General features: G+C 70.7%; 47 protein-coding genes and 1 pseudogene (1 of these 48 running past the window's edge). 20 read left to right on the top strand and 28 right to left on the bottom strand.

Features of this window, described 5'->3' with window-relative positions; translation table 11 throughout:
* The 5 genes and pseudogenes from ATM97_RS33750 to ATM97_RS33770 all read right to left on the bottom strand — a co-directional run.
* Positions 1-440 (bottom strand): annotated as a pseudogene (locus ATM97_RS33750) (4-hydroxy-2-oxovalerate aldolase); the annotation flags it as partial.
* A gap of 14 nt (positions 441-454) precedes the next feature.
* Positions 455-1363 (bottom strand): acetaldehyde dehydrogenase (acetylating), encoded by a 909-nt coding sequence (locus tag ATM97_RS33755; protein ID WP_218722287.1) that lies wholly within the window; start codon positions 1361-1363, stop codon positions 455-457.
* Positions 1364-1378: 15 nt separating this feature from the next.
* Positions 1379-2164 (bottom strand): 2-keto-4-pentenoate hydratase, encoded by a 786-nt coding sequence (locus ATM97_RS33760; RefSeq protein ID WP_218722288.1) that lies wholly within the window; start codon positions 2162-2164, stop codon positions 1379-1381.
* Positions 2158-3660 carry an MDR family MFS transporter gene (locus ATM97_RS33765; RefSeq protein ID WP_218722289.1) on the bottom strand — a complete coding sequence of 501 codons (1503 nt, stop codon included), beginning with the start codon at positions 3658-3660 and terminating at the stop codon, positions 2158-2160. Before ATM97_RS33765 ends, ATM97_RS33760 begins: the two co-directional genes overlap by 7 nt.
* A gap of 15 nt (positions 3661-3675) precedes the next feature.
* Positions 3676-4731, bottom strand: coding sequence for a ferredoxin--NADP reductase (locus ATM97_RS33770; protein ID WP_218722290.1), 1056 nt, complete (start codon positions 4729-4731; stop codon positions 3676-3678).
* Positions 4732-4923: 192 nt separating this feature from the next.
* Here ATM97_RS33770 and ATM97_RS33775 point away from each other — a divergent pair, with 192 nt between their 5' ends.
* A complete protein-coding gene (locus ATM97_RS33775; protein WP_218722291.1) occupies positions 4924-5721 on the top strand; it encodes a mycofactocin-coupled SDR family oxidoreductase in 798 nt (265 codons plus the stop codon).
* A 1-nt stretch (position 5722) separates the two neighbouring features.
* Positions 5723-6550 carry a mycofactocin-coupled SDR family oxidoreductase gene (locus ATM97_RS33780; protein WP_218722292.1) on the top strand — a complete coding sequence of 276 codons (828 nt, stop codon included), beginning with the start codon at positions 5723-5725 and terminating at the stop codon, positions 6548-6550.
* A gap of 119 nt (positions 6551-6669) precedes the next feature.
* On the opposite strand, the gene helR is transcribed toward ATM97_RS33780, so the two are convergent.
* The 7 genes from helR to ATM97_RS33815 all read right to left on the bottom strand — a co-directional run bounded on the left by helR (position 6670) and on the right by ATM97_RS33815 (position 14702).
* Positions 6670-8847 carry an RNA polymerase recycling motor ATPase HelR gene (gene helR, locus ATM97_RS33785; protein ID WP_218722293.1) on the bottom strand — a complete coding sequence of 726 codons (2178 nt, stop codon included), beginning with the start codon at positions 8845-8847 and terminating at the stop codon, positions 6670-6672.
* A 211-nt stretch (positions 8848-9058) separates the two neighbouring features.
* Positions 9059-9934, bottom strand: a complete 876-nt coding sequence (locus ATM97_RS33790; protein ID WP_218722294.1) for an alpha/beta fold hydrolase — start codon at positions 9932-9934, stop codon at positions 9059-9061.
* On the bottom strand, positions 9931-10722 hold the full coding sequence (locus ATM97_RS33795) for an SDR family NAD(P)-dependent oxidoreductase (RefSeq protein WP_218722295.1): 792 nt from the start codon (positions 10720-10722) through the stop codon (positions 9931-9933). The genes ATM97_RS33790 and ATM97_RS33795 overlap by 4 nt, the downstream gene beginning before the upstream one ends.
* A gap of 25 nt (positions 10723-10747) precedes the next feature.
* Positions 10748-11005 carry a hypothetical protein gene (locus ATM97_RS33800; protein ID WP_218722296.1) on the bottom strand — a complete coding sequence of 86 codons (258 nt, stop codon included), beginning with the start codon at positions 11003-11005 and terminating at the stop codon, positions 10748-10750.
* A gap of 10 nt (positions 11006-11015) precedes the next feature.
* Entirely contained in the window at positions 11016-12677 is a 1662-nt protein-coding gene (locus ATM97_RS33805; protein ID WP_218722297.1) for an FAD-binding protein, read from the bottom strand.
* 11 nt (positions 12678-12688) lie between these two features.
* Positions 12689-13060, bottom strand: coding sequence for a nuclear transport factor 2 family protein (locus tag ATM97_RS33810; RefSeq protein WP_218722298.1), 372 nt, complete (start codon positions 13058-13060; stop codon positions 12689-12691).
* 106 nt (positions 13061-13166) lie between these two features.
* The gene (locus ATM97_RS33815; RefSeq protein ID WP_308248716.1) at positions 13167-14702 is read right to left on the bottom strand and encodes an FAD-binding protein; all 1536 of its coding nucleotides are present in this window, start codon (positions 14700-14702) and stop codon (positions 13167-13169) included.
* Between the two features lie 196 nt (positions 14703-14898).
* On the opposite strand from ATM97_RS33815, the gene ATM97_RS33820 reads away from it, so the two are divergent.
* The gene (locus ATM97_RS33820; protein ID WP_218722300.1) at positions 14899-16530 is read left to right on the top strand and encodes an NAD(P)/FAD-dependent oxidoreductase; all 1632 of its coding nucleotides are present in this window, start codon (positions 14899-14901) and stop codon (positions 16528-16530) included.
* Between the two features lie 47 nt (positions 16531-16577).
* Here the strand turns inward: ATM97_RS33820 and ATM97_RS33825 are convergent, their stop codons facing one another.
* On the bottom strand, positions 16578-17084 hold the full coding sequence (locus ATM97_RS33825; RefSeq protein ID WP_218722301.1) for a flavin reductase family protein: 507 nt from the start codon (positions 17082-17084) through the stop codon (positions 16578-16580).
* A 128-nt stretch (positions 17085-17212) separates the two neighbouring features.
* On the opposite strand from ATM97_RS33825, the gene ATM97_RS33830 reads away from it, so the two are divergent.
* The gene (locus tag ATM97_RS33830) at positions 17213-17908 is read left to right on the top strand and encodes a PadR family transcriptional regulator (RefSeq protein WP_218722302.1); all 696 of its coding nucleotides are present in this window, start codon (positions 17213-17215) and stop codon (positions 17906-17908) included.
* Between the two features lie 124 nt (positions 17909-18032).
* Here ATM97_RS33830 and ATM97_RS33835 read toward each other — a convergent pair whose 3' ends face one another.
* A complete protein-coding gene (locus ATM97_RS33835; protein WP_374104935.1) occupies positions 18033-18995 on the bottom strand; it encodes an alpha/beta hydrolase in 963 nt (320 codons plus the stop codon).
* Positions 18996-19145: 150 nt separating this feature from the next.
* Here ATM97_RS33835 and ATM97_RS33840 point away from each other — a divergent pair, with 150 nt between their 5' ends.
* Entirely contained in the window at positions 19146-19493 is a 348-nt protein-coding gene (locus tag ATM97_RS33840; RefSeq protein WP_218722303.1) for a hypothetical protein, read from the top strand.
* Positions 19486-20115: a Dabb family protein gene (locus ATM97_RS33845; protein ID WP_218722304.1), complete on the top strand. Its 630-nt coding sequence runs from the start codon at positions 19486-19488 to the stop codon at positions 20113-20115. The genes ATM97_RS33840 and ATM97_RS33845 overlap by 8 nt, the downstream gene beginning before the upstream one ends.
* Before the next feature lie 42 nt (positions 20116-20157).
* Here the strand turns inward: ATM97_RS33845 and ATM97_RS33850 are convergent, their stop codons facing one another.
* The 4 genes from ATM97_RS33850 to ATM97_RS33865 all read right to left on the bottom strand — a co-directional run bounded on the left by ATM97_RS33850 (position 20158) and on the right by ATM97_RS33865 (position 24529).
* Positions 20158-21015, bottom strand: a complete 858-nt coding sequence (locus tag ATM97_RS33850; protein ID WP_218722305.1) for an IclR family transcriptional regulator — start codon at positions 21013-21015, stop codon at positions 20158-20160.
* A gap of 180 nt (positions 21016-21195) precedes the next feature.
* Positions 21196-22101 carry a biphenyl-2,3-diol 1,2-dioxygenase gene (gene bphC, locus ATM97_RS33855; RefSeq protein WP_218722306.1) on the bottom strand — a complete coding sequence of 302 codons (906 nt, stop codon included), beginning with the start codon at positions 22099-22101 and terminating at the stop codon, positions 21196-21198.
* A 27-nt stretch (positions 22102-22128) separates the two neighbouring features.
* Positions 22129-23307, bottom strand: coding sequence for an acyl-CoA dehydrogenase family protein (locus ATM97_RS33860; RefSeq protein WP_218722307.1), 1179 nt, complete (start codon positions 23305-23307; stop codon positions 22129-22131).
* Between the two features lie 34 nt (positions 23308-23341).
* Positions 23342-24529 (bottom strand): Rieske 2Fe-2S domain-containing protein, encoded by a 1188-nt coding sequence (locus ATM97_RS33865; RefSeq protein WP_305082672.1) that lies wholly within the window; start codon positions 24527-24529, stop codon positions 23342-23344.
* 189 nt (positions 24530-24718) lie between these two features.
* Here ATM97_RS33865 and ATM97_RS33870 point away from each other — a divergent pair, with 189 nt between their 5' ends.
* The 4 genes from ATM97_RS33870 to map all read left to right on the top strand — a co-directional run bounded on the left by ATM97_RS33870 (position 24719) and on the right by map (position 27530).
* The gene (locus ATM97_RS33870; RefSeq protein WP_218722309.1) at positions 24719-25303 is read left to right on the top strand and encodes a hypothetical protein; all 585 of its coding nucleotides are present in this window, start codon (positions 24719-24721) and stop codon (positions 25301-25303) included.
* 20 nt (positions 25304-25323) lie between these two features.
* Entirely contained in the window at positions 25324-25815 is a 492-nt protein-coding gene (locus ATM97_RS33875) for a nuclear transport factor 2 family protein (RefSeq protein WP_218722310.1), read from the top strand.
* A gap of 68 nt (positions 25816-25883) precedes the next feature.
* Complete coding sequence (locus tag ATM97_RS33880) at positions 25884-26693, top strand: mycofactocin-coupled SDR family oxidoreductase (RefSeq protein ID WP_218722311.1); 810 nt, start codon at positions 25884-25886, stop codon at positions 26691-26693.
* 69 nt (positions 26694-26762) lie between these two features.
* Positions 26763-27530: a type I methionyl aminopeptidase gene (gene map, locus ATM97_RS33885; protein WP_218722312.1), complete on the top strand. Its 768-nt coding sequence runs from the start codon at positions 26763-26765 to the stop codon at positions 27528-27530.
* Positions 27531-27548: 18 nt separating this feature from the next.
* On the opposite strand, the gene ATM97_RS33890 is transcribed toward map, so the two are convergent.
* From ATM97_RS33890 to ATM97_RS33920, 7 genes are all read right to left on the bottom strand, one after another.
* Positions 27549-27812 carry a helix-turn-helix transcriptional regulator gene (locus ATM97_RS33890; RefSeq protein ID WP_218722313.1) on the bottom strand — a complete coding sequence of 88 codons (264 nt, stop codon included), beginning with the start codon at positions 27810-27812 and terminating at the stop codon, positions 27549-27551.
* Between the two features lie 89 nt (positions 27813-27901).
* A complete protein-coding gene (locus tag ATM97_RS33895) occupies positions 27902-29530 on the bottom strand; it encodes an MFS transporter (RefSeq protein WP_218722314.1) in 1629 nt (542 codons plus the stop codon).
* A gap of 134 nt (positions 29531-29664) precedes the next feature.
* Positions 29665-30267, bottom strand: coding sequence for a TetR/AcrR family transcriptional regulator (locus ATM97_RS33900; protein WP_218722315.1), 603 nt, complete (start codon positions 30265-30267; stop codon positions 29665-29667).
* 70 nt (positions 30268-30337) lie between these two features.
* Positions 30338-31111: a 2-phosphosulfolactate phosphatase gene (locus ATM97_RS33905; RefSeq protein ID WP_218722316.1), complete on the bottom strand. Its 774-nt coding sequence runs from the start codon at positions 31109-31111 to the stop codon at positions 30338-30340.
* 126 nt (positions 31112-31237) lie between these two features.
* Entirely contained in the window at positions 31238-32215 is a 978-nt protein-coding gene (locus ATM97_RS33910; RefSeq protein WP_218722317.1) for a hypothetical protein, read from the bottom strand.
* A 9-nt stretch (positions 32216-32224) separates the two neighbouring features.
* Positions 32225-32980, bottom strand: coding sequence for a glyoxalase (locus ATM97_RS33915; protein WP_218722318.1), 756 nt, complete (start codon positions 32978-32980; stop codon positions 32225-32227).
* Between the two features lie 82 nt (positions 32981-33062).
* A complete protein-coding gene (locus ATM97_RS33920) occupies positions 33063-33212 on the bottom strand; it encodes a glycosyltransferase (RefSeq protein WP_218722319.1) in 150 nt (49 codons plus the stop codon).
* Between the two features lie 163 nt (positions 33213-33375).
* On the opposite strand from ATM97_RS33920, the gene ATM97_RS33925 reads away from it, so the two are divergent.
* Together ATM97_RS33925 and ATM97_RS33930 are read left to right on the top strand one after the other, a co-directional pair.
* On the top strand, positions 33376-33756 hold the full coding sequence (locus ATM97_RS33925) for a PPOX class F420-dependent oxidoreductase (protein ID WP_218722320.1): 381 nt from the start codon (positions 33376-33378) through the stop codon (positions 33754-33756).
* A gap of 76 nt (positions 33757-33832) precedes the next feature.
* Positions 33833-35122: an acetyl-CoA C-acyltransferase gene (locus ATM97_RS33930; RefSeq protein WP_218722321.1), complete on the top strand. Its 1290-nt coding sequence runs from the start codon at positions 33833-33835 to the stop codon at positions 35120-35122.
* A 9-nt stretch (positions 35123-35131) separates the two neighbouring features.
* On the opposite strand, the gene ATM97_RS33935 is transcribed toward ATM97_RS33930, so the two are convergent.
* Together ATM97_RS33935 and ATM97_RS33940 are read right to left on the bottom strand one after the other, a co-directional pair.
* Positions 35132-36511, bottom strand: coding sequence for a metallopeptidase TldD-related protein (locus ATM97_RS33935; RefSeq protein WP_218722354.1), 1380 nt, complete (start codon positions 36509-36511; stop codon positions 35132-35134).
* Positions 36512-36522: 11 nt separating this feature from the next.
* Positions 36523-38052 carry a TldD/PmbA family protein gene (locus ATM97_RS33940; RefSeq protein ID WP_218722322.1) on the bottom strand — a complete coding sequence of 510 codons (1530 nt, stop codon included), beginning with the start codon at positions 38050-38052 and terminating at the stop codon, positions 36523-36525.
* A gap of 233 nt (positions 38053-38285) precedes the next feature.
* Here ATM97_RS33940 and ATM97_RS33945 point away from each other — a divergent pair, with 233 nt between their 5' ends.
* Positions 38286-38879 carry a TetR/AcrR family transcriptional regulator gene (locus ATM97_RS33945; protein ID WP_218722323.1) on the top strand — a complete coding sequence of 198 codons (594 nt, stop codon included), beginning with the start codon at positions 38286-38288 and terminating at the stop codon, positions 38877-38879.
* On the opposite strand, the gene ATM97_RS33950 is transcribed toward ATM97_RS33945, so the two are convergent.
* Complete coding sequence (locus ATM97_RS33950; RefSeq protein WP_218722324.1) at positions 38876-39643, bottom strand: TSUP family transporter; 768 nt, start codon at positions 39641-39643, stop codon at positions 38876-38878. The genes ATM97_RS33945 and ATM97_RS33950 overlap by 4 nt on opposite strands.
* A gap of 72 nt (positions 39644-39715) precedes the next feature.
* Between ATM97_RS33950 and ATM97_RS33955 the strand changes: the two genes are divergently transcribed.
* From ATM97_RS33955 to ATM97_RS33985, 7 genes are all read left to right on the top strand, one after another.
* Positions 39716-40888, top strand: a complete 1173-nt coding sequence (locus ATM97_RS33955) for a histidine kinase (RefSeq protein ID WP_218722325.1) — start codon at positions 39716-39718, stop codon at positions 40886-40888.
* 21 nt (positions 40889-40909) lie between these two features.
* Positions 40910-41569 (top strand): response regulator transcription factor, encoded by a 660-nt coding sequence (locus tag ATM97_RS33960; RefSeq protein WP_218722326.1) that lies wholly within the window; start codon positions 40910-40912, stop codon positions 41567-41569.
* Between the two features lie 63 nt (positions 41570-41632).
* On the top strand, positions 41633-42127 hold the full coding sequence (locus ATM97_RS33965) for an FxsA family protein (protein WP_218722327.1): 495 nt from the start codon (positions 41633-41635) through the stop codon (positions 42125-42127).
* Positions 42128-42171: 44 nt separating this feature from the next.
* Positions 42172-42375, top strand: a complete 204-nt coding sequence (locus tag ATM97_RS33970; protein ID WP_218722328.1) for a hypothetical protein — start codon at positions 42172-42174, stop codon at positions 42373-42375.
* Between the two features lie 30 nt (positions 42376-42405).
* Positions 42406-43998: an amidohydrolase gene (locus ATM97_RS33975; RefSeq protein WP_218722329.1), complete on the top strand. Its 1593-nt coding sequence runs from the start codon at positions 42406-42408 to the stop codon at positions 43996-43998.
* A gap of 166 nt (positions 43999-44164) precedes the next feature.
* Positions 44165-45721, top strand: coding sequence for an apolipoprotein N-acyltransferase (gene lnt, locus ATM97_RS33980; protein WP_218722355.1), 1557 nt, complete (start codon positions 44165-44167; stop codon positions 45719-45721).
* Between the two features lie 203 nt (positions 45722-45924).
* Positions 45925-57671, top strand: the 5' portion of a protein-coding gene (locus ATM97_RS33985; protein WP_255588818.1) for an amino acid adenylation domain-containing protein. 1921 nt of this gene lie beyond the right edge of the window; the window shows 11747 of its 13668 coding nt (coding positions 1-11747); it begins with the start codon at positions 45925-45927; its stop codon lies off the right edge, out of view.

Below are 57671 nucleotides of genomic sequence, written 5' to 3' on the forward strand. Positions count from 1 at the left end.
GTGGTGGAGTGGGCCATCATCAGGAAGCCGACGGTCTCGAGGCCGAGTTCGCGCGCCAGGCCGAAGTGCTGGATCGAGACGTCGGCCTCGGTGCAGTGCGTCGCGATGCGGCAGATGGACGCGCCGTTGTCCTGGGCGATCTTGATGTCTTCCTTGACGCCGACACCCGGCAGCATCAGGAAGGCGATGCGCGCCCGCTTGGCCGATTCGGCGGCGGCCTTGATGAGTTCCTGTTCCGGTGTTCTGGCGAACCCGTAGTTGAACGAGGAACCACCCAGGCCGTCACCGTGGGTGACTTCGATGACCGGCACTCCGGCGCCGTCGAGGGCGGTGACGATGTCGCGCACCTCGGTCGTGGTGAACTGATGGCGCTTGTGGTGGGATCCGTCGCGTAGCGAGGTATCGGTGACGCGGATGTCGAGATCAGCTGAGTAGACCATGGTTTCGAATCTCCTTACACCCGAGCCGAGATGATCTGGTCGGCCAGCACGTCACCCACGCGGGTGGCGGCGGCGGTCATGATGTCGAGGTTGCCCGCGTACGGTGGCAGGAAATCGCCGGCGCCTTCGACCTCGACGAAGATCGACACCTTGGCCATGCCACCGGAGATCACCGACGGCTCGTCGAACTGTGGATCGTTGAGCAGCCGGTAGCCGGGCACGTATTCCTGGATCGACTTCTCCATGCGGAAGATGCTCTCGGCGATGGCATCCCGATCGGCGTCCTCGGGGATGGCGCAGAAGATGGTGTCGCGCATGATCATCGGCGGCTCGGCCGGGTTCAAGATGATGATGGCCTTGCCGCGCTGCGCGCCGCCGATGGTCTCGACACCTTTGGAGGTGGTCTTGGTGAACTCGTCGATGTTGGCACGGGTTCCGGGACCGGCCGAGACCGAGGACACCGATGCCACGATCTCGGCGTAGGCGACCGGCACGACCCGCGACACGGCCGCGACCATCGGGATGGTGGCCTGGCCGCCACAGGTGATCATGTTGACGTTCATGGCATCGCGCAGCGAGTCCAGGTTCACCGGGGGAATCACGGCGGGTCCGACCGCGGCGGGGGTGAGGTCGACGGCGCGGATACCGGCGGCTTCGTATTTCGGCGCGTACGCGCGGTGCACGTAGGCGGAGGTGGCCTCGAACAGCAGATCCGGCTTCTCGTCGAGAGCCAGCAGCCAGTCCGCGCCCTCGGCGGAGGTTTCCAACCCCAGCCCGCGCGCCCGCTTCAGCCCCTCCGAATCCGGGTCGATGCCGATCATCCAGCGTGGCTCGATCTTGTCCGAGCGCAGCAGTTTGTAGAGCAGATCGGTGCTGATATTGCCGGATCCGACGATCGCGGCGGTGACTGTCCCGTTGGACACGTCGTGCCTCCTTGGCTAGGCGAAAGACAAACGGACGGAACCGAGTCCGGTGAACGTGGCGAGGAAGTCGTCGCCCGGACGGGCGTCGATGGCGCGAGTGCAGGAACCGGGCAGCACGATGTCCCCGGCTTTCAGGCGCACGCCGAAACCGGCGACCTTGCGAGCCAGCCAGGCCACCGCGATCACCGGATCGCCGAGCACCGCGTCGCTGCGGCCCTCGGCGATGACCTCGCCGTTACGGGTCAGCACGGCGTCGATGGCGGCGATGTCGATATCGCCGGGTGCGACGCGCTCCTTGCCGAGGACATACCCGGCGGAGGAAGCATTGTCGGAGATTGTGTCGCACAGACCGATCCGCCAGTCGGTGATGCGCGAGTCGATCAGCTCGATCGAGGGCGCGTAAGCGACGGTCGCGGCCAGTACATCGGCCTCGGTGCAGTCCTCGCCGGGCAGGTCGGCGCCGAGCACGAACCCGACCTCGACCTCCACGCGCGGCAGCAGGTACTTCGAGGTGTCGACCGGGACGTCCTCGAAGACCTCCATCTCGGCGAGCAGATGACCGTAGTCGGGCTCGTCGACGCCCATCATCTCCTGCATCGCCTTCGACGACAGCCCCACCTTGTGGCCGACGATCGTCGCGCCGTCGTCCAGCCTGCGCCGGATATTGAGCAACTGGATCTCGTAGGCGTCCACCACATCGATCGACGGATAGCGGTCGGCGATGGGGGACACCGCCACTCGATCCAGCTCCGCTCGCGCCAATTCGGCGGCGAGCTCGGCGCGCGCGCTGGTTGTCAGCATCCTGGTTCCCTCTTCTCCTCTGGTGATGCGCTCCCATGCTCGTCGGCGACCGGGGGGACGACCTCGGGTGTTCCCGCTGGATGGGCAGGAAATTGCGCGATCCGGCCGGGGATCATCGCGCACGCGGCGACCAGCACCAGCGTCATGGCCGCGATGGTCGCGAACACCAGATGCACGGCGGCCGAGAGCGTCTGCGGTGCGGGCGCGCCCGCACCGGCCAGGCGCGCGTTGACGATCGCGCCGAACACCGCGACCCCCACCGCGCTGCCCAGCGACCGCGCGAACATGGTGGCCGAGGTGACGACGCCGCGATCGGACCACGGCGCGCTGGTCTGCGCCGCGATGAGTGTCGGCGTGGCCACCAGACCCATGCCCGCGCCGACCACGAAACACGAGACGCCGACCTGCCACAGCGGCGACTGCTCGTCGAGCAGCAGCATGGTGGCCGTGCCGAGCGCCGCGACGAGACTGCCCAGCACCGCGCACGTGCGGAACCCGAAGCGCAGGTACACCTTTCCGGCCCGTGCGGCGGCCAGCGGCCAGCCCAGGGTGAGGCCGCCGGTGACGAGCCCGGCGACCAGCGCGCTGGTGCCGAGCACACCCTGATTGAACATCGGCACATAGGTCGTGAAGCCGAACAGCAGGGCGCCACCGAGCATGGCGGCGAGACTGCTCGCCACCACCACCCGCCGGGTGAACACCCACAGCGGCAGAATCGGGTGCTCGGCCCGGGATTCGACGGCGACGAACAGCGCGAGCGACAGGGCGGCGAGCCCGAACACGCCGAGCCCGGTCGGCGATCCCCACGCCCAGGCGCGACCGCCCTCGAGCAAACCCAGAACCAGCGCGCCCGCCCCGAGGGTCAGCAGCACCGCCCCCGCGTAGTCGACGCTGCGGCGATGGCGTGGCACCGTCTCGTGGAAGTTGCGCACCAGCATCCAGGCGGCCAGCGCGGCCAGCGGCAGATTGACCAGGAAGATCCACCGCCAGCCGAGGTAGTCGGCACAGATGCCGCCCAGCAGCGGGCCGGTCACCGAAGCCACCGCCCACACCCCGGCCAGATAGCCCTGCACGGTGGCCCGTTCGGCGAGGGTGTAGAGATCACTGGCGATGACCATGGTCGTCGGCTGGATGGCACCGGCGCCGATGCCCTGTACCGCGCGGAACACGATGAGCGCGAGCATGCTGGTCGCCACCCCGCACAGCAGTGAGCCGAGCGCGAACACCGCGACGCCGAACAGCATCACCGGCTTGCGGCCGAAGGTGTCGGCGAGCGCGCCGTAGATCGGCACGGTGACCGCCTGGGTGAGCAGGTAACTCGTGAACAGCCACGGGAACAGCGCGAAGTCGCCGAGACTGTCGGTGATCGAGAGCACGGCGGTCGCCAGGATCGTCGAATCGAGCGCGACCAGACCGGTGGCGAGCATGAGCGAGGCGAGCACGGGGCCGCGCTCCGAGCCGAACCCGACCTCGGAGCGCGCGGTATCGGTTGCCACAGGGCACCTCTCGGGTCAGAAGCGGATGCGCACCGAATCGGTGGTCGGGCGGGCCTGGCAGGCCAGCGTGTAGCCCGCGTCGATGTCCTCCTGATCGAGGATCGCGCTGGGGCCCATGCTCACCGCGCCGTCGACGACGGTGCAGGCGCACGAACCGCATTCGCCCTCGCGACAGGAGTACGGCACGTCGAGACCGTCGGCCAGCATCACGTCGACCAGGGTGCGCGATCGTGGCCAGCGCAGGGCGTGTACGGCGCCGTCGAGTTCCACCTCGACCTGCGCGGCGTCGCCCGCCTCCTCGTCCGCGATCGGCGCGGGCTCGGCGAACGGATCGCCCGACAGCGAGACGAACACCTCGGTGGTGATCCGCTCACGCGGCCACCCCGCGCCGGTCAGCGCCTCGGTCACCGCCGCCATGAACGGGCCCGGCCCGCACACGAACGACTCGTAGGACGCGTACGGCGCGGCGAACGCCGCCAGCTGGGCGGCCGTGGGCAGGCCCTGCACCGCTTCGAGCCAGTGCACCACGTGCACCCGGCCCGGATGGCGCGCCACCAGCTCGCGCAGCGCCTCGGCGAAGATCACCGACTCCTGCCCACGATTGGCGTAGAACAGCACCACTCGGCCCGTGCCGCGCACCAGCGCCGAGCGCAGGATCGACATCACCGGAGTGATGCCGCTGCCCGCCGCCCACAGCAGCAGATCGGTGTCGAGGGAGGCCGGGGTGAAGGTGCCCTGCGGCGGCAGCACGTCCAGGGTGTCGCCGACGGAGACGTTGTCGCACAACCAGTTCGAGCCGTAGCCGTCGGCGGTGCGCTTGACGGTCACCCGTGGCGGCTCGCCGGTGAACGGTGAGCTCGCCAGGGAGTAGCACCGGGCGACCGGCTCGGGCCGGTCACTCGGGATGCGCAGGGTCAGGAACTGACCCGGCCGGTAGGCGAACCGGTCGGCGGCGTCGTCGGGAACCTCGAACACGAGCGAGCGCGCGTCCGCGGTTTCCTCGATCACCGCCGCCACGCGCAGCGTCACCACCCGCGCGCCACGCGCAACGTCGACAGTCGCCCTCGTCACTGGTGTCCTCCTCGATCACAGAGCCGGTCTTGCGTGGCCACCGTCGCAGCTCACGCGCGCCGCGCTGCCCACCGATCCCGGTGGCCGGGAGATCGCCGCGCACTGTCCGCTGATCGGGAAGACCGGGGTCTGCGGTCGCGGCGGCGACCCTAGCGTCGGGCTCGTGGACACTCGATCTCCCGGGGGCGCCCGATGAACCGCATGCAGCACACCGTCGCGCTGGTGACCGGCGCGGCCGGGGGAATGGGCCGCGCCCATTGCCGTCGGTTGGCCGAGGAAGGCGCCGACATCATCGCCGTCGACATCGAGGCCGCCGCGGCGGGACTCGCGCAGACGGCGGCCGAGGTCGTGGACATCGGCCGCCTGTGCGTCACCGCCGCGGCCGACGTCCGCGACCAGGCCGCCCTGGACGTGGCGGTCGCCGACGGCGTGGCCGCGCTGGGCCGCCTCGACGTGATCGTCGCCAACGCCGGCATCTACAGCGACCTCGGCCTGTCCTGGGAACTGTCCGACGAGGCCTGGCAGCGCACCATCGACATCAACCTCACCGGCATGTGGCACACCGTGCGGGCCGGTGTCCCGGCACTGAGCGACGGCGGTTCGATCGTCATCGTCAGCTCCACCAACGGCATCACCGGCGCGGCCACCGCCTCGCACTACTCGGCGAGCAAGCACGCCGTGGTCGGTCTCGCCCGCACCCTGGCCAACGAACTCGGCCCGCGCGGCATCCGGGTCAACACCGTGCACCCCGGTTCGGTGGCGACGCCGATGATCCTCAACGACGCCGTGTACGCCAAGCTGCGCCCCGATCTGGCCCACCCCACCCAGGCCGACGCCGCCGAGGCCCTGGCCCAGCGCACCGTGCTGCCCGTGCCGTGGGTCGATCCGGTCGACATCAGCAATGCCGTGCTCTTCCTCGCATCCGACGAGTCCCGTTACGTGACGGGAACCCAGCTCGTGGTGGATGCCGGACTGACTCAGAAGGTGTGACATGGGACGGGTTTCGGGCAAGATCGCGCTGATCACCGGCGCCGCGCGCGGCATCGGCCGCGCCCAGGCCATCCGGCTGGCCGAGGAGGGCGCCGACATCGTCGCCGTCGACATCTGCGGACCGGTCGAGACCGTGGTGTCGCCGGGGGCGACTCCCGACGACCTCGCCGAGACCGTGCGCGCGGTCGAGGCGACGGGCGCCCGCATCGTGGCGGCCACCGTCGACGTGCGCGACGGCGCCGCGCTGCGGACGGCGGTCGACGCCGCCGTCACCGAGCTGGGTGGCCTCGACATCGTCTGCGCCACCGCCGGTATCAGTTCCAGCGCGGGCGCGCTGGAACTGACCGACCAGCAGTGGCAGACGATGATCGACGTCAACCTGACCGGCGTGTGGCAGACCTGCAAGGCCGCCACCCCGCACCTGATCCATCGTGGCGGCGGCGCCATGATCCTGACCAGCTCGATCGCGGGCCTGCGCGGGCTGGTCGGCGTCGCGCACTACACCGCCGCCAAGCACGGCGTGGTCGGCCTGATGCGCTCCCTGGCCAAAGAGCTGGCCCCGCACCATGTCCGGGTGAACTCGGTGCACCCCACCAACGTCGACACCCCGATGATCCAGAACGACATGGTGCGCAAAGTGTTCCGGCCCGACCGCGAGCACCCGACGCGCGAGGAGTTCGCCGAGGCGGCGGTGTCGATGAACATGCTGCCCATCCCGTGGGTCGAGCCCGTCGACATCGCCAACGCGGCGCTGTTCCTGGCCTCGGACGAAGCCCGCTACATCACCGCGGTGACCCTGCCCGTCGACGCGGGCTCGACCCAGCGCTGAGTTGTCCGGTGGTGCGGCCTCGACGGGCCGCGCCACCGCGACGCCGACAGCCGCTGACGCCGTCGGCCCGGACACCATCCGGCTCCGGCCGACATCGCTTCCGGTCGATATCGCCGATCTCAGCTGGTCGGCACGAGATCGGCGAGTCCGGTCATGGACCGGGGGAGCTCGCCGTGGTGGAGCACGCCCAGCCGCTGGGTGGCGCGGGTCAGGGCGACATAGAGCTCGGCCGCGCCGCGGGGACCGTCGGCGAGGATCCGTTCCGGCTCGACGACCAGGACGGCGTCGTACTCCAGACCCTTGGTCTCCGACGCGGTGACCGTGCCCGGCACCCCGGGCGGACCGATCACCACGCTGGTGCCTTCCCGCCCGGACTCCGCGCGAACGAATTCCTCGATGGCCGTGGCGAGTTCGTCCGTATCCACGCGGCGCGACCACGGCTGGACGCCACATGCGCGCACCGACTCCGGCGGCCGCACGTCCGGGGCGAAATCGGCGAGCACCGCCGCGGCGACGGTCATGATCTCGGCGGGGGTGCGGTAGTTGACGGTCAGCGCGCGATAGGCCCAGCGGCCCGGAACGTACGGCTCCAGCATTGATGCCCACGACGTCGCACCCGCCGCCGACCGGCGCTGCGCGAGATCACCCACGATCGTGAAGGATTTGCCGGGGCAGCGGCGCATCAGCACCCGCCACTCCATCTCCGACAATTCCTGCGCTTCGTCGACGACCACGTGCCGGTAGGTCCACTCCCGGTCCGCGGCAGCACGTTCGGCGAGTTCCCTGGTGTCGCGTTCGAGGAAGCGTTCGGCCAGATCCTCGCCGAAGAGCATGTCCTGGGCGAACAGGTGATCCTCGTCGTCCATGTGGTCCTCCCGGCCGACCATGTTCTCGAGCACCCGCGCGGCGTAGGCGGCCTCGGCCCTGGCCTCCCGCTCGGCGGTGTCGTCGACGGGCTGGTGCTTGCCCAGCAGGTCGACGAGCTCGTCGAGCAGCGGCACATCCGAGACGGTCCAGGCGGTGCCCTCGGCGCGATACAGCGCGGCATCGGCGCCCGCCGCCCGCAGCCGATCGTGCGACGAATACAGCTCGGAGAGCAGGGTTTCCGGCGTCAGGATCGGCCACAGGTCGTCGAGCGCGGCGGTGAACGCGGTGTGGTCGGCGAGTTCGGCGACCAGGTCGGCGCGCAGCTGTTCCCACGCCTCGCGGTCGTCGCGGGTGAGCCAGCCCTGCCCGATCCGGCCGATCGCGCGCTCGGTGAGGACGTAGGTGACGATCTCGCGGAACACCGCGCGCGCCTCGTTGTGCGGGCGTCCGCTCGCCCGTGCCTCCTCGCTCGCCCATCGCGCGGTCTCGGCGTCGATCCGCACGGTGACGTCGGCGAGCTCGATCGGCACCGGGTCCGCCGGCAGCCGCTGCCGGTCCGCGATCGCCGCGGCGAGGACGTCGAGGATCCGCAGTGAACCCTTGTGCCGTGCCGCTTCCGGTCCGTCCTCGGCGGTCACGCGCAGTCCCGGTACCAGCTCACCCGCGGTCGTGAAGACCACATTGGTCTCGCCCAGCGACGGCAGCACATGCGAGATGTGCTGCAGGAAGGCCGGGTTGGGCCCGACCACCAGCACGCCCTGGCGTTCCATCCGCTCGCGCTGGGTGTAGAGCAGATAGGCGACGCGGTGCAGCGCCACCACGGTCTTGCCGGTGCCGGGACCGCCCTCGATCACCAGCACGCCGGGATGGTCGAGCCGGATGATCTCGTCCTGCTCGGCCTGGATCGTCGCGACGATGTCGCGCATGCCCTCCCCGCGCGGCGCGTTGACGGCCGCGAGCAGGGCCGCGTCGCCGCGCTCGTCGCCGTCCGGCCTGCCGAGCACCTCGTCGGTGAACTCGGTCACCCGGCGGCCGCGGGTGTGGAACTGGCGGCGCCTGCGCATGTCCTCCGGCGAGGCCGCGGTCGCGACATAGAAGGCGCGGGCGGCGGGCGCGCGCCAGTCGAGCAGCAGCGGCTCGAAGTCGTTCGCCTCGTCGAACAGGCCGATGCGGCCGATGTAGGACGCCTCTCCGGAGAGCGCGTCGAGCCGGCCGAAGCACAGTCCGTTGTCGGCCACGTCCAGGCGCTTGGCCTCCTTGGCCAGCGCGCGGGCCTCGAAATCCCGGTCCATGGCCGACACGCCCGTGCCGCGCAGTGTCGCGCTGTAGCGACCCTTCACCCTGGCGCGTTCGGCGTCGAGCCGCGCGTACAGACCGTCCACGTAGTGCTGCTCGGACCGTAGTTCGTCCTGATACCCCTGAATTGACACCTGCCCTCACTTTCCCGGTTCACCGATCCCGGCGGAGCGCGTCGATCACACCCGTTTCCGCAGCTTCTGGCTACGGCGGACGATTATGCGGCACCACCGGGGCCTTGCGGCAAGGCCCCCTGTGCGCTATATGTTGGATACGGAAGGGGAGTGAGGACTCCTCCCGTCCAGTGCACAGGGGGCCGTGGGCACAGAGCATCGGGATCGGCGATCACGCCGTCCGGTCGGCCTCCTTGCGGGTCAGGAACGCCAGTACCGCCGACTCGAATTCGTCCTTGCGCTCGATCATCGCCCAGTGCCCGCAGTTCGGGAACACGTGCAGTTCGGCGCGCGGGATCGTGCGCATCGGGATCAACGCCATATCCAGCGGGCTCACCCGGTCGTCGCGGCCCCAGGTGATCAGGGTCGGCGCCTGCACCTTGTGCAGCATCGCCCACGGCGGGGGCGCGTCCGAGGCCTCCATCGCCCGCACCATCATCGCGAACGCGGCCTTGCTGTACATCCGGCGCGCGCTGTCGAGCGTGGCCGGGTCGGTGGCCTGGGTCCAGCGCTCCTCGATGAGCTCGTCGGTGACCATGGCCGGGTCGTAGACCATCGAGTGCAGCCACTGGATCAGCCGCTCGCGGGTGGGCTCCTCGGTGAACTCCTGCAGCAGCTTGATGCCCTCGCCGGGGCCCGGGCTGAACAGGTTGCGCCCGATGCCGCCGATCGTCACCAGCTTGCCGACCCGCTCCGGATGCGCGATCGCGTAGTTGAGCGCGACGCCACCGCCCATCGAATTGCCGATGATGTCGACACTGTCCAGGCCCAGCGCATCGACGAAGCGGACCACCGCGTCGAGCGCGGTGACCATCGGATGCCCGCCGAAGTCGTCGCTCACCCCGAAGCCGGGGAATTCCAGGACCAGGCACCGGAATCGGTCGGCGAACGTGGCGAGATTGCCGCGGTAGTTGCGCCACCCGGTGACCCCGGGGCCCGACCCGTGCAGCAGCAGCAGCGGCGGACCGTCGCCGGCCTGGTGGTAGCGCAGCACGCCCGCGTCGGTGCGGATCTCGCGCAGGGTGGCCTCGTAGCTCAGCTCGGTCATGCGTGCGTGCCCCCGTCGATGCGGATCTCGGTGCCGGTGATGAACGCGCCGTCCTCGGAGACCAGCATCGCGATCACGCCGGCCACCGCGCTCGGATCGCCCATGCCCGCGCCGCCGGATTCCTGATCGGTCGGCAGGGCGGGCGACAGCTTCGAGAACAGCGCCCAATCGGCGTCGGCGGGCACGTAACCCGGTGTGGCGTCGGTGATGCCGGACTTGATGCTGCCCGGCGCGACGCACACCGCGCGCAGGCCCTTGCCGCCGTATTCGAGGGCGATGGCGTGGGTGAAGGACTGGATGCCGCCCTTGCTCGCCGCGTAGGCCGCCATGTAGGGGTGCGCGAAGGCCGCCGAGGTGGAGCTGAAGTTCACGATCGTCGCGCGCGGGTTGGCCAGCAGGGCGGGCAGTGCTTCGCGGACCACCAGGAAGGTGCCGGTGAGATTGACCCGCAGGATCAGCTCCCACAGCTCGAGGGAGGTCTGCTCGGTGTGCGAGGCGCGCAGGATGCCCGCCGCGTTGACCAGCGAGTCCAGCCCACCGAGAGTCTGCACCGACGAGCGCACGCCCTCGATCACCGACTGCTCGTCCCCGATGTCGAGGGTCAGAGTGGTCAGCCGGTCCGCGGTGCCGCGTTCGGTGGCCCGCGCCAGGGTGGCCGCGAGACCGTCGGCCGACACGTCGGCGCCGACCACTCGGGCGCCCTCGTCGAGCAGCCGGAGCACGGTGGCCTGTCCGATGCCGGACGCGGCGCCGGTGACCAGTGTCCGGTGGCCGTCGAGTCTGTTCATGAGTCGTCTCTCCTAGGTGTGGGGGTCAGCCGAGCCGGCCGGGAACCGGCTCGTGCCGCAACTGATCGGTCGCCAATTCGCCCGCGCGAACCGCGTCGTCGATCGAATCGCGCAGTGCCGAGCAGGTGGGGATCCAGCTGCTCGGCTCGCCGAGAGCCGCGCGCCGGGCGAATTCCGGGCAGGCGGACTCGGCGTCGTCGAGCCACTGGACGCTGGTGTGGCTGGGGCTGAACTTCTCGGCCAGCACCTTGTTGCCGCAGCTCGCGCATTCGACGGGATGCATGATGCCCGCCTCAGCGCTCGCCCGCGGCGTGCCGCGCGCCGACGTAGCCGAACACCATCGCGGGACCGATGGTCGCGCCCGCGCCGGCGTAGTCGTTGCCCATCACGGCCGCGGAGGTGTTGCCGGCGGCGTAGAGGCCGGGGATGGGCGAGCCGTCGGCGCGCAACACCTGGGCGTCGGCGTTGTAGACCAGACCGCCCTTGGTGCCGAGGTCGCCGATGCGCACGCGCAGCGCGTAGTACGGGCCCCTGTCCATCACATCGAGCGCCGGCGTCGCCAGCGTCGGGTCACCGTAGTAGTTGTCGTAGGCGCTGTCCCCGCGACCGAAGTCGGCGTCGTGGCCCGCGCGCGCGAATCCGTTGAACCGGTCGACGGTCTCGCGCAGCGTGGTGACGGGAACACCGATCGCGGCGGCCAGGCCGTCGATGTCGGGTGCGCTCTGCACCAGACCGCTCGAGGTCCACGCGGCGGGGAACTTCTGCCCGGGCACGATGCCGCCGATGGGATAGCGGCTCTTGGCCTTCGCGTCGAAGATCAGCCAGGCCGGGTCGTGGCTGCCGCGCAGCTGGGCGTGCACGAACGTGACGTACGGCGAGGCCTCGTTGGTGAAGCGCTTGCCGGAGCTGTCGACGATGATCGAGCGCGGGATCGACCGCTCCGAGACCAGCACCTGATTGATGCCGTCGGGCCGCTGGAACGACGGCATCCACCACGCGTCGTCCATCAGATCGACCGCGGCGCCGACCCGCTCGCCCGCGACGATGCCGTCACCGGTGTTGTCGGTCGAGGCGGCGCTGAAGTTGTCGCGTCCGCCCTCGGGCAGATAGCGCTTGCGCATCGCCTGGTTGTGCTCGAAACCGCCGGTGGCCAGCAGCACTCCGGCGCGCGCCCGGATCCGGATCTCGCGGCCGTCGCGTTCGGCGACGACGCCGAGCACCGCGCCCGACTCGTCGGTGATCAGCGAGCGCAGCGGCGTGTTCAGCCACAGCGGCACGCCGGCGTCGCGCAGGGCCAGCCGCAGCCGCGCGATCAGCGCTCGGCCCAGGGTGTCCGTGTGCCTGCGCAGCAGGATCGCCTTGACCGCCCGCAAGCCGGTCAGCAGCGCGGTCCAGCGCGCCTTCCAGGTGCGGGTCACCATATTGAGCTGGACGAAGTCCTTGGAGGTGATGAACAGCCCGGGCGGGGTCGCCAGCGCCGCCGGGCGCAGCAGATCCTCGTCCTCGCCGAGCTGCTTGAGGTCGACCGGCAGCGGTTCGATGGAGCGGCCCGCGGGACGACCGCCCGGCGCCTCGGGGTGATAGTCGGAATAGCCGGTGCACCACTGGAACCGCAGGTGCGGGCTGGTCTCGAGGAAGGCCAGCATGCGCGGGCCCTCGTCGATGAAGGCGTCGAGGTTGCCGGTGGGCACCCGGTCGCCGACGACGGCGTCGAGGTAGGCGCGCACATCCGCGCGGGAATCGCCGAGACCCTCGCGCAGCAGCGTCGGATTGTTCGGCACCCAGATCCCGCCGCCCGAGAGCGCGGTGCTGCCGCCGTACACCGCGGCCTTCTCGATGACGAGGGTGTCGAGCCCGCGATCGGCGGCCGCGAGCGCGCCGGTCAACCCGCCCGCGCCGCTGCCGACGACGAGGAAGCCGACTTCGTGATCCCAGTGTTGTTCGGTCGCAGTCACTCTCGCCTCGCTCAGCCGACGACCATGTCGTCCTGGGACCAGAACGCGCGCATGCTGGTGATGCGGGCGTCCTCGTCGAAGGTCATGACATCGATCGGATCGAGGGTGAACTTCTGGTCGCCGAACTCGGTGACCACCCGGAAGCTGAACGCGGCGCTGTCGCCCGCGACGCGCACGCTGAACAGTTCCGTCGAGCGCCGCAGCGGCTCGATGGCCTCGTAGAACTTCGTGATCGCGGCGTGGCCGACATGCGGTTCGGAGCCGACCGGATCCTCGACCGTCGCGTCCTCGCGGTAGAGGGCGACGACATCGGCAGCCGTACCGCTGCCGACGGCCTCCACATATTTGCGCACCGTCGCGCGAATGTCGTCCGCTGAAGCCATCGTGTTGCTCCTGAAATGTCGAGAAGTGGGGATCTGTGAACCGAACCACATCCGGTGGCCGGTGGACACGGGTCCCTCCCGGCCAGCGGGAGGGACCCGGGCGGGCCTATTCGCCCAGCATGTGCCGCACGGCGAGGTGGCTGAACAGCATGGACGCGCCGATCGGGTTGCCACCGCCGGGGTAGACCTCACCGCTGACCGCGGCCATGGTGTTGCCCGCCGCGTAGAGGCCGGGGATCGGCGCGCCGTCGCGGCCGAGCACCCGCGCCGCCGAGTCGGTGCGCAGGCCGCCCTTGGTGCCGAGGTCGGAGATGCCGAACGCCGCGGCGTGGTACGGGCCCTTGTCGATGGTCACCAGCGGCGGTTCGCCGCCGGAGAAGGCGCGGTCGTAGGCCTCGTCGCCGCGCCCGAAATCGGGGTCGACGCCGGTGGCGACCATGCCGTTGAACCGTTCCACGGTCGCCTCGAGATTCGCCGCGGGCACACCGATCTTCGCGGCCAGCTCGGCGAGGGTGTCGGCGGTGTGCCACAGGCCCGCGTCGACGTATTTCTGCGTCTCGACCATGGACACGTTGGTAGCCTTGATCGGCGGCACCTCGCCTTCGGTGTCGTCGTAGATCATCCAGAACGGCAGGGTCAGGCCGCGCTCGGTCATCTGCCGGATGACCTCGCGGCCGAGCCGGTCGTAGGGCGCCGACTCGTTGACGAATCGGTTGCCGTCCTGGTCGACGAAGATGCCGCCGGTGAACCACAGCGCGAACGCCGAGCGCCCGTCCGGGTGGGTCAGGCCCGGTGACCACCACGCCTGATCCATGAGATCGGTGTCGGCGCCTGCCGCGATGCCTGCCTGATGCGCCAAGCCCTGATTTCCCCAGGGTCCCATGGTGTCTCGCGCCTCGCCGGGCACGCCGTAGTGCTTGCGCAGCTCGTCGTTCTGCTCGAAACCGCCCGCGGCGAGCACCACGCCGCGGCGCGCGCGGATCGCGACCCGGTCGCCGTCGCGTTCGACGATCGCACCGGTCACCACGCCGTCCTCGACGACCAGCTCCACCAGCGGCGACTCCAGGTAGAGCTTGGCGTGCGGGTAGGTCGACAGCGCGCGCAGCATGCGCCCGATCAGCGCCTGCCCGCCGATCAGCAGCTCCGGCAGCGCGGCGCCGAGCCGGTCGGTATCGAGCGGTCCGCGCAGCGACTCGCGCAGCTCGCCCAGCTCGGCGGCGGGCAGCGGCGTGGGCATGATGTGGCGCTGCCCGTCGAGCCTGGCCTTGGGCGCCTTACCGAAGTAGTCCGGCCACGGCAGCATCTGGAACTCGAAATGGTCGTCGGCTTCGAGGTATTCGATGAGGTCGCGACCCCGCCGCACGTAGGTCTGCTGCAGCTCGTCGGGGGTGCGGTCGCCGACGACGGCCCGGTAGTAGGTGAGCGCGTCGTCGAGGGTGTCGTCGGTGCCCGCGCGCTCCAGCACCGGGTTGCACGGGAACCAGACGCCACCGCCACCCGAATACGCCGTCGTGCCGCCGAACTTGTCGGTCGCCTCGACCACCGCGACGCTGAGCCCTTCGCGGGCGGCGGTGTAGGCGCCGGCCAGGCCACCGCCCGAGCCCGCGACCAGCACGTCCACCTCGTCGTTCCAGTCCACCACTGTTTCCTCCTGGTACCACCTCGTTGTGGCGATGACGGTAGGTCGGGTGACGGCGGTCACGGAGCGGACCATCCCGATCACCGGGAGGCGATCGGGACCCGAACGTGCCGGTCAGCGGGAAGGACGTCTGCTCTCCCGGCCCGCGCGTCCTTAGCGTCGCTCGCAGAGAACCGGTCTCCATCGAAAGGTAGGCACTGTGAACCCCGAGACCCCATCGGCATCAGTGAAGGGCCCGGCCGACGTCGACGTGGTCGTCGTCGGCGCCGGCATCGCCGGCCTGTACGCACTGCACCGCTTCCGCGGCAGCGGACTGACCGTGCGGGTGTTCGAGGCAGGCGAGGGCGTGGGCGGCGTCTGGTATTGGAACCGCTACCCGGGCGCGCGGTGCGACGTGGAGAGCGTGGACTACTCGTACTCGTTCGACGACGCGCTGCAGCAGGAGTGGAACTGGAGCGAGAAGTACGCCACCCAGCCCGAGATCCTGTCCTACCTCGAACACGTCGCCGATCGCTACGACCTGCGCCGCGACATCGAATTCGGCACCCGCGTCACCGATATCGTGCTCGACGAGCGGACCCTGCGCTGGCAGGTCGACACCGACACCGGCCGGACCGTCTCGGCCCGGTTCGTCGTGCTGGCCACCGGTCCGCTGTCGAACGCGAACACCCCGGCCATCGACGGCCTCGGCTCCTTCGCGGGCCGGGTGCTGCACACCTCGCACTGGCCGCACGAAGGCGTCGACCTGACCGGACAGCGGGTCGGCGTGATCGGCACCGGATCCTCCGGCATCCAGACCATCCCGTGCCTGGCCGAACAGGCCGAGCGGCTGCACGTCTTCCAGCGCACCGCCAATTACAGTGTGCCCGCGGGGAATACACCGCTGAGCGAGGCCGATCGGCAGGCGCAGAAGGCGAACTACGCCGAGCGCAGGCGGCTGTCGATGGCCAGCGGCGGCGGTTCCCCGCATCAGGCGCACCCGATGTCCGCCCTCGCGGTGAGCCCGCGGGAACTGCGCGAGGCCTACGAACAGCGCTGGGCCCTGGGCGGCGTGTTGTTCAGCAAGACCTTTCCCGATCAGCTGGTGAGCCTGGCCGCCAACGACACCGCGCGGGAGTTCTGGGAGGAGAAGGTGCGGGCCGTGATCGACGACCCGCGGGTCGCCGACCTGCTGGTTCCGCGTGATCACCCGATCGGCACCAAGCGGATCTGCACCGACACGAACTACTACCAGACCTACAACCGCGCCAATGTCGAGCTGGTGGACCTGAAGGCCACCCCGATCAGCCGCATCGACGCCGCGGGCGTGCACACCACCGCGGCGCACTACCCGCTCGACACCCTGGTGCTGGCCACCGGATTCGACGCGATGACCGGCTCGGTGTCGCGGATGAACATCGTCGGCCGCGGTGGCGAATCGCTCAACGAGGCCTGGCGGGAGGGACCGAAGACCTATCTGGGGCTGGGCGTGACGGGCTTCCCGAACCTGTTCAACCTGACCGGCCCCGGCAGCCCGTCGGTCCTGGCCAACATGGTGCTGCACTCGGAACTGCACGTCGACTGGGTGGCCGAGGCCATCGGTTACCTCGACAGCAGGGGAGCGGTGGGGCTCGAGGCCAGGCCGGACGCGGTGGCCGAGTGGGTCCGCGAATGCGCGAGCAGGGCCGCGGGAACGCTGATGACCCAGGCGAATTCGTGGTACCTGGGCGCCAACATCGAGGGCAGGCCGCGGGTGTTCATGCCCTTCGTCGGTGGCTTCGGGGTCTACGGCGAGATCATCGCCGAGGTCGCGGCCGCGGGATACAAGGGTTTCGACGTCCTCGAGGCGTGAGACACGACGGCGGGGTGGTCCGGATCGGACCACCCCGCCGTCGTCGGTCAGGCCGCGAACCCGCCGAACCCGCCGCGGTAGTACAGCAGCGGCTTACCACCTTCGGTGGCCCGCAGATCGACGATCCGGGCCAGCACCACCGTGTGATCGCCCGCGTCGTGCTCGAGCTCGACGCTGACCTCGATGTGGGCCAGCGCCCCGGCCAGCGCGGGCGCGCCGTTGCCCGCCCGGTCCCAGTCGACGCCGGCGAACTTGTCGGCGCCGCTGACCGCGAACCGGCGGCACAGCTCGCTCTGCTCCTCGGCCAGGATGTTGATGCACAGGGCGCCCGCGGCGCGCAGCAGCGGCCAGCTGGTGGAACTCTTGGCCGGGCAGAACGACACGTACGGCGGGTCCAGCGACACCGACACCACCGACTGGCAGGTGAAGCCGAGCGGCCGCGTCCCGTCGTGAGCGGCGATCACCGCGACGCCGGTCGCGAAATGACCGAGCACTCTGCGCAGGTCGGCGGGGGCAGGGATACCTGCGTCGACGACGACGTTGTCTGCATTCATAGGGGTCCTCCCGAACGGAATTCGTTGCCCCCACGATCCGGGGTGAGCGGGGACCGGCTCAAGACGTTCTCCCGGTCAGCGGTTGTCGGCGGGCAAAAGGTGGTACCCGCGGTTGCTAACATGCACCGATGGCGACTCCCGACCCCGATCCCGGCGTGCCCAACCTGCCGCCGACCAGCTGGGCGGTTCTCGCCATGCTCTCCTACGAGGAAGAGGTCTCCGGCTACGACCTGAAGAAGTGGGCCGACTGGAGCCTGCGCTACTTCTACTGGACGCCGTCCTACAGCCAGATCTACGCCGAGCTGAAGAAGCTCGAGCAGCACGGTTTCGCGAGCTCCCGGCTCGACCACGACAACGCCATGCGCGGCAAGCGGCTCTATCGGATCACCGACGCGGGCCGGGCAGCGGTGACGCTGTGGTGGAACAAGGCGCCGGTCGATCCGTCGGTGCTCAAACACCATGTGCTGGTGCGGGTCATGTTCGGTCACCTCGGCTCGCCGGATCGGCTCAAGCAGATCCTGCGCGACCACATCGACGACGTCGACCAGCTCGAGCAGCGGGCCGCGATCGACGCCGAGGCCGCCAAATCCGAACCGGGCTGGGCCTATTCGCAGATCGTGCTGCAGTGGGCGCAGCGCCACTACGCGGCCGAGCGGGAACTGGCCCAGCAACTGATCGACGACATCGACAACGCGGCCACGATCCTGGCCGGTGCCGAACACGACGATCGCGCCGACTACCCCCACCCGACCCCGGGCCGCTGGCGCGAGATCGAGCAGCGGGTCCGCGAGGAAGAGGGCCTGCAGCACGACCCGGCGGAGTAGGTGTGGGGCGCTCGCGGCCCCACGACCGATTACTTCGCGGTCAGCCGCTGGGACCGCGTGATCATCGACGACCCGCTGACCGGGTCGCCGATGATCGTGCCGCGGCCGCGTGGGGCGTAGCCGCTCAGCGCGTGCCCAGTGCCTCGCGCACCATCGCCCAGATCTCGGCGCGGGCGGCGGTGGTCGCGGCCAGCGACGGGATGGTGAGAAAGCCGTGGAACAGGCCGTCGTAGCGGCGGTGCCGCACCGCGACGCCGTCGTCGGCGAGCCGGCGCGCGTAGGCGTCGCCCGCCGAGCAGGGCGGGTCGAGTTCGGCGGTGATCACGATCGCGGGCGGCAGGCCGGCCAGCGAGGCGGCCCTGGTCGGCACCAGGCGGACGTCGTCGGTGCCGTGCGGGGCGTACTGCCGCCAGTACCAGCGCATCGCGCTCGTCGTGTTGTAGTGGCCGGTGCCGAAGCGCCGATAGGACTCGGTCTCGAAGTCGTCGTCGATCACCGGGTACAACAGGATCTGCGCCGCGACCGCGGGGCCGGCGCCGTCGCGGACCGCAATGGCCACGGTCGCGGCGAGATTGCCGCCCGCGCTGTCGCCGGCCAGCGCGATCCGCGCCGGGTCGCCGCCGAACGCGCCCGCGTGCTCGGCCACCCAGCGCAGCGCGGCGAGGACGTCCTCGTGCGCGGCGGGTCCCCGGTGCTCGGGCGCGAGCCGGTAGTCGACCGCGACCACGATCGCGCCGACGCCCTCGGCCATCGATCGGCAGAACTCGTCGTGACTGTCGAGATCGCAGAAGACGAAGCCGCCGCCGTGAGCGAATACGATCACCGGCAGCGGTGATTCGTCGCGGTGTGGTCGATAGACGCGCAGAGTCAGGTCGCCGCCGGGGCCCGCGATGACGATATCGCGCGCCTCGCGCATGTCGGGCAGGTACTTCAGCGGCGCGCGCCTGCCGAGGATGGCGGCGCGCACCTCGGCGGCCTGCATCGTGGCGATGTCGGGGAAACCGGCGTCGAGCGTGGCGAGCATCGCGGCCACTTCGGGGTCCGGCACCGCACCCGGTCCGGTGGTGGGATAGACGCGGACAGTCACTGACCCTCCTGGAGATTCTCGCGACGCGGTCCGACGGTCGAACCGGTCGTCGGCCCACCGTAGAGCCGGGCCGCGGCGGTGCGGACCCCGTTCTCCCGCTGGGCGGAAACCCCTGGTCGACGTGCCACGCGAGGTGCCTACCGTCGGCCCATGAACACCACGAAGGTCTACGTGACCGACACCGTTGTGACGAAACCCGGGCGGGCCAGGGACTTCGTCGACGCCTATCTGCGTGAGTACGTGCCGGGGGCCCGCGAGCGAGGGATGACGCTGGAGCGGATCGTGGTGAGTCCACCGATCTGGTTTCCCGACGAGTCCAACACCGTCACCGCGACCTGGGTGCTCGACGGCGCCGAGGGGTGGTGGGCGATGACCTGGCAGGGGCGCTCCGATCCGGCGGTGCGGCGGTGGTGGTCCGGCGTGGACGACCTGGTCGCGCAGCGCACGCGCTGCACCGGCGCCGAGGTGTCCGATGTCGAGCGGCTCGCCGATGTTTGAGGTCGTTCGGCTGGTGCATTGTGCGGCGGCGGGCGGTCCGGCGGCGGATCGGCTCAGGACCGAGCTGGGTGCGGCGGTGTCCGGGATGGCCCGCCGGGTGCTGGTCCAGCCCACGCTGCCGGGGGTTCGCAACGGCGGTGACGTGCTGGCGCACCTGCGCTTCGACGGGGCGGCGGAGTGGCGGGCCTGCGCGGGTGCGGTCGACGCGGTGCTGGCCGATCCCGGCATCACACATGTCGACGGCGCCGAGTACGACGGCGGCATCGGCGGTTTCGCCGAGCCTCGCGCGCCCGGCTCGGTGTACCGGGTGCTGCTGTTGCGGGTCGCGCCGCAGACCCCGGACGCGACGGTGGAGCGCTTCGAGGCGGACCTGCTGCGGATGCCGCGCTATATCCCGACGATGCTGTCCTGGCGGTTGAGCCGGGTGCGTCGCGGCATCGGGTCCGTGCCGTGGACCCATGTCTGGGAGCAGGAGTTCACCGATCTGGACGGACTCGACGGCCCGTATCTGATGCACCCGGTGCACTGGGCGCACGTCGACCGGTGGTTCGATCCGGAGTGCCCCGACGTGATCGTGCGCGACCGCGTCTGCCACAGCTTCTGCGAGAACGACCCCGCCTGACCCCGGCCGCCGCCCGCTCCCGCCGGGCGGCGTACCGCGCGATCACGCGTAGCGGGGCGCGCGGTGGTCGGTGGCGACCCGGGCCGCGGGGCCGACGCCCAGCGGGCGCGGATGCTGCTGCAGGGTGGGACGGACCCGCACCCGGCCGTCGTCGACGTGGCGCCAGATGTTGAGCGCCGTCGTGCGCACCGGCGCGCTGAGCCGATGGTCGAACACCATCCGGTCGATCGGCCCGCACACCGACACCGCGGCCACCGCGGACTCACCGAGATCGCCGATCGGGGCGGCGATGCAGCCGAAGCCGGCCAGTGATTCCTCGCGCTCGACCGCGACCCCGTGCGCGCGCACCTTGTGCAGTTCGAGATCGAGCTGGGCGCGGGTGGTCAGCGAGTACTTGGTGCGCGCCGTGGCCTGACCGGTGACGACCTCGGCCAGCCGGTGCTCGTCGGAGTAGGCCAGGATCGCCTTGCCGACCGCCGTACAGTGCGCGGGCCGCCTGCCGCCGACCCGCGTCGGCACCGCGGCGGCCAGATCGCCGCCCACCTTGTCCAGGTACACGACGTCGGGACCGTCCAGCACGGCCAGGTGCACGACGAACCCGGTGACCCGGTGCAGCTCGTGCAGGAACGGCATCGCCGCGCGATGCAGCCGGTCCTGGTGCACGGCCAGCGAGCCGAGCTCCATCAGCCGGATCCCGAGCTCGTAATCGCGCCCTTCGCGGCGGAGCCAGCGCAGCTGCACCAGCCGTTCCAGCATGCGATGCGCCGAGGACCGGGGTAGCCCGGTCCGCCGGACGATCTGGGCGAGCGTGAGCCTGCCCGGGCCGTCGAAGGCGTCGAGCAGCAGGGACGCGCGATCGAGGATCGCACTGGGGGTGGTGGCCTCGGCCTGGATGACCATGGAGCGCTCCATTTCGGATCTACGAGCTGATGCCCAGTCGCATATTTCGATTAGGCATATACCTATTGATACCATCCTCTGTGTCCGTTGTCACATGAATCCTCGAACTGTGTGCAACGACGACGGCCCCCGTATCGAGCGGAGAGCTCGGTACGGGGGCCGTCGAAGGGCTGCGCGCGACTACATGGCCGCGAGCGGCTCGCTGCCGGACCAGTCGTGGCCCCAGTAGCTGTCGGCGGTGATTTCCTCGGCGGTGTAATAGGTCTCGTCGACCCGCATCCCCTCGGTGCCGAACTCCACGTCCCAGCCGCCGGGCGCGCGCACGTAGAAGGACACCATCTTGTCGTTGGTGTGCCTGCCCAGCGTCGAGGACACCGAGAAGCCGTCCTTGGTGACGCGGTCCAACGCCTGGCCGACCGCGTCGAGGGTGTCGACCTCCACCATGATGTGCACCAGGCCGGGGGCGCCACCGTGCGGCGCGGGGCACAGCGCGAGGCTGTGGTGGCGCTCGTTGACGCCGAGGAAGCGCACCCGCATCGGCCCGAACTCCGGCGGCGCCGGGATCCGGAACGCGCCGCGCGGCAGGAAGCCGAGCACGTCGGTGTAGAAGCCGAACGCCCCGTTGGGATCCATGGTCGGCAGGACGACATGGCCCAGGCCCTGCGCGCCGGTGACGAACTTCGCGCCGAACGGCGTCACCACCGGGCTGTGGTCGAGCACCGCGCCGTGGAAGACCTCGAGCGTCGCGCCGGTCGGGTCCTGGAAGGTGATGACCTCCTCGACCCGGCGCGCGTCGGCCTCCTCGACCGAGAGCGGCTTGACGGCGATGCCCGCCGCGGTGACCGCTTCCTGCACCCGGACCAGGGCCGCGTGGTCGCGCACCTCCCAGCCGATGGTCACCACCGCGTCGCTGTCGCCCGGCACGACCGTGATGCGCGCGGCGCGTTCGTCCATCCGCAGGTACAACGCGTTCTCGTCGGGTCCGCTGCCCTGCGCGAAGCCGAGCACGTCGAACGCGAAGGTGCGCCACCGGTCCATGTCGGCGGTCTGGATCTTGACGTAGCCGAGGCCTTTGATGTCTGTCATTTACGTTGTCCTTCGTAGTGTTTCGGGTCAGATCATCGAGCGCAGGTGGTCCGCGGGCTCGAGACCGAGGGAGCTGACGGCCGAGGCGTGGTAGACGGTGCTCGGCACGTGGATGGCGTGGGCGAGGCCCACGTGCGCGTCGCGCCAGTAGCGCTGCAGCGGCTTGTCGGTCCGCATCGCGTTGCCGCCGGAGCGCGCGAAGATCTGGTCCACGGCCGAGACCGCGCGCCAGGCCGCGCGGACCTGGGTGCGCCGGACCGCGGCCCGCTCGGCGAAGCTGATCTCCTTGCCCGCGTCGACGGCGTCGAAGATCTGGTCGGCGTTGGCCAGCAGTTCCTGGCGCGCGGCGTTGATGTCGGCGGCGGCCTCGCCGATGGCGAACAGTACGTACGGATCGTCCTTGACCGCGGTGCCCTGCGCGCCGACCCGGTCGCGCTGGTAGTCCAGGTGCGCGGCCAGCGCGCCCTCGGCGATACCGACCACCGCGGAGCTGATGCCCAGCGGGAACATCGTCGACCACGGCATCTTGTACAGCGTCTCGGTGACCCCGTACTCCTTCTGCGCGGTGCCGTCGATGACATGGTCGCCGTTCATCACCCGGTAGTCGGGCACGAACGCGTCCTTGACGATGATGTCCTTGGACCCGGTGCCCTTGAGGCCCACCACATTCCAGGAGTCCTCGACGATCTGGTAGTCCTGGCGCGGCAGGATCATGTGCAGCATCGTCGGCGGCAGGGCCATCGAGCCGTCCGGGTTGCCGAGCATGGCGCCCAGGAAGATCCAGTCGCAGTGATCGGTGCCGGAGCTGAACTGCCAGCGGCCGTTGAAGATATAGCCGCCGTCGACGGGTCGGGCGATACCGGTCGGCGCGTAGGGCGAGGCCATCCAGGTGTCGTGGTCGTCGGCCCACACCTCGTCCTGCACCTTCGGATCGGCGAAGGCCAGCTGCCACGGGTGCACGCCGACGATGCCGGCGATCCAGCCGCTGGCCGGATCGAGCGCGGCCGTGGCCATCACCGTCTCGGCGAACTCGCGCGGATGCGCCTCGTAGCCGCTGTACTTCTTCGGCTGCAGCAGGCGGATCGGGCCCGCCGTCTTGAGCAGCTGGGCCGTGGCATCGGGCAGCTGCCCGAGCCGCTCGGCCTCCGGGGCCTGATCGCGCAGCTGGTCGGCGATCGCGGCGATGTTGTCGAGAACCTTGGTCATCGCAGGTGGTGCTTTCTGTTCGGGGTGGGAGAAGTCAGGACATGGTGTCGACGATGGCGCCGCGGGCGATGTTGTCGGCCACCTCGGCTTCCCAGCTCGTCACCGCGCGGTCGGTATCGATCTCGAACTCGAAGCGCTTGGTCATATCGTCGGTGACGTCCTCGACGTCGACGTAGAACTGCTTGTACCAGCGGCGCAGCTGGTAGACCGGCCCGTCCTCCTCCGAGAGCAGCGGGTTGTCGATCGGGGCCTTGTTCTTCCAGATCGCCACGTCCTGCTCGAAGCCGACGGCCACGCCCGCGGCGAACTGCTCGGCCATCGCGGTGGCGTCGGCGTCGGACATGCCCTCGGGCTTCTTGACCATCGCGCCGTACTGCAGCACGAAGGAGTTCTCGTCGACGGGATAGTGGCAGTTGATCAGGACGGTCTCGATCGTCATGCCCTGTGCCTCGCTCCAGAGCCAGTCGATCATGTAGGACGGGCCGAAGTACGAGGCGTCCGAGCGCAGGGTCGAGTTCGGATCGTCGTAGTTGGTGCCGACGGTGATGTCGTGGCGCGGGGTCGAGCGCATGTACTGGGTGGCGACGTGGCCGTCGAAGACGTTCTTGAAGTAGCGCGGGAACGAGTAGTGCACGTAGAAGAAGTGCGCCATGTCGACGACGTTGTCGACGATCTCACGGCAGTGCGAGCCCTCGATCAGGATCGAATTCCAGGTGAAATCGGTCCATTCCGGCGTGCCGTAGCCCTCGATCTCGGGAATGGTCACCTCGTCGGTGGGCTTGCTGCCCTGCGGGTCGTTCCAGACGAAGAGCTGGCCGTTGCGCTCGAGGGTCGGCCAGGAGCGGGTCTTGGCCAGCGGGGGCACGCGGCGCGCGTAGGGGATCGCGGTGCACTTGCCGTTGCCGCCCCAGCGCCAGTCGTGGAACGGGCAGGCGATCGAGTCGCCCTTGACGGTGCCGTGCGCCAGGTTGCCACCCATGTGGCGGCAGAAACCGTCGAGCACGTGCAGCGCGCCGTCGGATTCGGACTGGAACACCACCAGGGTGGTGCCGAACGCCTTCACCTCGTGCGGCTTGCCGTCGCGGAACGACGAGAGCAGGCCGAGGCAGTGCCAGCCGCGCGCGAAGCGGGTCGGTGCGGCAGCGGCCTCGATCTGTCGGTAGTCGGCGGTGGCGTCCAGTGATCGGCCGTTCGGCGGGTTCTCCGGCATCGAAACCTCCATGTATCGGACGGAGTGGGATGAGCTGCGCCGATGGTCGCGCCGCCGAGGGGGGTCCGCGCCGGTGGGTTCCCGGTCAGCGGACATGTTTTCGCGGTGTGCGCCCGGCGTCCCGATCAGCGGGAGAGGAACCGGTCACAAGCGTGCGGGCCGCCCTACGGTGACGGCATCCGCCGGACGAGAGGAATGACCATGGGTACCGTCGCGATGGTTCTGGAGACCGCCGACATCCGGATGTTCGCCGAGGCGGCGCGCTCCCACAATCCGGCCTACCGGCTCGCCGAGCGGCCCGTGGTCCCGCCGACCTTCCTGCCCGCCGACGGCTTCGGCACCGCGGGCGGCCGGGCGGAGACCGATCATCGATTCTTCGGCCCGCCGCCGCGCGCGGGCGACCAGCTGACCGCGATCCGCGCCGGGGCGCCCGGCGCCCCGGCGGTGAGCGCCGCCGAGTCGCTGACCCGCTACTTCGACCGCACCGGCGGACTCGTCGCCGAGTCCTGGGCGGCGGCCGAACCCGCACTGGGCGAACCGGTGTCGCCGCAGGCCACCGCGCTGCTGGCCACCTACGCCACCGATTGGCTCGGCGCGGAGCACATCCGCCGGTTCCGCACCAGGGTGCTGCGCGCGTTGCCCTCGGGCGAAGTCATGACCTGCGCGGGCCACATCACGCAGAGTTACGTGCAGGACGGCGAAGCGCGCGTCGACGTCACCCTGTCCGGGACCGATGCCGCGGGAGAGGTCGTCGTCCGCGCGTGGGCGACCTTCGCCCGCGACTGACCATGCCGACCAGGAGCACCATGACCGACACCGCCCCCGACCTCGCCGCCCGGCTCACCCGGCTGGAGGCGATCGCAGCGATCACCGCCCTCAAGCACCGTTACTTCCGTGCCTGCGACGCCAAGGACCCGGCCGGCTTCCGCGACTGCTTTCTCGCCGCGGGCGCCGAACTCGACTACGGCAGCCTGGGCGCCCACGACGCCGACGGCATGGCCGCCGTCTTCACCTCGATCGCGCTGCGCCGGGTGGACGGCAAGCCGGTCGTCCTCGACATGCACCACGGCGTGCACCCCGACATCACCGTGCACGACGACACCACCGCGAGCGGCCGCTGGACGCTGCGCTTCCGCCAGCTGAACCTGCTCGCGCGCACCGAGACGGTGGCCACCGGCGAATACGCCGACGAGTACCGCGTCGAGGCCGGGCAGTGGAAGATCGCGCGCTGCACGTTCACCCAGCTCTGGTCGCTCACGCGTCCGCTGAGCGAGGACGTTCAGGTGGAAAACCTCTGATTCCGCACCGCGCGGGGGCTCACGATGGTGAGGTGTTCATAGTGCACAACGACGTTCGGAGGTAGGACATGACGCGACGATACGAGGGCAAGGTCGTCTTCATCACCGGTGCGGCCCGCGGTCAGGGCCGGGCCGAGGCGATTCGCTTCGCCGAGGAGGGCGCCGACATCATCGCCATCGACGCGTGCGCGGATTTCGCCAGCACCAGCTACCCGGGTGCCACCGAGGACGACCTGGCCGAGACCGTGCGGCTGGTCGAAGCGGCGGGCGGCAAGATCGCCGCGAGCAAGGCCGACGTGCGGGATTTCGCGGGTCTGTCGGCGGCGCTGGCGGGCGGGATCGAGCAGTTCGGCCGGCTCGACGTCGTCGTGGCCAATGCCGGCATCTGTTCGGCGGCGATGTCCTGGGAGATCACCGCCGAGCAGTGGCAGGAGACGGTCGACGTCAACCTGACCGGCGTCTTCCACACCGCCAAGGCCGCGATTCCCTACCTGATCGAGCAGGGCGAGGGTGGCGCGATGGTGTTCACCAGCTCGGTCGCCGGTCTCAAGGGCATTCCGTTCACGGCTCACTACGTGGCCACCAAACATGCCATCACCGGGCTGGCCAAGACGATGGCCAACGAGCTGGGCCAGCACCGGATCCGGGTCAACACCGTGCATCCGGCGGGTGTCGCGACCGGCATGCAGATGGCGGAGATGGGTCCGCTGTTCGAGCAGCACGCGGCCACGCTCGCGCCCATCTTCATGAACGCCCTGCCGACCTATATCACCGAGGCCTCCGACATCGCGGCCGCCGTCGCGTGGCTGTGCTCGGACGAGGCTTCGCAGGTCACCGGCGCGCAGATCCCGGTGGACATGGGCAACCTCAACCGCTGAACCTCCGCTGGATTGGTATTTTTATACCGCCACCGCTAGGGTTGGTATGAAAATACCAATGGAGGCGTGATGGTGGAGTTGAAGACGCCCGCGGAGATCGAGCGGATGCGGGTGACCGGCGCGTTCGTCGCCGACGTGCTGGCCGGCGTGCACGCGAAGGCCGCCGTCGGGGTGAACCTGCTCGAGCTCGAAGAGTATGTGCGGGAACGGATTCGCGAGCGTGGCGCGGTGTCGTGCTACTGGGACTACGCCCCCTCGTTCGGTCGCGGACCGTTCCGCAACACCGTGTGCCTGGCGGTCAACGACGCGGTGCTGCACGGACTTCCGCACGATTACGTGCTGCGCGACGGTGACGTGCTCACCGCCGACCTGGCCGTCACCATCGACGGCTGGGCCGCCGACTCGGCCGTGACCACCATCGTCGGCACGCCGGCCCCGGCCGATCAGCGGCTGGTGCGGGCCACCGAGGAGGCTCTCGCCGCCGGGATCGCCGCCGCGCGGCCGGGCAACCACCTCGGTGACATCTCCGCGGCCGTCTCGACGGTCGCGCGCGCGTACGGCTACCCGGTCAACACCGAATTCGGTGGGCACGGCATCGGCCGGACCATGCACGAGGATCCGCACGTGTCCAACACGGGACGGGCGGGGCGCGGGTTCCGGCTGCGTCCCGGGCTCACGATCGCCATCGAACCCTGGTTCGCGGCGAGCACCGCGACGGTCGTCACCGACGCCGACGGGTGGACGATCCGTTCCGCCGACGGGTCCCGGTGCGCGCACAGCGAGCACACGATCGCCGTCACGGCCGATGGGCCGAGCGTCCTGACGCTGCGTGATTGAGCGGAAAATCCGCGCCGGTCAGGCGGATTCGGCGACCTGCTCGGTGCGGTAGACCTCGGCGAGCTCGGTCAGCGGGAGCGTCAGCGCCTCGGCCAGGCCCACGACGGTGCCGAAGGCGGGCGAGGGCAGCCGGCCGGATTCGATCTTGCGCAGGGTCTCGGGCGAGATGCCCGCGGCGCGCGCCACCTCGGCGAGATCGCGCTCGCCCCGCGCCGACCGCAGGCGGCGGCCGAGGCGACGGCCTGCTTCGACTTGGGCCGGGCTGAGGGGAAGACGCACCATGGCTCCGAGGGTAGGCGGGGTATTTCTATACCGCAAGCCGCGGACGGGCCGGTGATCACTTGGGATCACCGGCCCGTCCGTCACGGGGCTCAGTGTGCGGTGCCGCCGGTGGCCGGCGTGCGCCCGTGCCGCATGACCACGGCCAGGACCAGGGCGACGGCCGCCGCGGCGCCGCAGACCCAGAAGCCCAGCTCGTATCCGCGATCGCCGAACACGTCCGGAATCGGCGCGGGCGGCTGCGCCTGTCCGCCCACGCTCACCAGCGCGGTCATTCCGTTGGCGTGCAGGAACGCGGTGACGATGGCCAGGCCGACGGCGACGCCCATCGACTGCATGACGCCGAGCATGCCCAGGCTGATGCCCTGCTGCTCCTGCGGCACCGCCTCCACCATGAGAATCGGCATGGCCGCGTAGTAGAAGCCGAACCCGATGCTGAACACCGCGTTCACAAGCAGGAACACCGTGCTGGTGTGCGGCAGGACGGCGAAGGCCACGGCCGAGCAGACGAAGATCACCAGCGCGACGACCAGCGGCAGCCGAGCGCCCACGCGCCGCGCGATGACGCCGGCGAGCGCACCGCAGACCATGGTGACCACGGCGCCCAGCAGGGCGATGCGCAGCGCGAACTCGAGCAGGGTGTAACCGCTGCCGTAGGTGTAGCCCGGGTCCAGCGTCACCTGGACCGCCTCGGCGGGCAGCGGCTGACCGGTCATGGCCTGCACCTTGGCGAGAATGCCCTGCTGCGCGCCCGCCGCGACGGTCGCCTCGTCGGGCGTCTGGGACATGTAGGCGATGGCGTAGGAGACGACGCCGATCTGCAGCGAGGCGAACAGCGCGCCGGCCAGCACCAGCGCGACGCGCGGGTGGAACAGCAGTTGCATGTCCATGATCGGTTGCGCCACCCGGGTTTCCACCAGGACGAACAGCAGCAGCAACACGACGCCGGTGATCACCCAGGCCAGCGTGGTCGGCCGCGCCCAGCCCCAGTCGTGGCCCTTGTCGAGGTAGATCAGGATCAGCGCGGCACCACCGGCGAGCAGCAGCGCGCCCACGTAGTCGATCCGTTCCCGCACGCGCAGCTTGGATTCCGGGACGATGAAGTACACCAGCGGCAGCATGACCAGGGTGAACCCGGCCAGGCACCAGAAGATCGCGCGCCAGCTGTAGTTGTCGACCAGGAAACCGCCGAGCAGCGGTCCGGCGATGGCGGAGACGCCGAGGCCGGTCGCGGTCACGCCGAGGCCGAGCGGAACGTACTTGCGCGGCATCAGGTCCCGGATCAGGCCGTAGGCGATGACCGCCGTCGCGATCGCGGTGGCCTGCAGGCATCGGCCGAGCAGGAAGATGCCCCAGTTCGAGGTCGTCGCGTCGAGCACGCAGCCGATCATGAACAGCAGGCCGCAGATGAGGAACATCCGCTTCTTGCCCCACACGTCGCTCATCTTGCCGATGAGCGGTGAGGCGGCGGCGCCGATCAGGCCGAAAACGATGATGGCCCAGTTGATGTTCGCGCCGACGCCGGGAAAGGTCGGGGCGATCTTCTGTAGCGCCGCCGACACGATCGTGTACTGCATCGGCGCGATCTCGGTGAACAGCACGATCACCGCGAGGACGGTGAAGATGCGGGCACGGGACGCGCCGTCCAGACGGCCGGTGTCGTTGTCCGGGTCGGTCGCGACAGGACTCGACGGCTTCGGATCTTCAGGAATGGTGGACATGCCACGCTCCGTTGTTCGGGAATTACTTCGAGAGGGAGTGGAGCGCCGCCGATCGAGTGTGACGTAGATCGCACGACTTCCGACTCGGAGTATGTGACCCTACCGAACGCTAGGTTGGTGAAGTTATGCAAACGTTATGTTTGCTCCCGCTGAGTGGGTGAAAGCAGCGAGACGAAGTCCCGACAGGCGGCCGCCAGGTCGATATCGTCCCTGGCCAGCAGCCATTGGACCTGCAATCCGTCCATCACCGCGAGCAGCAGCGGCGCCGCCCGTTCCGGGGTGAGGCCGCCGGGGAGGTGGTCGCCGAATTCGGCGCGCAGCAGCGCGGCGAAGTCGGCGCGAGCCTTGGCATAGCGCTCGGTGAAGAACTCGCGCGCCGGATGGTCCTCGGTGACGGACTCGCCTGCCAGGACTGTGAAAGCCTGGACCAGGTCCGGACGTTCGGCGTTGTATTCCACGATCTGCTCGAGGTGGGTCAGTCGCGCGTCGGTCAGCCGGCCGACGAACGCCGCGAAATCCCAGCGGTCGCGCGCTTCGAGGACGCCGCTCAGCAGGGCGTCCTTGCTGGGGAAGTAGTGCAGGACGCCCGCGGGGGTGAGACCGACGCGATCGGCCACCGCGGCCAGGGAGGTGCCCTGATAGCCGCGCTCGGCGATGAGGGTGGTCGCGGCGTCGATGATGGCCGCCCGTCGCGCTTCCGCCTGGGCCGCCCGGCCGCCTTGTTGTCCCCGAGTCACTCCGCGAGCGTATCGGCCCGGTGCGCGGCGGCCCGTCGGCGCACACCGGGCCGAACCCGGTGGCGCGTGCTCAGGTGGGGGAGTGATCGGTGAACGCGCCGTCGACGAGGACCGGCACGGTGGAATCGGCGTCGAGATCGATCGCGATCGCGACATCGGCGGCGAACCCGATCGACGCGAGCTCATAGCCCGAGGCGCTGGACGCGATCGACGCGGGCACGTCCGGTGTGCCCGCGAAAGTGGTTGCCGCCGACCGCGCCTCGGGCGACGGAGCGGTGGCGCCCCGGTCGAGGAGTGCGGCGACCAGCGCACCCGCACCGAGCCAGTCCTCCAGCGCGGGACGCAGCGCCTCGCTGCCGGGCCACTGCTCACCCGCCGCGACGATCGCGATCGGCTGCTCGGTCGTACCCCATCCCTGGGCGATCAGCCAGTCGGCCACGGCCCGAGAGTTGCGCAGGCAGGCCGCGACGACCGCGCCGCCCTCGACGGTGGCCGCGATGGCCGACCCGTTCGGTGAAGGCAGCACCAGCCGTTCGGTGAACGGTGCCCGCCGGATCGCCGCGGGCGACAGGGACCACGGCCGCTCCCGATCCGCCGCACGTCGCCCGACGGCCAGCGCCGCACCGTGCCGATCCGCGAACTCCTGTGCCGACGCGTCCCGCCACCGATACGGGAACACCGCCGTCCCCGCCCCGGTCGCCACCGACACCGAGGTGGTGAACGACAACACGTCGATCACCACCACCACCGCCGCCCCCGGTCCGATCGCCGCCGCTCCGGTTCTACCCCACTCCACGCTGATCCCGAACCCGCGCTGCCGCGACCACTCCGGCGCCGAATACACCCCAGCCCCTCCTCGACTCGACCGACGAATCGCCCAGTCCACCACACGAACCCGCGTGACTCCAGCCTTCCGCTCGCTCCCGGATCTCGCGGCGGTGCGGGGAGAGGCCGCGGGACAGCGGTCGAGTCAGGGAATGAGGGCCGGGGTCAGGTCGAGGTCGGGGGGTGGACGGAGGCGGCGGAGGGTGCCGTCGATGCTGGTGACGTAGAGGGACCAGGCGGAGCCGTCGGGGGCGAGGCGGGCGGAGGTGGGGCCGATCGGGGGCAGGGCGGGGAGGGGACTGGTCGGGGGTGTGGTCCAGCCGGTGGCGAGGGTGCACCAGTGGCCGGTGGCGGTGTCGACCTGGTAGACGCTGCCGGAGTAGTCGCCGGCGACGAACGCCAGTCCGCTCGCGGTGGTGTCGAGGTCGTCGAGGCCGGGCAACAGGCCGTCGGGGATCGAGGCGATCGGGGTCGGGCGATCGGGGGCGTCGAGGGGCACGCGCAGGATCTGGGAGGTGGCGACGTCCTCGGTGAGGACGGCCCGGTGGTCGGCGGTGAGGGCGAGGCCGTTGGGGCGGGGCACCGGGGACCAGCCGAGGGTGAATTCGCCGGTGGCGGGGCGATATCGGCTGATGCCGACCGGCGGCCACGGGATCGACAGCTGAGACAGCAGCAGGTCGCCGTCGGGGAGCAGGAGCAGGCCGTTGGGTTGGACCAGATCCGGCAACAGCACGGTGACCTCCCCGGTCGGGAGGTGCAGTCGCCGCAGGGTGCCACCGCCGCCGGGGGTGGTGCCGTCGCCGGTGAGGAAGTAGAGGTCCGCACCCGAGCGGCGCAGACCGGCGGGATTGTCCAGCCCGGTGAGCAGCGTGCTGACTCGGCCGTCGGCGTCGACGTGGCGCAGCTCGCCACGCACGATCCCGGTGACGTAGAAGCCGCCCGCGCCGTCGTACTCCAGGTTCTCCAGGCCGCCGAGGTCGGCAGCCAAGATCTCGACCTGCCACGTGGCACCGCATCCGGCCCCGGCCTGCGCCTGTCCCACCGGCCCGATCCCGGTGACCGCCACTGCGGCGAGTGCGGTTGCCAGACAACGGATATAGCGCGTGCCGGAGCGTCGATCCATGGCCGTAGCCTAACCGTCGCCCGGCCGCGCCGCGCCGCCGCGGCCGGGTGCGGTGGTGGTCAGCCAGGTGGCGAGCACCGCGGAGGCGGCGGTGTCGGCGGACAGGGCCGCGTGCTCCTCGGTGGTCAACTCGACGGCGTCCAGCTCCGCCCGCCAGTGCGCGAGCCGTTCGGGTTCCTCGGTCGCGACCGCGATCTCGGCCAGCGCGGCGAAGGTGCGGGCCCGCTCGGGAGCCGACGCGGCCGTGGCGAACCGGCGCAGACCAGTTTCCAGGACCCGGGCGGCCGCCTTGTCGTCGTTCTTGAAATCGCGCAGGATGCGGGCATTGTCGAGGACCCTGGCCAGCCCGGTCAGCGCCCGCGAGCCGCCGTACTCGACGTCCATCGGCTCGTCGCGCTGGATCACCAGCAGGGTGTTCCCGACAGGATCGACGAGGGAGAACCGGGACTGTCCCGGCCGGAACCGGGTGATCCGGGGCATCCCCTTGGCGGGGATCTTGCCGTAGTGGGCCCGCAGCGCCGTGGTGAAGTCGGCGTGGCGGGCGGCGACATCGTCGACCATCACCAGCGCCCCCACGTGTTCGGTGGGCAGCTCGACCCCGGGCGGCGCGGGCGCGAAATGCAGTGCGCACCCGTGGCCTTCGACCGCGCCATAGACATAAGGCCTGGACTGCTCGTAGGTGACGGTGTAACCGAGCGCCTGATAGAACGCCAAGGTGCTCGGCAGATCGCCACTCCACAGCATCGGCACGGCGGTATCGGACATCGGGATCCTTCCGGAGAACGGGTCGGTCGGATCCGAGGTTAGGAACAGTCGCGCGAAACCGCCCATAACTCGTCGGCCGCGCTCAGCGGCCGCTCGGCGGTGATCCGCGCGGCACACCGGATCGGAGGACATTCGCCAGGGCGCACACCAGCACCTCGTGCCCCTGCGTGCGCAGCCGCACCGCGAGGGCGAGTAGCGGCTGCACCGCACCGCGCGGCGTGATCGTCGACACGAGAACCCGCGTGTCACACCCCGTCCCGCGTCCGGATCTCGGCGCGCGAACCGCGGTTGCGTACCCTCTGGCCGCACCTGCGGCGATCCTCGTCGGCCGGTTGACGATGACGGGGAACGCGGTGGCCGCTGCCGTGCGCGGCGGATGTCACTAGGCTGCGGGCATGACCAACCGCCTCGGCGAGCTGCAGACCGCGAACTTCGTTCTCCTCACCACGTTCCGCAAGGACGGCACCCCGGTGGGCACCGCCGTGTGGGCCGTCGCCCGCGAGGACAAACTGTTCGTGTGGACCGTCACCGACAGCTGGAAAGTGAAGCGGATCCGCCGCAATCCCGACGTGACCCTGCAGCCGTGCGACGCGCGCGGCAAGGCGCACGGCGACGTCGTCACCGGCACCGCCCGCATCCTCGACGCCGCCGAGACCGAGCAGGTGCGCTCCTGGCTGCGCCGCAAGTACTGGCTGACCGGCCCGCTGGTCATCCTCGCCAGCAACCTGCGCCGGGGCAAGGCTGGCACCATCGGCATCGAGATCACGCCCGCCTGACAGATCGACCGAAGCAGTACCCAGTACCCGGGGTATCGGATAACGTGGGCTCAGCGGAACCTCCGAAGGGACTCACATGGCCGACAAACGCACCCGCGCCGTCGTCGTCGCGGGCGCGCGCACGCCGTTCGTGCGCGCGTTCACCGATTTCACCCGCCTCGACAGCATCGCCCTGGCCGGCGCCGCTGTGCGCGGACTGATCGAGCGCACCGGGATCGCGCCGGGGGAGATCCAGTCGATCGTGTGGGGCGGGGTGGTGCTGCCGAGCCACGCGCCCAACATCGCCCGTGAAGTGGCACTCGACCTGGAACTGGACTTCGGGTGCGAGGGCTACACGGTGACCAGGGCGTGCGCGTCGGGTCTGCAGGCAATCACCTCGGCGGCCGCGGCCATCGAACGCGGCGAGTACGACATCATGATCGCCGGTGGCAGCGACTCCACCAGCAATGCCGAGATCAAGCTTCCGCAGAAGGTCGTGCACGCCGTCGCGCCGGTGGCGCTGGGCAAGCCGAAGCCCAAGGACTACCTCGACGTGGTCCGTCAGCTCGCGCCGTTCACCGACATCCTGCCGCGTCAGCCCAAGATCTCCGAGCGCACCACCGGCGAGGTGATGGGCGAGTCCGCCGAGAAGATGGCCAGGATCAACGGCATCTCCCGCGCCGACCAGGACGAGTTCGCAGCCCGCTCGCACCACCGCGCCGCGGCCGCCATCGCCTCGGGCCGCTTCGACGACGAAGTGGTCCCGGTGACCACCCCGTCGGGCACGCGGATCGAGACCGACGGCCTGGTCCGCGCGAACACCAGCGTCGACAAACTCGCGACACTGCAGCCGGTGTTCGCCAAGGGCGGCACGGTCACCGCGGGCAATGCCAGCCCGCTCACCGACGGCGCCTCGGCGGTGCTGCTCATGAGCGAGGAGAAGGCCCGCGCCCTCGGCTTCACCCCGCTGGCGGCCCTGCGCTCCTGGAGTTTCGTCAGTGTCGACCCCGCCGACCAGGTCCTCATCGGCCCCGCGATCTCCATGCCACGCGCCCTCGACAAGGCGGGCATGACCCTGGCCGACATCGACCTCGTCGACATCCACGAGGCCTTCGCCGCCCAGACCCTCTCGGTCCTGCGCATGCTGGAAAGCCCCGACTGGGCCAAGTCGCGTCTCGACCGCGACGAGCCGGTCGGCACCGTGGACATCGACAAACTCAACGTCCACGGCGGCTCCATTTCCCTGGGCCACCCCTTCGGCGCCACCGGCGCCCGCATGGTCACCACCATGGCCAACGAACTGGCCCGCACCGGCAAACAGACCGCCCTGCTCGGCATCTGCGCCGCCGGCGGCATCGGCGCGTCCGCCGTCCTCGAACGCGTGTGAGCCGACGACCTACGTCGCCTGGCTCACCGAGGACATGTGGAAGTCGGGGATGCGCAGGGGCGGCATGGCGGTGCGGGTGAACCAGTCCTTCCATTCGCGGGGGAGGGTGATCTCGGTGGCGCCGGCTTCGGTGATGCGCCGCAGCAGGTCCAGGGGGCTCTCGTTGAAGCGGAAGTTGTTGACGGCGGCCGTGACCCGGCCGTCTTCGACGAGGTAGACGCCGTCGCGGGTGAGGCCGGTGAGCAGGAGAGTGGCCGGGTCGACCTCGCGGATGTACCAGAGGCAGGTCAGCAGGAGGCCGCGTTCGGTGCGGGCGATCATGTCGTCCAGGGACGCGTCGGAGCCGCCGGTGAGGAGCAGGTTCTCACCGGGAACGGTGGCGGGAGCCGAGAATTCGGCGGCGGTGGCGCGGGGGTAGACCAGTGATTCGATGACGCCGGCGCCGATCCAGTCGACGCGCTGGGCGGACAGGCCGTTGTCGAACACCGACAGCGACTCCGACGACGACGGGGTCGCCACGAAGGGGCGGTATTCCAGGCCGCTCGCGTTCGGGTCGGAGTAGAGGGTCAGCGGAATGTCGCTGAGCCGCTCACCGATCCGGGTGCCGCCCGCGCGGGAGAACGCGGTGTGGCCCTCGTGCGCGCCGCGGCCCTCCATCGTCCAGGCGAGGTAGATCATCAAGTCGGCCACCGCCGACGGCGGCAGCAGCGTCTCGTAGCGGCCCGCGGGCAGGTCGACGCGGGTGGCCGACCAGTCCAGTCGCCGCGACAGCTCGGCCAGCAGGCCGGGCGTGTCGACATCGGTGAAGTCGGCGGTGCCGACACCTACCCAGGCGCTGGCCAGATCGGCGCCCTCGCCGTGCTTTCCGTTGATCTCGACCGAGCCGGTGGGCTGGCTGAACCGGCGGCGGATGCCGGTGGAGGTGCCCAGCCAGGTGGTGTGCAGCTGGTGATGGGCGAAACCGTAGAGGCGGTCGGTACCGTCGAAACCGGTTGACAGGTCGCGGGCGAGACCGGCGAACACGTCGATCTCGGTGGCGCCGGGCGCGTGGTCCCACGTGGCGGTGTCGTCGACCGTGGGTTCGAGCAGCGGCATCGCGTCGCGGGCCGGGGTCGCCGTGCGAGCGGCCTCCTCGCTGGCGCGCACCACGGCCTCGATCTCGGCCGGATCGACACTGGTGGAGCTGATGCTGCCGACGCGGGCGGCGTTCGGGCCGTCCCGGAACACCGAGATCACCGCCCAGTCGCGTGACACCGACGACCCGTTGGTGGTCATCGAGTTGCCCGCCCAGCGCAGCGACGCCTCGTGCGCGTCGGTGACGATCACGATCGCCTCGTCGGCCTTCGACGCCGCCAGCGCGCGCTCGACCACCGCGCCCGCGGGGAACACACCCGATGCACTCACTGGCCACCCTCCGTCCGGGTATTGAGAATGTTGACCCCGCGCACCAGCACCGACGGGCAGCCATGGCTCACGGCCGCCACCTGACCGGGCTGGGCCTTGCCGCAGTTGAACGCGCCGCCGAGCTGCCAGGTGCTCGGCCCGCCGACCGCCTCCATCGCACCCCAGAAATCGGTGGTCGTCGCCTGGTAGGCGACATCGCGCAGCTGGCCGGCCAGCTCCCCGTTGCGAATCCGGAAGAACCGCTGCCCGGTGAACTGGAAGTTGTAGCGCTGCATGTCGATCGACCACGACTTGTCGCCGACGATGTAGATGCCGTCGGAGACCCGCGAGATCAACTCGGCGGTCGTCGTGTCGCGCTCCGGATCCGGCTGCAGCGAGACGTTCGCCATCCGCTGGATCGGCACGTGGTGCGGCGAATCGGCGTAGGAGCAGCCGTTGGACCGGTCCAGGCCGAGGCGCGGGGCGAACACCCGGTCGAGCTGGTAGCCGACCAGGACGCCGCCACGCACCAGATCCCACTGCTGGCCCGCCACGCCGTCGTCGTCGTAGCCGACCGTGGCCAGGCCGTTGACCTGGGTGCGGTCTCCGGTGACGTGCATGATCGGGGTGCCGTAGCGCAGCGTGCCGAGCTTGTCCGGGGTGGCGAACGAGGTACCCGCGTAGGCGGATTCGTAGCCGATGGCCCGGTCGTACTCGGTGGCGTGGCCGATGGACTCGTGAATGGTCAGCCACAGGTTGGTCGGGTCGATGACGAGGTCGGTGGGACCGGCGACGACGCTGGGCGCCTTCACCTTCTCGGCGAGCCACTCCGGGATTCGCGCGAGTTCGCCCGCCCAGTCCCAGGTTCCGTCGGCACCGGTGACGTATTCCCAGCCGCGGCCCGCGGGCGCGGCGAGGGTGCGCATGGTCTCGAAGACCCCGGCGGCGGCGTCGACGGTGATCGCCTCGAGCTGCGGATGCAGCCGCACCCGCTGCTGGGTGATCGACGAGCCCGCTGTGTCGGCGTAGAAGACCTGCTCCTTGACCTGCAGCACCGACGCGGTCACGTGATCGACGCCGTCGGCGGCCGAGAGGCGCTCCGAATAGTCCTGCAGCAGTGCCACTTTGTCGGCTGTCGGCACCGTGAACGGGTCGAGGTCGTAGGCCGACACCCACGACACGTCCGCGTAGCGCGGCTCGTCGGCGAGTTCCACCCGCTCCCGGTTGAGCGAACGCAGCGTGGTCGCGACGGTGACCGCCCGCCGGGCCACCTCGGCGGCGGTGTCGGGGGTGAGCGCGGCGTGGGAAGCGAAACCCCAGGTGCCGTCGACGATCACGCGTACGGCCAGGCCGAGTTCGGTCGAGTCGGTGACGGCCTCGACCCGCCCGTCGCGCAAGCGGATGGACTGGGTCACCAGTCGCTGCACCCGCAGATCGGCATGCTCGGCACCGGCCGCCCGGGCCGCCGACAGCGCGGCCTCGGCCAGCGCGCGCAAGCCGAGTGCGCGGAACTCCTCGTCCACTTCTCCGGAAGTCGCGGTAGTCACCCGGCCTACGCTAGCCGGTGGCACCGACAGGCGGGAGCCGTGCCCGGGATTGCCGCCACTGCCAGGGCACCTTTCGTGTCAAGGTGCGCGAAACCCCGGTTCCGGCAGTCACAACCGTGACGCGCTGATTCCGGTCCTCCCGCCGCGACGGCCCTCGATGCCGTAGGGTGCCCGCCGTGCCGCCATCCGCCCTCCGCGATCGAAAAAGGGAACGAACCCGTCGTGCGATCCTTATGGCCGCCGTCGGATTGTTCGAGGCCAGAGGCTATGAGGAAACGACCGTGGCCGACATCGCGGCCGAGGCCGAGGTCGGCACCCGGACCTTCTTCAACTACTTCGCGAGCAAGGAAGAACTGCTCTTCCCCGAACCCGACGAACGGGTGCGCGCCGCCGTCGCGGCGATCGCCACCCGGCGGCCGGGGGAACGACCCGTCGAGGTGTTGCTGCGCGCGCTGCGCGCCGCGGGCGACAACCCCGCCGAGCATCTCGCCGACGATCTGAACTCCCGGGTCGCGGCGCTGCGCGCGCAGGTCTCGCGCACCGTGCCCGCGGTGAGCGGCCGGGCCGCGCACGCTCAGCTCGTCGCGCAGCGCGAGATCGCCCGCCAGTTGCACAGCGCCTTCCCGCACGAGCTCGACGAGGTCGGCGCGGCGGCGCTGGTCGGTGCGGTCGTCGGCGCGGTCTCGGGGGCGCTGACGGTGCTGTTCCAGCAGCCCCAGCACGGCATCGACGACGGCGAACGACTACATCGCAAGATCCACGAGACCACCTCGCGGGTGCTGCAGCCGTGGCTGGCCGCCTCGGCCCCGGTCGAGCCGGCGCGCTAACCGAACTGCTGCCAGCCCAGCCGGATCACCATCACCACGACCACGACCAGCAGTACGATCCGCACGAAACCGGCGCCCTTGGCCAGCGCCATCCGCGAACCGACCAGCGCGCCCGCGACATTCGCGACCGCCATGCCCGCGCCGAGGCCCCACAGGATGTGCCCGGTCGCACCGAGGAACAGCAGCGCGCCGAGATTCGATCCGCAGTTGATCACCTTCGCCATGGCCGCGGCCCGCACGAACTCGGTGCCGAGCAGCGTCGCGAAGGTGATGATCAGGAACGTACCGGTGCCCGGCCCGAGCAGGCCGTCGTAGAGGCCGATCAGGCCGGCGGCCAGCGCCACCACCAGGATCACCTTGCGGCGCGTCGGCGGATGGGTCGCCATGGTCATGCCGATCGAAGGTCGCAGCGTGACGAACAGCGCCACCCCGACCAGCACCACCATGACCAGGGGAATGAACAGCTCGCGGTCGATCAGCGAGACCGCCGCCGCGCCGCAGGCCGCGGCGATCGCGGCGATCACCGCGCCCGGAATCAGCACCTTCCACTGCATCGGCACCCGGCGCGCGAAGGTGATCACCGCGGTCGCCGTGCCGGAGAACGCGGCCAGCTTGTTGGTGCCGAGCGCCGTCTGCGGGGCGATGCCGGGCGCGACCAGGAACAGCGTCGGCAGGATGATCAATCCGCCGCCGCCGACCACCGCGTCGACCCATCCCGCCGCGGCCGCGGCCACCAGCAGGACCGTCCAGTCTCCTAGTTGCACCGGACCAGGCAATCAAGATCACGCCCGGAAAGCCAACCGGGTCCGGCCGCACCCGGCCATTAGGCTGGGCCGGTGCGCCGGTTCAGCTTGTGGCTTCGCGGCCGACCCATCGTCGCCGACTCCGTCCTCGCGCTGTTTCTCATGGTGCTCGACGCGCTCGGCGTCGGCGACGAGCACCACAAGGTCGCCTACCTGGTCTTTTCGCTGATCCTGCCGTTGCCGCTGATCCTGCGCCGGGTCTATCCGCGGGCGATGGCGGCGGTGATGTTCGTGCTCTCGGTGCTGTGCACCCTGGTCGGATATCTGACGGGCGACGACACCTCCGGACACGTCGCGCTGATCGGGCTCGGCGTGCTGCTCTACACCCTCGTCGCCTATGTCGGCAGGCGGGACGGGCTCATCTACCTCGGCTGCCTCGCGACCGACCTGGCCCTGTCGGTCCTGGTCCTGCGCGAGCCCAAGGGCGGCGATCTGGCGCTCGTCGGTGTGATCTACGCGCTGTGCTGGACGCTGGCCGAGTTCAACGGCGCCCGCCACGCCTACGACGCCGAGGTCGCGGCCCGGCTCGCCGTCGCCGACTACGACAAGGAACGCCGCGCCCACGAGGCCGTGGCCGCCGAACGCACCCGCATCGCCCGGGAACTGCACGACGTGGTCGCGCACGCGGTGAGCGTCATCATCGTGCAGGCCGACGGCGCGAAGTACGCCCTGCGCCACGACCCCGACACCGCCGAACGCGCGCTCGCGACCATCGCGGGCACCGGCCGCGACGCGCTGCGCGAACTGCGCCGCACCGTGGCACTGCTGCGCACCGAGCACGCGCCGGAACTGCTGCCCCAGCACGGCAGCGCGGGCATCGCGAAACTGGCCGAGCTGATGCGCGACGCCGGTCTGGCCGTCGATCTCGAACTGACCGGCGAACTCGACGACATCACCCCCGAGGTCAGCCTGGGCGTGCACCGCATCGTCCAGGAATCGCTCACCAACACCCTGCGCCACGCCGGGGCGAGCCCGAAGGCGACCGTGCGGGTGCAGCGCCGCGAGGACGACATCCTGGTCGAGGTGACCGACAGCGGCGGCCTGCCCGTGCACGCGCCGTCCACCGAGATCCCGGGCGGGGGCATGGGCCTGGTCGGCATGCGCGAACGGGTCGCGGTGCTCGGCGGCACCCTGTCCGCGGGCCGGACCGCCGACGGTCGCTGGCGGGTCCTCGCCACCCTCCCGCTGCGCGCCGAAGGCGACTGATCCGCCCGCTATGGTTGGGAAATGCCGATCAGCGTGCTCGTGGTGGACGATCAGGAACTCATGCGGATGGGCCTGAAGATGGTGCTCGGCGCGCACCCGGACATCGAGGTCGTCGGCGAGGCGGGCAACGGCGACGAGGCCGTGCGGCGCGCGGGGGAGCTGCGGCCCGACGTGGTCCTGATGGACGTGCGGATGCCGGTCGTCGACGGGGTCACCGCCACCGGCCGGATCGTCGCCGCGGGCGAGGGCATCCGCGTGCTCGTGATGACCACCTTCGATCTCGACGAACACGCCCTCGGCGCGCTGCGCGCCGGCGCGAGCGGCTTCCTGCTCAAGGACACCCCGCCCGAAGACCTCATCTCCGCCATCCGCAGTGTCGCTGCGGGCGACGCGGTGGTCTCCCCGAAGGTCACCAAACGCCTGCTCGACCGGCTCGTCGCCGAGGACCCGGCGGGACTGCGCGACCCGGGTGTACTCGACGTGCTCACCGCCCGCGAACGCGAGGTACTCGAACAGATCGCCGCGGGCCGCTCCAACGCCGAGATCGCCGGGGCATTGTTCCTGTCGGAGGCCACGGTGAAGACGCACGTGGGCCGCGTGCTGACCAAACTCGGGCTGCGCGACCGGGTGCAGGCCGTGGTGCTGGCCTATGAGACCGGTCTCGTGCGGCCGGGTGGCTGAGGCGGCCGGGAGAAAAATCGGACGCTCGTGCGTTGAGGGGGTAGATCGTCCGAAAGGATCGCCATGACCGCCGTGCTGTTCGTGCTCTACCTCGTCGTCGAGATCGCCGCGTTCGTCGGCCTGGCCCAGCTGATCGGCGCCGGCTGGGCTCTGCTGGCGCTGATCGCGGTGTCCGGTGTCGGCTTGCTGCTGCTGGGCGCCCAGGGCAGGCGCGTGTTCGACCGGTTCCGCCGGGCCGCGCGCGGCGAGGTCACCGCCGAGAGCGCGGTCGCGGACGGGCTGCTGGTGGCCACCGGCTCGGTGCTGCTGTTCGTGCCCGGCCTGGTCACCGGACTCGTCGGCCTGCTCGCGCTGTTCCCGCCGACCAGGGCGCTGATCCGGCCGGTGCTGGAGAAGCTCGGGACGCGGCGCTTCGGTCCGCTGCCGTCGTTCGCGCCGTCGCCGTATCGCGGAATGGTGGTCGATGCCGACAGCGGCGATGTGGTCGACGGGGTCGTCGTCGGGCAGTGGTACGACGACGGGCACTCCGCCGGGCCGCGCGCGCTCGGGTCCGCCTGAGCCGAGTATTCCCGCCCGGCCTGGGAAGGGTCTACAGTGTGCCGATGGCCACCGAGCAGATCACCGTCACGGTGAGCGCGGAACTGGCCGACGCGGTGCGTAGGGTGAGTGCCGCTGCCGGACAGTCCATGTCGGATTTCACGGTCGCCGCGTGGCGACTCGAACTCATCGCCGTCGAAGCGGGCGGACACACTCCAGCGGGGCTGTGCGACGCCGACGTCCGCGCGGTCCTGTCCCTGCCGACCTGACGATTCGCCGATACGGCAGACTGGGACACCGTGAGTACCCAGTTGCTGATCGGCGGTCGTTTCTACAGTTCCAGCTCCCCGGACGCGACCGCGATGGCGGTCACCGACGGCACCGTGGTGTGGCTGGGGGCCGAAGCGCCCGGCCGGGCGATGCACCCCGACGCGGAGATCGTCGAGCTCGACGGCGCCTTCGTCGCGCCAGCGTTCGTCGACCCGCACGTGCACGTCACCGCGCTGGGCCTGCAGCTGGCCGGACTCGACGTCAGCGGCACCGCGTCGCTGGGCGAGTTGCTCGCCGCGCTGCGCGCGTACGCGATCGCCCAGCCCGACGGCGTGATCATCGGCGAGGGCTGGGACGACACCGCCTGGCCCGAACAGCGCCCGCCCACGGTCGCCGAACTCGACGAGGCCGCGGGCGCGGGCAGGCTCGTGTACCTGGCCCGGGTCGACGCGCACTCGGCCGTGGCCTCCTCGGCGCTGCTCGACGCGGCGGGCGATCTCGGCGACGGCTACCGTCGCGGCGAGCCGGTGCGCGCCGACGCCCACCATCGGGTGCGCGCGGTCGCCCTCGCGGAACTCGGTCGCGCGCACCGTGATCGGGCTCGCACCGCCGCCCTCGACGCCGCCGCCGCGCACGGCATCGTCGCCGTGCACGAATGCGCGGGCCCGGACATCTCGGGCCGCGAGGACGTGCGCGAGCTGCTGGCCTTCGAGCACGGTGTCGAGGTGCGCGCGTACTGGGGCGAGGCGGTGCGTGACGCGGCGCAGGCTCGCGCCCTGATCGACGAACTGGGGGTCGCCGCGCTCGGCGGCGATCTGTTCGTGGACGGTTCGCTGGGCTCGCACACCGCGCTGCTGCGGGAGCACTACGCCGACGCGACCGGGTGCGGCAAGAACTTCCTCGACGCCGAGACGATCACCGCGCACATCCGCGCCTGCACCGAGGCCGGTGTGCAGGCGGGCTTCCATGCCATCGGTGACGCCGCGATGGATCTCGTGGTCGCCGGATTCGCCACGGTCGCCGCCGAACTCGGCGGACCGGCGCTCGCCGCGCGCGGACACCGGGTCGAACACGCCGAGATGACCGACGCCGCGGCGATCGAGCAGCTGGCGGCACTGGGCGTGATCCTGTCCGTGCAGCCGGGTTTCGACGCCGCGTGGGGCGGACCGGACGGGATGTACGCCACCCGGCTGGGTGCCGAGCGTGCCGCGACGCTGAACCCCTTCGCGGCGATGGCCGCGGCGGGCATCTCCCTGGCGATCGGCTCGGACGCGCCGGTCACGACGCTGAATCCGTGGGAGCAGGTGCGCGCGGCGGTCCATCACCGCACGCCCGGCCACGGGCTGTCCCCGCGCGCCGCGTTCGCGGCCGCCACCCGGGGCGCCTGGCGGGCGGGTGGGGTGCGTGACGGTGTCGCGGGCACCCTGGTGCCCGGCGCCCCGGCCTCCTACGCCGTGTGGGACGCGGGCGATCTCGTCGTCGCGGCGGCCGCCGACACGGTGCAACGCTGGTCGACCGACCCGCGGTCGCGCGTGCCCGGTCTGCCGCGGCTCGATCCCGGTGCCGACCTGCCGACCTGCCTGCGCACGGTGCACAACGGCGCCACCATCTACCGCGCCTGACCACGACCGCACCGGCACACCAATCACGGAGCAGGACACCATGATCCACCCCGCCACCGAACCAGGGCCCGACGCCACGACCGCCGACGCGGCCGGGTCGGGCCCGACCGACCCCGCGACCCCGGGCAGTGCGGCGGGCGGTGACCGGTTCGGTGTCCTGGCTCGCATGGCGACGGCCGTCGCGGGTGGTCTGCTGCTGTTCGGCAGCTTTCCGCCCCGGCCGTGGTGGTTCCTCGCGCCGATCGCGCTGGCGCTGCTCACCGTCGCGGTCCGGGGACCGGGCACGCTGCGGGGTGGATTCGGCTACGGCTTCCTCGGCGGGTTCGCCTTCTTCGTCCCGCTGCTGCCGTGGACCGGCATCTACGTCGGGCCGGTGCCGTGGCTGGCCTTGTCGACCGCGTGCGCGGTGTTCATCGGCCTGTGGGGCGTGCTCGCCCGGTGGCTGAGCGGGCTGCCCGGCTGGCCGGTCTGGCTCGCGCTCGCCTGGACGGCCACCGAATGGGCGAGGTCGAGTTTCCCCTTCGGTGGATTCCCGTGGGGGCGTGTCGCTTTCGGGCAGGCCGACGGCTGGTACCTCCCCCTGGCCGCCTACGGCGGCGCGCCGCTGATCGGGTTCGCCGTCGCGCTGACCGGCACCGGCCTGGCCGCGCTGGCGCTGCGCGTGCTCGCCTGGGCGCGCACGCCGGCGCCGCGGGCGATCGGCCGGGGCACGCGGATCGGATTTGCCACCGCCGCCGTCACTGTGGCTATCATGCCCCTCGCCGGAGTGATCCTCCGGCCGACGCTGCCCGCCCCGGACGACGGCCACCGGACGATCACGGTCGCCGCGATCCAGGGCAGCGTGCCGCGGTTGGGCCTGGAGTTCAACGCCCAGCGGCGGGCCGTGCTGGACAACCACGTCCGGCGCACCGAGGAGCTCGCCGACGCCGTCGACCGCGGGCAGTCACCCCGGCCGGACGTCGTGATCTGGCCGGAGAACTCCTCCGATATCGATCCACTGCGCAACGCCGACGCCGCCGCGGAGATCAGCGAGGCCTCCCAGCGGATCGGCGCGCCGATCCTGGTCGGCGCAGTCCTGGTGAACGGTGACCGTACGACCACCAACTCGGTCATGGTGTGGAACGGCGCGGCCGGGCCCGCCGATCGGCACGACAAGAAAATCATCCAGCCGTTCGGCGAATACCTGCCGATGCGCGGTTTCTTCCGATTGTTCTCGTCCTATGCCGACCAGGCCGGATATTTCGTGCCCGGCGATGGTGACGGAACGGTCACGGCGGCGGGGGTGCGGATCGGGGTTGCCACCTGTTATGAGGTGGCGTTCGATCGGGCATTCCGGGAATCGATGGCCGCGGGCGCCGAACTGCTGACCGTGCCGACCAACAACGCGACCTTCGGCCGCAGCGAGATGACCTACCAGCAGATGGCCATGTCGCGGGTGCGGGCGGTCGAGCACGGCCGCGCTCTGGTCATCGCAGCAACCACCGGGGTCAGTGCGATCATCACCGCGAACGGCGAGATCGCACAACAGTCCGAGCAAGTCGTGCCCGCCGCGCTGGTCGCCCAGCTACCATTGCGCGACACGACGACGATCGCGACGCGGATCGGCGCGGCGCCAGAAGCGACGTCCGTTATTCTGACCGCGATCGGCGTGGCGCTGGTGTTTTTCCGGCGTAGGCGAGCGAATCAGGCGCAGGTTTCGCGAAGCTCGCAGAATTCCGAATAAGCGGTTTGTTTCAACCCGGGGGAAGCGGCCGAAAGTAGCTGCTACAGGGGTGTATTCCACAGAGCTCGAAACAAATCCACATCGGTAGCCATCCGGCTGCCGGAGTACTCCGAATCTATGGGCGTGGATAGCCACGCCCAGGGCCGTCGTGTGCCCGGGCGCTGCTCGGGGAGTTGTGACACAAAGGCAGAACGGAGTGCTTGATGAGTTCATTGGCCACCGACCGCGTCAGCTCATGCCTCACCGACGACGATCCGGGCCAACCGTTCGCTCTCTCGCCCGGTCAGACGGCCCTGTGGTACGCGCAACGGATCCGGCCCGATATTCCCCTCACGATCGCTCATTACGTCGAACTGCACGGTGACCTGGACGTCGGCCGGTTGCTGTACGCGGTCGAACGCTACGGCGCCGAATCCCAGGTGGGACACGTGCGCCTACTCGAGATCGACGGCGTGCCACATCAGCGGGTCGACCTGGCGTGGCGGCCGGGCTGGGCCCGGATCGACCTGCGCGGCGAGCCCGACCCGCGCGCCGCGGCGCTGCGCTGGATGAACGACCACGCCAGCACCCCCATCGATATGGAGCGCGAGCCGCTCACCATCAATGTCGTGTTGCGGATCGGTGACCAGGACTGGTTCTGGTACGAACGCGGACACCACATCGTTATCGACGGTTACGGTGCGATGAACGCGCTGACTCGCACGGCCGAGATCTACACCGCCATCGGCGAGCAGCGCGAACCGTCGGTCTCGCGCGCCGCCGCGCTGGTCGACCTCTACGCCGACGAGTCCCGCTACCGCGAGTCCAGCCGCTGCCGCGCCGATCGCGAGTACTGGACCGAACAGCTCGCCGGTGTGGGCGAGCCGATGACGCTGTCGTCGGTGACCGTCACCGGCGACACCCACGATCCGGGTCGGCATCGCGCCACCGCGGTCCTCGATCCCGATCTCGACACCCTGCTCACCGAGGCGATCGCCACGCACGGCTCGGCCAACTCCGCGCTCATCGTCGCGGCGCTGGCCGCCTACGTGCGGTCGGTGACCGGTGACTCCGATGTCGTTCTGAGCCTTCCGGTCTCGGCCCGCACCACCGTCGCGCTGCGCCGTTCGGCGGGTGTGGTGTCGAACGTGGTGCCGCTGCGGGTGCGCTTCGACGAGCACACCACCGTGGCCGACGTCGTGCGCCAGACCGAGCTGCAGATCACCGGCGCGCTGCGGCACCAGCGCTACCGTTCCGACGACATCCGCCGCGACTGCGGCTACTCGCGCGACGCGCGTGGCTTCTTCGGCCCGATGGTCAACATCATGCTGTTCCACGACGAGCTGAAGTTCGGCGACATCGCCGGCCAGCTGCACGTGCTCGCGACCGGCCCCGTCGAAGACCTCTCGATCAACATCTACAACGGCGACGGCGGCCGCATCCAGCTCGACTTCGAAGCCAATCCCAAGCTCTACGGTGAGGCCGAGGTCGCCGCCCACCACGGGCGCTACCTGGATTTCCTCGCCCGCTTCCTGGCCGCCGAGCCCACCACCCCCACCCGCGCGCTGACCGCGATCACCACCGCGGAGCAGGCGCGGGTCCTGCGTGAGTGGAACGCCACCGAGATGCCGGTGCCGACCGCCACGCTGGTGTCGCTGTTCACCGACCAGGCGCGGCGCAGCCCGCATGCCGTCGCGCTCGAATTCGGCGACCGCGCAATCGGTTACGCCGAACTCGCCGATCGGGTGAACCAGCTGGCGCGCGAGCTCATCGCGCGGGGTGCCGGCCCGGAGACGACGGTCGGGCTGTGCCTGCACCGCAGTATCGAGATGGTCATCGGCATGTACGCGGTCCTCGCCACCGGCGCCGCCTACCTGCCGCTGGACCCGGAACACCCCGCCGACCGCATCGAATCCGTGGTGGCGCAGGCGCGGCCGGTGTGCGTGCTCACCGCGGCCCGCGACCTGGTGCGCCTGCCCGAGGGCGTGGCGCGGGTGGATCTGGACACCCTCGACGTCACCGGGCACGACGTCGCGCCGATCACCGACGCCGATCGGCGCGCGCCACTGCGCCCCGAGCACCTCGCCTACGTCATCTTCACCTCCGGCTCGACCGGCAAGCCCAAGGGCGTCGGCGTCACGCACGCGTCGATCGTCAACCGGCTGCGCTGGATGCAGGCCGAGTACCCGCTCGACCACACCGACGCCGTCCTGCAGAAGACGCCCGCCACCTTCGACGTATCGGTATGGGAGTTCTTCTGGCCGTTGCAGGTCGGCGCGCGCCTGGTCGTCGCCGCGCCCGACGGACATCGGGACCCGGCCTACCTCGCCCGCATCATCACCGAGAAATCCATCACCACGGCGCATTTCGTGCCGTCGATGCTGTCGCTGTTCGTCACCGACCCGCGGGTGGCAGGCGGGGCAGGGCTGCGCCGGGTGTTCTGCAGTGGGGAGGCGTTGCCGGGAGCCACCGTCGCCGACTTCCACACCGCGCTGCACGGCCCGACCGGTGGTCCGGAGCTGCACAACCTGTACGGGCCCACCGAGGCGGCCGTCGACGTCACCTATTGGCCGTGCCCGGCCGAGGCGACCACGGTGCCGATCGGCTCGCCGGTGTGGAACACCCAGACCTACGTGCTCGACCCGCAGCTGCGCCCGGTCCCGCCCGGGGTCGTCGGCGAGCTCTACCTGGCGGGCACGCAGCTGGCGCGCGGATACCTCGGCCGTCCCGATCTGACCGCCGACCGATTCGTCGCCAATCCGTTCACTCCCGGTGCGCGCATGTACCGCACCGGTGACCTGGCGCGCTGGCAGCTCGACCGGCCGATCCTGGAATACCTGGGGCGCACCGACTTCCAGGTCAAGATCCGCGGTCTGCGCATCGAACTCGGTGAGATCGAATCCGCGCTGCTCGCTCAGGACCACATCGCCCGCGCGGTCTGTGTAGCACGCGCGGGGCGCACCGGTGACGACGAACTCGTCGCCTACGTGGTGGCCACGCCGGGCAGCGCGGCCCCCGAGCCCGCCGTCCTGCTGTCGGGACTGCGACGCGGTCTGCCGTCCTACATGGTGCCCTCGGCACTGGTCGTACTCGACGAACTGCCGTTGAGCGCCAACGGCAAGGTCGATCGCAAGGCGCTGCCGGAGCCGACCGTGGGCGTGCGGCTCACCACCGGTGCCGCCGCACCGCAGACCGAGCTGGAATGCGCGCTCGCCGAGATCTTCACCGAGGTGCTGGCCCTCGACGGCACCGCGATCGGCATCGAGGACAGCTTCTTCGACCTCGGCGGCAACTCGCTGGTCGCGGCCCGCGCGGTCGCGCGGATCAACACCACCCTCGACGCGAACCTGACCATCCGGGACCTGTTCGAGGCGTCGACCATCGCGGCGCTGGCCGGCTACATCAGCACCCACAAGCCCGAAACCTCCACGCCGAAGCTGGTTCCCGCGGTCCGGCCCGAACGGGTGCCGCTGTCGCTGGCCCAGCAGCGGCTGTGGATTCTCAACCGGTTCGCCGAACACGCCGCGGCCTACAACATGCCGCTCGCGCTGCGCCTGACCGGGCACCTCGACCTCGACGCCCTGCGGGCCGGCCTGCGCGACGTGCTGGACCGGCACGAGAGCCTGCGGACCAGTTTCCCGGAGGGGCCGGACGGCGCCTACCAGCTGATCCATCCCGCGGCCGCGGTGGAACCGGACCTGGCACCGGTCGACGTCGTCGCTGCCGACCTCACCGACCTCGTCGCCGAGGCGACCGGCCGCGGCTTCGATCTGCGCACCGAGACCCCGTTGCGGGTCGCTCTGTTCCGGGTCGGCGCCGACGAGCACGTCCTGCTGGTGGTGCTGCACCACATCAGCGGCGACGGTTGGTCGATCGCGCCGCTGGCCAGGGACCTGATGTCGGCCGTGGCCGCCAGGGCGCAGGGCGCCGCGCCGCAGTGGACCCCGCTGCCGGTGCAGTACGCCGACTTCGCGCTGTGGCAGCGGGAACTGCTCGGGGACGAGACCGATCCCGAAGCGCCCCTGGGCAAGCAGCTCGGCCACTGGCGCGACGCGCTGGCGGGGCTGCCCGATCAGCTCGACCTGCCGCTGGACCGCCCGCGCCCGCTGCGGCGCGGCACCGGCGGCGACACGGTGGGATTCACCATCGACGCCGAAATGCGCCGGGCGGTGAGCGAACTCGCGCACAGCCACGGCGTGAGCATGTTCATGGTGCTGCACGCGGTCCTGGCGGCCCTGCTGGCCCGGATCTGCGCGGGCAACGACATCACCATCGGCACGCCCATCGCGGGCCGGTCCGATCCGGCCCTCGACGAGCTGGTCGGCATGTTCGTCAACACGCTGGTGCTGCGCACCGAGGTCGACCCGGCCGCCGGCTTCGACCGGATGCTCGACCAGGTCCGCGAGACCGACCTCGACGCCTTCGCCAACCCCGACGTGCCGTTCGAGCGCCTCGTCGACCTCGTCAACCCGGAACGCTCCACGGCCCGGCACCCGCTGTTCCAGGTGATGCTGTCCTACGACCGCACCCCGGAACTGCGCGTCGAATTGCCCGGTGTCAGTGCCGAACTCGTGCCGCTGGAGTCCGGCGTCGCCAAGTTCGACCTGCAGCTCGAGGTGCGCGACAACCACGACGACGGACCACTGGACGCCGAATTCGGCTTCGCCACCGACGTCTTCGATCGCGCGACGGTCGAGGCCATCGCCCGCCGGTTCACCACGCTGCTGGCCGCGGTGGTGGCCGACCCGACCCGGCCGATCGGCGATCTCGACCTGCTCGAGCGCCGCGAGATCGCGCGGCTGGTGCCCGTCGCGGGCGCACCGGCCGAGCCTGCCGGCACCCTGGCCCGGCTGCTCGGGGAGATCGCGCAGCGGCTGCCGGACGCCGTCGCCGTGCGCTACCTCGGCTTCGACACCACCTACCGCGAACTCGACGAACGCTCGAACCGGTTGGCGCGCAGCCTGATCGCGCACGGCGCCGGTCCGGAAGCGGTGGTCGCGGTCGCGCTGCCCCGCAGCCTGGAGTCGATCGTCGCCATCTGGGCGGTGGCCAAGTCCGGCGCCGCGTACGTGCCCGTCGATCCGGCCTACCCGGCCGAGCGGATCGCACACATGATCGGCGACTCCGGCGCCGCGCTCGGGCTCACCCTGCCCGAACACCTCGCCGCGCTGCCCACCACCACGGGCAAGCACCGCAAGGCGCCGGAGTGGCTGGTGTTCGGCACCGCCGAATTCGAGGCGGACTGCGCGAGCCGTTCGGCCACCCCGCTCACCGACACCGACCGCAGTCACCCGATGCGTGCCGGTCAGCCCGCGTACCTGATCTACACCTCCGGGTCGACGGGCACGCCCAAAGCCGTGGTCGTCACCCATGCCGGCATCGCCTCGCTCGCCAGCGAGCAGACGCAGCTGTTCAAGGTGACCGACGCGGCGCGGACCATGCATTTCTCCTCGCCCAGCTTCGACGCCTCGGTGCTCGAGCTGCTGCTCGGCTTCGCGGCGGGGGCGACCGTCGTCGTCGCGCCCGCCGATCTGTACGGCGGCGTGGAACTGGCGAACTTCCTGCGCTCGGAGCGGATCACCCACGCGTTCATCACTCCGGCCGCGCTGGCCACGGTGCCCGCCGGCGACTTCCCGGACCTGGGCACGGTCATCGTCGGTGGTGAGGCCTGCTCGGACGAGCTGGTGCAGCGGTGGGCGACGAACTACCGGATGCACAACATGTACGGGCCGTCGGAGGCGACCGTCGCGGTCACCGCGAGCGCGGCCATGGTGGCGGGGGAGCCGGTGCCGTTGGGCGCGCCGGTGCGTGGCATGCGGCTGTTCGTGCTCGACGGCCGCCTGCGCCCGGTGCCGCCGGGGACCCCGGGTGAGCTCTACGTGTCCGGTCCCGGTGTCGCCCGCGGCTATCTCGGCAAGCTCGCGCTCACCGCGCAGCGATTCGTCGCCAACCCGCACGGGCGCGTCGGCGAACGCATGTACCGCACCGGCGATCTCGTCGTCTCCGACGCCGTGGGCCGATTGCGCTTCCTCGGTCGCGCCGACGACCAGATCAAGATCCGCGGCTTCCGGATCGAACTGCGCGAGATCGACCACGTCCTGCGCGAACACCCGGGCGTGCGCTCGGCGCTGACCGTCGTGCACGTCGACGAGCAGGGCCAGCAGCGGCTCGCGTCGTACGTGACCGCCGACCGCCCGGTCGACCCGGCCGCGGTGCTCGACACCGCGCGCGGCAGGCTGCCCGGCTACATGGTGCCGGCCGCGCTGGCCGTGCTGGACCGGATGCCGGTGACCCCGGCGGGCAAACTGGACCGAAAGGCGCTGCCCGCACCGGAATTCGCCGTCGCCGCCGGATCACGCGCACCTCGCACGCACCTGGAGATGCGGGTCGCCGCGGTATTCACCGAGATTCTCGGCCGCCCGGTTCCCGGCGCCGAGGACAGCTTCTTCGAGATCGGCGGCAACTCGCTGCTGGCCACCCGGCTCGCGGCGGCCGTGCACGCGGATTTCAGTGTGGACCTGCCGGTCCGGCAGATCTTCGAGGCGCCGACCGTGGCGGGCATCGCCCAGCTGATCACGGAAGCGCCCCGGACGCAGCGGGTGGCGCTGGCGGTACACACCCCACGCCCGGGACGCATACCACTGTCGCTGCCGCAGCAGCGGCTGTGGTTCCTCAACAGATTGTCCCCCGAATCCAGCGCCTACAACATCGCATTCGTCTTGCGAATCGGCGGAGATCTGGACATCAGCGCTTTGCGGTCCGCACTCACCGATCTGGTGGAGCGCCACGAGGTGCTGCGCACGATTTTCCCGGAGGATCTGTCCGGCGCCCAGCAGATCGTGCTGCCGGTCGCCGCGGCGCTGCCCGCGCTCGAGGCCGTCGACGCCGATCCGGACCAGGCGCTCGATGCGCTGACCACGTTGGCCCGGCAGGGCTTCGACCTCACCGGCCAGACCCCGCTGCGGGCCCGGCTGCTGCGGGTCGGGCCGGGGGAGCATCTGCTCGGCGTGGTCGTGCACCACATCGCCGCCGACGGCTGGTCGCTCGGTCCGCTCACCCGGGACCTGGCGCTGTCGTATGTGGCCAGGGCGGCGGGCACCGAACCGGTGCGCGCGCCACTGCCCGTGCAGTACGCCGACTTCAGCCTGTGGCAGCGCGCGGTTCTCGGCGCTGAGGACGACCCGGACAGCATCGCCGCCACCCAGCTCGCGCACTGGCGCGCGGCCCTGGCCGAACTGCCCGACGAACTGCCGCTGCCGTTCGACCGGCCGCGTCCGGCCGAACCGACCGGAGTGGCGGGCAGCGTGCGGTGTGAGATCTCGGCACCGTTGCAGCGCGCCATGCAGGAGCTGGCTGCGGAGACGGGTGTCAGCTTGTTCATGGTGGTCCGCTCGGCGCTGGCGGTGCTGTTGCGCAGCGTCACCGGTGGTCGCGACATCCCGATCGGCACGCCGGTGGCCGGCCGCACCGACATCCAGCTCGACGATCTGGTCGGCATGTTCGTCAACACGCTGGTCCTGCGGTCCGACGTGGACCCGGGCCGCAGCTTCGTCGACCTGCTGCACGCCGACCGCGACGACGAACTCGCCGCGATCGCCAACTCCGACCTGCCGTTCGAGCGCGTCGTCGACGCGCTCGGCCGCGACAGCAGGGCGAGCAACCGGCACCCGCTGTTCCAGGTCGCGCTGAGCATGCAGGACGACCGCACGCCGGAACTGGAACTGCCGGGTCTGCGGCTGGCGGCCGAGGAACTCGACATCGCCCGCGCCAAGTTCGATCTGGAGCTGCGGGTGGCGCCCGGCGACGGCGAGACCCGCACGTTCGACTTCGTGTACGCCGCCGAGATGTTCGACGCCGCCACGGTCGAGACCATGGCCATCCGGTTCGTCGAGATCCTCACCCAGGTGACGGCCGATCCGCGACAGCTGGTCTGCGAGATCGACGCCCTCACGGTGCCCGAGCGCCGGTCGCTGGTGCCCGCGCAGGGACCGGCCGCGGTGACCCCGATCGTGCTGGCCGACATCGTCGAACGCGCGGCCACCACCTTCGCCCATCGCCCGGCCCTGCGCTGGTTCGCCGGCGGCAGCGTCGCCGGTGCGGTGGGGGAGCTGAACTACGACGAGGTCGGCTTCCGGGCGCATCGGCTCGGGCGTGCGCTGATCGCTCGCGGCATCGGCACCGGCGACCGCGTCGCGGTCGGCCTGACCCGCGGATTGGACTGCGCGCTGGCCATTTTCGGCGTCGCGGCCAGCGGCGCGGCCTTCGTGCCGGTCGACCCGCGCTACCCCGCCGACCGGGTGCGGCACATGCTCACCGACTCCGGTGCGCGCGCGGTGATCACCACGACGGCTGATGCCGAGTCGCTGCGCGAGGCGGCCGGTCCACTCGACACCCAGTGGCTGCTGGTGGACGACGAGGCACTGCACGCCGAACTGGCGGGCTACGACAGCGTGCCGATCACCGACGCGGAGCGCATCCGGCCGGTGCGCCCCGCCGACCTGGCCTACCAGATCTACACCTCGGGCTCCACGGGTCTGCCGAAGGGCGTGACCGTCACCCACAGCGGTCTGGTGAGCCTGGCGGTGGACCTGCAGGAGCGGATGGGCCTGGACCGCTTCGCCCGCACGTTCTTCTTCTCCACCCCGAGCTTCGACGTCTCCGTGCTCGACATGCTGCTGGCGGTCTGGTCCGGGGCCGAGATGGTGATCGGCCCGATCGACATCTACGGTGGCGACGAGCTCGGCGCGCTGCTCGAGCGTGAGGACATCACCCACACCTTCCTGACCCCGGCGGTGCTCGCCTCGATCGACGCCACCCGCTGGCCGCTGCCGCGGCTGCGCGGACTCATGGCCGGCGGCGAGGCCGTGCCGCCGGACCTGGTGGAGAACTGGGCGCCGGGCCGCCGGTTCGTGAACGCCTACGGCCCCACCGAGTTCACCGTCATCGCGGCGATGTCGCAGCTGCGCGTCGGTGTCCCGGTGACCATCGGCACGCCGGTGCGTGGTGCGCAGGTCCTCGTGCTGGACGAGCGGCTGCGGCCGGTCGCCACGGGCGTGCCCGGCGAGCTCTACCTCGGCGGCGCGGGCATCGCGCAGGGGTACCACCAGCGGTCCGGCCTGACCGCCGGGCGCTTCGTCGCGGATCCGGCCGGGCCCGCGGGCGCCCGGATGTATCGCACCGGTGACGTCGTGCGCTGGACCGCCGACGGCGAACTGGACTACCTGGGCCGCAGCGACCACCAGGTCAAGGTGCGTGGCTTCCGGATCGAGCTCGGCGAGATCAGCGCCGTGCTCGGCAGCCATCCCGAGGTGCGCTTCGCGCACACCGAGGTCAGGCGGATCGCCGGCGACGACCGCATCGTGTCCTGGGTGCAGCTGGCCGAGGGCACCGACCCGACCGAACTGGCTCGGGTCCGAAACCACGCGGCGGCCCGGCTGGCCGGGCACATGGTGCCCGCGTCGCTGACCCTGCTCGACCGCGTACCGCTGACCCCGGTCGGCAAGCTGGACCGGGGCGCGCTGCCGGAACCGGAGTTCACCGCCACCGCGGGCCGCGCGCCGCAGACCGCGTCCGAGCGGCTCGTCGCGCGGGTGTTCGAGGAACTGGTCGGCGGTAACGAGGTCTCCGCCACCGACAGCTTCTTCGACATCGGCGGCAACTCGCTGCTGGCCACCCAGCTGGTGGCGCGGCTGGCCGCCGCCAGCAATGTGCGGCTGGAGGTGCGGACCGTGTTCGCCGCGCCGACCGTCGAAGAGCTGGCCGCGCTCATCGAGTCCGGGCCGTCCGGCGACGAAGGCCGCCCCGACCTGGTGAAGCAGGAACGCCCGGAGCGGATTCCGCTGTCCGCGGCCCAGCGCAGGCTCTGGTTCCTGAACCGGTTCAACGCGGGCGCCGAGGGCGAGAGCCAGTCGGCGGGCGCCTACAACATCCCGGTCGTGCTGCGCTTGCACGGCCCGATCGACCTCGATGCGCTCATTGCGTCTTTGCACACGGTGCAACGTCGGCACGAGACCCTGCGCACGGTGTTCCCGGAGAGCGCGGGCGAGCCCGAACAGCTCGTACTCGATCCGGAGATCGCGGCCGTCACGCTGTTCCACGCGACGGCGACCCCCGACGAGGTCGGCGCCGCGGTGACCCGCTTCGTCACCCCGGGCTTCGACCTGTCGTCCTCGGTGCCGATGCGAGCCGCGTTGATCACTGTCGACCACACCGGCCTGCCGGTACCCGCCCAGGCCAAGCTGGCCGTCGCGGGGTCCAAGGAGCACGTGCTGGTGCTCGTCGTGCACCACATCGCGATGGACGGCTGGTCGCTGGAACCGCTGGCCGGGGAAGTGGCCGCCGCCTACCGCGGCATCCGCGAGGGCGAGCCGTTCGGCGAGCTGATCCCGGAGATCCAGTACACCGACTACACGCTGTGGCAGCAGGAACTCCTCGGCACCGAGGACGACCCCGACTCGTTGATCAGCAAGCAGCTCGCGCACTGGCGCGAGGCGCTCGACGGCCTGCCCGAACTGATCACGGTCCCGGCCGACCGGCCGCGCCCGCCGGTGCCCTCCTATCGGGGCGGCACGGTCGACTGCGAGGTCGACGCGGCCACCCACCGGGCGCTGCGCGGCATCGCCACGGCCAACAACGTCAGCATGTTCATGGTGTTGCACGCGGCCCTGGCCGTGCTGCTGCACCGGGTCACCGGTGACGACGATATCGCCGTGGGTACCGCGACGGCGGGCCGTGGCCACCCGGCCCTGGACTCGATGATCGGCATGTTCGTCAACACCCTGGTGCTGCGCACCGAGGTCACCGACGAGCGCGCCTTCATCGACCTGCTGCGTTCGGTGCGCGACCGCGACCTCGACGCGTTCGCCAACGCCGACATGCCGTTCGAGCGGCTCGTCGAGGTGCTCAATCCGGCGCGCTCCCAGGCACATCACCCGCTGTTCCAGGTGATGTTGTCGGTGCGCAACGCCCCGGTGCGGATGCTCGAGCTGCCCGGGCTGCGGATCGAGGCGGTCGAGGCCGACGCCGGCATCGCCAAGTTCGACCTGCAGTTCACCTTCACCGAGACCGAGACCGCCGCGCGCGTCGCCGACGGTGTCACGCTGGCGGTGAACTACGCGGCGGACCTGTTCGACGAGGTCACCGCGCGCAGGCTGGGCGACCGGCTGGTGCGGCTGCTCACCGCGGTCGCGGCCGATCCGAACACGGCCGTGGGCGACCTCGCGCTGCTCGACGCCGTCGAGTGGACCGCGCTCGCGCCGGTGCACGGCACCCGCGCGGATACCCCGGTCAGCTTCGCCGAGGTGTTCGGTGCCGCCGTCGCCCGGTCCAGGGACGCGGTGGCGCTGTGTGCCGGCGACACGGTCGTCACCTACGACGCGCTCGACCGCTGGACCAACCGGCTCGCCCGGGTCCTCATCGCTCAGGGCATCGGCCCGGAAAGCCTGGTGGCCCTGGGAATTCCGCGCTCGGTGGAGTCGGTGGCGACGATGCTCGCCGTCGCCAAGGCCGGTGCGGCGTTCGTCCCGGTCGACCCCAACTACCCGGCCCAGCGGATCAGCCACATGCTCACCGATTCCGGTGCGGCCGTGGGCCTGACCCTGCTGGCGCACCGCGACCGGCTGCCCGGCGACTGCCGTTGGCTGGTGCTCGACGATCCGCACACCCGCGCGAAGGTGCTCGGCACCGACGATTCGCCGGTCACCGACGCCGACCGGATCCGGCCGCTGCGGGTGGCCAACCCGGCGTACGTGGTCTACACCTCCGGTTCCACCGGTACGCCGAAGGGCGTGGTGGTGACCCACGGCGGCATCTCGAACTTCGCCGCCGAGTGCGCGGATCGCTACGACGTGCGGCCCGGCAGCCGGGTCCTGCACTTCGCCACGCCGAGTTTCGACGGGTCGATGCTCGACATCCTGTTCGCGCTCGGCGGGGCGGCGACCCTGGTGATCGCACCACCCGGCATCGTCGGTGG

This window comes from Nocardia sp. MH4 (assembly GCF_019266065.1).
GTDB lineage: Bacteria > Actinomycetota > Actinomycetes > Mycobacteriales > Mycobacteriaceae > Nocardia > Nocardia canadensis.

Excerpts from the sequence above, each read along its gene's own strand:
- ATM97_RS33830 (WP_218722302.1), top strand. The coding sequence starts at position 17,213 with ATGGCGACTCCCGACCCCGATCCCGGCGTGCCCAACCTGCCGCCGACC.
- ATM97_RS33915 (WP_218722318.1), bottom strand. The coding sequence starts at position 32,980 with ATGTCCGATACCGCCGTGCCGATGCTGTGGAGTGGCGATCTGCCGAGC.
- ATM97_RS33875 (WP_218722310.1), top strand. The coding sequence starts at position 25,324 with ATGACCGACACCGCCCCCGACCTCGCCGCCCGGCTCACCCGGCTGGAG.
- lnt (WP_218722355.1), top strand. The coding sequence starts at position 44,165 with ATGGCGACGGCCGTCGCGGGTGGTCTGCTGCTGTTCGGCAGCTTTCCG.
- ATM97_RS33825 (WP_218722301.1), bottom strand. The coding sequence starts at position 17,084 with ATGAATGCAGACAACGTCGTCGTCGACGCAGGTATCCCTGCCCCCGCC.
- ATM97_RS33925 (WP_218722320.1), top strand. The coding sequence starts at position 33,376 with ATGACCAACCGCCTCGGCGAGCTGCAGACCGCGAACTTCGTTCTCCTC.
- ATM97_RS33930 (WP_218722321.1), top strand. The coding sequence starts at position 33,833 with ATGGCCGACAAACGCACCCGCGCCGTCGTCGTCGCGGGCGCGCGCACG.
- ATM97_RS33870 (WP_218722309.1), top strand. The coding sequence starts at position 24,719 with ATGGGTACCGTCGCGATGGTTCTGGAGACCGCCGACATCCGGATGTTC.
- ATM97_RS33760 (WP_218722288.1), bottom strand. The coding sequence starts at position 2,164 with ATGCTGACAACCAGCGCGCGCGCCGAGCTCGCCGCCGAATTGGCGCGA.
- ATM97_RS33845 (WP_218722304.1), top strand. The coding sequence starts at position 19,486 with ATGTTTGAGGTCGTTCGGCTGGTGCATTGTGCGGCGGCGGGCGGTCCG.
- ATM97_RS33840 (WP_218722303.1), top strand. The coding sequence starts at position 19,146 with ATGAACACCACGAAGGTCTACGTGACCGACACCGTTGTGACGAAACCC.
- ATM97_RS33790 (WP_218722294.1), bottom strand. The coding sequence starts at position 9,934 with ATGACCGAGCTGAGCTACGAGGCCACCCTGCGCGAGATCCGCACCGAC.
- ATM97_RS33780 (WP_218722292.1), top strand. The coding sequence starts at position 5,723 with ATGGGACGGGTTTCGGGCAAGATCGCGCTGATCACCGGCGCCGCGCGC.
- ATM97_RS33910 (WP_218722317.1), bottom strand. The coding sequence starts at position 32,215 with ATGGATCGACGCTCCGGCACGCGCTATATCCGTTGTCTGGCAACCGCA.
- ATM97_RS33795 (WP_218722295.1), bottom strand. The coding sequence starts at position 10,722 with ATGAACAGACTCGACGGCCACCGGACACTGGTCACCGGCGCCGCGTCC.
- ATM97_RS33965 (WP_218722327.1), top strand. The coding sequence starts at position 41,633 with ATGACCGCCGTGCTGTTCGTGCTCTACCTCGTCGTCGAGATCGCCGCG.
- ATM97_RS33775 (WP_218722291.1), top strand. The coding sequence starts at position 4,924 with ATGAACCGCATGCAGCACACCGTCGCGCTGGTGACCGGCGCGGCCGGG.
- ATM97_RS33850 (WP_218722305.1), bottom strand. The coding sequence starts at position 21,015 with ATGGTCATCCAGGCCGAGGCCACCACCCCCAGTGCGATCCTCGATCGC.
- bphC (WP_218722306.1), bottom strand. The coding sequence starts at position 22,101 with ATGACAGACATCAAAGGCCTCGGCTACGTCAAGATCCAGACCGCCGAC.
- ATM97_RS33860 (WP_218722307.1), bottom strand. The coding sequence starts at position 23,307 with ATGACCAAGGTTCTCGACAACATCGCCGCGATCGCCGACCAGCTGCGC.
- ATM97_RS33810 (WP_218722298.1), bottom strand. The coding sequence starts at position 13,060 with ATGGCTTCAGCGGACGACATTCGCGCGACGGTGCGCAAATATGTGGAG.
- ATM97_RS33890 (WP_218722313.1), bottom strand. The coding sequence starts at position 27,812 with ATGGTGCGTCTTCCCCTCAGCCCGGCCCAAGTCGAAGCAGGCCGTCGC.
- ATM97_RS33945 (WP_218722323.1), top strand. The coding sequence starts at position 38,286 with ATGGCCGCCGTCGGATTGTTCGAGGCCAGAGGCTATGAGGAAACGACC.
- map (WP_218722312.1), top strand. The coding sequence starts at position 26,763 with ATGGTGGAGTTGAAGACGCCCGCGGAGATCGAGCGGATGCGGGTGACC.
- ATM97_RS33865 (WP_305082672.1), bottom strand. The coding sequence starts at position 24,529 with ATGGAGGTTTCGATGCCGGAGAACCCGCCGAACGGCCGATCACTGGAC.
- ATM97_RS33880 (WP_218722311.1), top strand. The coding sequence starts at position 25,884 with ATGACGCGACGATACGAGGGCAAGGTCGTCTTCATCACCGGTGCGGCC.
- ATM97_RS33970 (WP_218722328.1), top strand. The coding sequence starts at position 42,172 with ATGGCCACCGAGCAGATCACCGTCACGGTGAGCGCGGAACTGGCCGAC.
- ATM97_RS33895 (WP_218722314.1), bottom strand. The coding sequence starts at position 29,530 with ATGTCCACCATTCCTGAAGATCCGAAGCCGTCGAGTCCTGTCGCGACC.
- ATM97_RS33800 (WP_218722296.1), bottom strand. The coding sequence starts at position 11,005 with ATGCATCCCGTCGAATGCGCGAGCTGCGGCAACAAGGTGCTGGCCGAG.
- ATM97_RS33960 (WP_218722326.1), top strand. The coding sequence starts at position 40,910 with ATGCCGATCAGCGTGCTCGTGGTGGACGATCAGGAACTCATGCGGATG.